General features: G+C 38.8%; 53 protein-coding genes and 1 pseudogene (2 of these 54 cut by a window edge). 40 read left to right on the top strand and 14 right to left on the bottom strand.

Annotation, left to right across the window (positions count from 1 at the left end; genetic code table 11):
- The 3 genes in view from purM to purD are tightly spaced (at most 54 nt apart) and all read left to right on the top strand, a layout consistent with a single transcriptional unit that may run on beyond the window.
- On the top strand, window positions 1-383 hold the 3' end of the coding sequence (purM, locus tag AC4QJR_RS15655) for a phosphoribosylformylglycinamidine cyclo-ligase (protein ID WP_496523423.1). The gene continues 652 nt to the left of window position 1, outside the view; only the last 383 of its 1,035 coding nucleotides appear in the window; its start codon lies beyond the left edge, outside the window; the stop codon is at window positions 381-383.
- A gap of 2 nt (window positions 384-385) precedes the next feature.
- Window positions 386-964, top strand: a complete 579-nt coding sequence (purN, locus tag AC4QJR_RS15650) for a phosphoribosylglycinamide formyltransferase (protein ID WP_496523422.1) — start codon at window positions 386-388, stop codon at window positions 962-964.
- 54 nt (window positions 965-1,018) lie between these two features.
- On the top strand, window positions 1,019-2,281 hold the full coding sequence (gene purD / locus AC4QJR_RS15645) for a phosphoribosylamine--glycine ligase (protein WP_496523421.1): 1,263 nt from the start codon (window positions 1,019-1,021) through the stop codon (window positions 2,279-2,281).
- Between the two features lie 183 nt (window positions 2,282-2,464).
- Here purD and gltC read toward each other — a convergent pair whose 3' ends face one another.
- On the bottom strand, window positions 2,465-3,367 hold the full coding sequence (gltC, locus tag AC4QJR_RS15640) for a glutamate biosynthesis transcriptional regulator GltC (RefSeq protein WP_098571862.1): 903 nt from the start codon (window positions 3,365-3,367) through the stop codon (window positions 2,465-2,467).
- A 128-nt stretch (window positions 3,368-3,495) separates the two neighbouring features.
- Here gltC and gltB point away from each other — a divergent pair, with 128 nt between their 5' ends.
- Window positions 3,496-8,049: a glutamate synthase large subunit gene (gene gltB / locus AC4QJR_RS15635; protein ID WP_496523420.1), complete on the top strand. Its 4,554-nt coding sequence runs from the start codon at window positions 3,496-3,498 to the stop codon at window positions 8,047-8,049.
- Window positions 8,050-8,065: 16 nt separating this feature from the next.
- The gene (gltD, locus tag AC4QJR_RS15630) at window positions 8,066-9,550 is read left to right on the top strand and encodes a glutamate synthase small subunit (RefSeq protein ID WP_496523419.1); all 1,485 of its coding nucleotides are present in this window, start codon (window positions 8,066-8,068) and stop codon (window positions 9,548-9,550) included.
- Between the two features lie 132 nt (window positions 9,551-9,682).
- Here the strand turns inward: gltD and AC4QJR_RS15625 are convergent, their stop codons facing one another.
- On the bottom strand, window positions 9,683-10,192 hold the full coding sequence (locus tag AC4QJR_RS15625) for a DUF2179 domain-containing protein (RefSeq protein ID WP_098571865.1): 510 nt from the start codon (window positions 10,190-10,192) through the stop codon (window positions 9,683-9,685).
- Between the two features lie 272 nt (window positions 10,193-10,464).
- On the opposite strand from AC4QJR_RS15625, the gene purT reads away from it, so the two are divergent.
- Window positions 10,465-11,643, top strand: a complete 1,179-nt coding sequence (gene purT / locus AC4QJR_RS15620; RefSeq protein WP_496523418.1) for a formate-dependent phosphoribosylglycinamide formyltransferase — start codon at window positions 10,465-10,467, stop codon at window positions 11,641-11,643.
- A 159-nt stretch (window positions 11,644-11,802) separates the two neighbouring features.
- On the opposite strand, the gene AC4QJR_RS15615 is transcribed toward purT, so the two are convergent.
- A complete protein-coding gene (locus tag AC4QJR_RS15615; protein WP_251458684.1) occupies window positions 11,803-11,985 on the bottom strand; it encodes a YolD-like family protein in 183 nt (60 codons plus the stop codon).
- A 178-nt stretch (window positions 11,986-12,163) separates the two neighbouring features.
- On the opposite strand from AC4QJR_RS15615, the gene AC4QJR_RS15610 reads away from it, so the two are divergent.
- A complete protein-coding gene (locus tag AC4QJR_RS15610) occupies window positions 12,164-12,484 on the top strand; it encodes a ribonuclease E inhibitor RraB (protein ID WP_496523417.1) in 321 nt (106 codons plus the stop codon).
- Window positions 12,485-12,655: 171 nt separating this feature from the next.
- On the opposite strand, the gene AC4QJR_RS15605 is transcribed toward AC4QJR_RS15610, so the two are convergent.
- Window positions 12,656-13,867, bottom strand: a complete 1,212-nt coding sequence (locus AC4QJR_RS15605; protein WP_496523416.1) for an MFS transporter — start codon at window positions 13,865-13,867, stop codon at window positions 12,656-12,658.
- 214 nt (window positions 13,868-14,081) lie between these two features.
- Here AC4QJR_RS15605 and AC4QJR_RS15600 point away from each other — a divergent pair, with 214 nt between their 5' ends.
- The 3 genes from AC4QJR_RS15600 to AC4QJR_RS15590 all read left to right on the top strand — a co-directional run bounded on the left by AC4QJR_RS15600 (window position 14,082) and on the right by AC4QJR_RS15590 (window position 15,991).
- Entirely contained in the window at window positions 14,082-14,840 is a 759-nt protein-coding gene (locus AC4QJR_RS15600) for a GNAT family N-acetyltransferase (RefSeq protein WP_496523415.1), read from the top strand.
- A 34-nt stretch (window positions 14,841-14,874) separates the two neighbouring features.
- The gene (locus tag AC4QJR_RS15595) at window positions 14,875-15,432 is read left to right on the top strand and encodes a DUF6155 family protein (protein ID WP_496523414.1); all 558 of its coding nucleotides are present in this window, start codon (window positions 14,875-14,877) and stop codon (window positions 15,430-15,432) included.
- 109 nt (window positions 15,433-15,541) lie between these two features.
- On the top strand, window positions 15,542-15,991 hold the full coding sequence (locus AC4QJR_RS15590; protein WP_496523413.1) for a DinB family protein: 450 nt from the start codon (window positions 15,542-15,544) through the stop codon (window positions 15,989-15,991).
- Window positions 15,992-16,078: 87 nt separating this feature from the next.
- On the opposite strand, the gene AC4QJR_RS15585 is transcribed toward AC4QJR_RS15590, so the two are convergent.
- Complete coding sequence (locus AC4QJR_RS15585) at window positions 16,079-17,830, bottom strand: hypothetical protein (protein ID WP_496523412.1); 1,752 nt, start codon at window positions 17,828-17,830, stop codon at window positions 16,079-16,081.
- Between the two features lie 308 nt (window positions 17,831-18,138).
- Between AC4QJR_RS15585 and sstT the strand changes: the two genes are divergently transcribed.
- Entirely contained in the window at window positions 18,139-19,377 is a 1,239-nt protein-coding gene (gene sstT / locus AC4QJR_RS15580) for a serine/threonine transporter SstT (RefSeq protein WP_496523411.1), read from the top strand.
- 328 nt (window positions 19,378-19,705) lie between these two features.
- Window positions 19,706-21,070, top strand: a complete 1,365-nt coding sequence (glnA, locus tag AC4QJR_RS15575; RefSeq protein WP_496523410.1) for a type I glutamate--ammonia ligase — start codon at window positions 19,706-19,708, stop codon at window positions 21,068-21,070.
- Window positions 21,071-21,203: 133 nt separating this feature from the next.
- Here the strand turns inward: glnA and AC4QJR_RS15570 are convergent, their stop codons facing one another.
- Window positions 21,204-21,434, bottom strand: a complete 231-nt coding sequence (locus tag AC4QJR_RS15570; protein WP_098571874.1) for an ABC transporter — start codon at window positions 21,432-21,434, stop codon at window positions 21,204-21,206.
- A gap of 291 nt (window positions 21,435-21,725) precedes the next feature.
- Here AC4QJR_RS15570 and AC4QJR_RS15565 point away from each other — a divergent pair, with 291 nt between their 5' ends.
- The gene (locus tag AC4QJR_RS15565) at window positions 21,726-23,012 is read left to right on the top strand and encodes an L-lactate MFS transporter (protein ID WP_496523409.1); all 1,287 of its coding nucleotides are present in this window, start codon (window positions 21,726-21,728) and stop codon (window positions 23,010-23,012) included.
- 124 nt (window positions 23,013-23,136) lie between these two features.
- Here the strand turns inward: AC4QJR_RS15565 and AC4QJR_RS15560 are convergent, their stop codons facing one another.
- Window positions 23,137-24,477, bottom strand: a complete 1,341-nt coding sequence (locus AC4QJR_RS15560; RefSeq protein ID WP_496523408.1) for an NAD(P)/FAD-dependent oxidoreductase — start codon at window positions 24,475-24,477, stop codon at window positions 23,137-23,139.
- Between the two features lie 249 nt (window positions 24,478-24,726).
- Between AC4QJR_RS15560 and AC4QJR_RS15555 the strand changes: the two genes are divergently transcribed.
- From AC4QJR_RS15555 to AC4QJR_RS15500, 12 genes and pseudogenes are all read left to right on the top strand, one after another.
- Complete coding sequence (locus AC4QJR_RS15555; RefSeq protein ID WP_496523407.1) at window positions 24,727-25,725, top strand: hypothetical protein; 999 nt, start codon at window positions 24,727-24,729, stop codon at window positions 25,723-25,725.
- Between the two features lie 312 nt (window positions 25,726-26,037).
- Window positions 26,038-27,129 carry an NAD(P)H-dependent flavin oxidoreductase gene (locus AC4QJR_RS15550; protein WP_496523406.1) on the top strand — a complete coding sequence of 364 codons (1,092 nt, stop codon included), beginning with the start codon at window positions 26,038-26,040 and terminating at the stop codon, window positions 27,127-27,129.
- Between the two features lie 148 nt (window positions 27,130-27,277).
- Window positions 27,278-27,856, top strand: a complete 579-nt coding sequence (locus AC4QJR_RS15545; protein WP_496523405.1) for a cysteine hydrolase family protein — start codon at window positions 27,278-27,280, stop codon at window positions 27,854-27,856.
- Between the two features lie 136 nt (window positions 27,857-27,992).
- Window positions 27,993-28,943 (top strand): ribose-phosphate diphosphokinase, encoded by a 951-nt coding sequence (locus AC4QJR_RS15540; protein ID WP_098571879.1) that lies wholly within the window; start codon window positions 27,993-27,995, stop codon window positions 28,941-28,943.
- 242 nt (window positions 28,944-29,185) lie between these two features.
- Window positions 29,186-30,742, top strand: coding sequence for an acetate--CoA ligase (locus AC4QJR_RS15535; RefSeq protein WP_496526691.1), 1,557 nt, complete (start codon window positions 29,186-29,188; stop codon window positions 30,740-30,742).
- A 117-nt stretch (window positions 30,743-30,859) separates the two neighbouring features.
- On the top strand, window positions 30,860-32,254 hold the full coding sequence (locus AC4QJR_RS15530; RefSeq protein WP_496523404.1) for an MATE family efflux transporter: 1,395 nt from the start codon (window positions 30,860-30,862) through the stop codon (window positions 32,252-32,254).
- A gap of 90 nt (window positions 32,255-32,344) precedes the next feature.
- On the top strand, window positions 32,345-33,238 hold the full coding sequence (locus AC4QJR_RS15525; RefSeq protein WP_496526690.1) for a carbohydrate kinase family protein: 894 nt from the start codon (window positions 32,345-32,347) through the stop codon (window positions 33,236-33,238).
- 79 nt (window positions 33,239-33,317) lie between these two features.
- On the top strand, window positions 33,318-34,217 hold the full coding sequence (gene purU / locus AC4QJR_RS15520; protein ID WP_496523403.1) for a formyltetrahydrofolate deformylase: 900 nt from the start codon (window positions 33,318-33,320) through the stop codon (window positions 34,215-34,217).
- A 93-nt stretch (window positions 34,218-34,310) separates the two neighbouring features.
- On the top strand, window positions 34,311-35,054 hold the full coding sequence (locus AC4QJR_RS15515; RefSeq protein WP_496523402.1) for a helix-turn-helix transcriptional regulator: 744 nt from the start codon (window positions 34,311-34,313) through the stop codon (window positions 35,052-35,054).
- A 5-nt stretch (window positions 35,055-35,059) separates the two neighbouring features.
- A pseudogene (locus AC4QJR_RS15510) lies at window positions 35,060-35,365 on the top strand (GTP cyclohydrolase I); the annotation flags it as partial.
- A gap of 13 nt (window positions 35,366-35,378) precedes the next feature.
- A complete protein-coding gene (locus tag AC4QJR_RS15505) occupies window positions 35,379-35,579 on the top strand; it encodes a CDGSH iron-sulfur domain-containing protein (RefSeq protein WP_144548274.1) in 201 nt (66 codons plus the stop codon).
- 196 nt (window positions 35,580-35,775) lie between these two features.
- Complete coding sequence (locus AC4QJR_RS15500; RefSeq protein ID WP_098571885.1) at window positions 35,776-36,198, top strand: SRPBCC family protein; 423 nt, start codon at window positions 35,776-35,778, stop codon at window positions 36,196-36,198.
- Between the two features lie 81 nt (window positions 36,199-36,279).
- Here the strand turns inward: AC4QJR_RS15500 and AC4QJR_RS15495 are convergent, their stop codons facing one another.
- Window positions 36,280-36,957 (bottom strand): Dph6-related ATP pyrophosphatase, encoded by a 678-nt coding sequence (locus AC4QJR_RS15495; protein ID WP_496523401.1) that lies wholly within the window; start codon window positions 36,955-36,957, stop codon window positions 36,280-36,282.
- A gap of 246 nt (window positions 36,958-37,203) precedes the next feature.
- Here AC4QJR_RS15495 and AC4QJR_RS15490 point away from each other — a divergent pair, with 246 nt between their 5' ends.
- The 6 genes from AC4QJR_RS15490 (at window position 37,204) to AC4QJR_RS15465 (ending at window position 44,189) form a co-directional block, all read left to right on the top strand.
- Complete coding sequence (locus tag AC4QJR_RS15490) at window positions 37,204-38,583, top strand: sigma-54 interaction domain-containing protein (protein ID WP_496523400.1); 1,380 nt, start codon at window positions 37,204-37,206, stop codon at window positions 38,581-38,583.
- Between the two features lie 305 nt (window positions 38,584-38,888).
- Window positions 38,889-39,995 (top strand): iron-containing alcohol dehydrogenase family protein, encoded by a 1,107-nt coding sequence (locus tag AC4QJR_RS15485; RefSeq protein ID WP_496523399.1) that lies wholly within the window; start codon window positions 38,889-38,891, stop codon window positions 39,993-39,995.
- Between the two features lie 62 nt (window positions 39,996-40,057).
- Window positions 40,058-41,047, top strand: a complete 990-nt coding sequence (locus AC4QJR_RS15480) for an ABC transporter substrate-binding protein (RefSeq protein ID WP_496523398.1) — start codon at window positions 40,058-40,060, stop codon at window positions 41,045-41,047.
- Window positions 41,048-41,164: 117 nt separating this feature from the next.
- Complete coding sequence (locus AC4QJR_RS15475; protein ID WP_496523397.1) at window positions 41,165-41,962, top strand: ABC transporter permease; 798 nt, start codon at window positions 41,165-41,167, stop codon at window positions 41,960-41,962.
- Entirely contained in the window at window positions 41,963-42,820 is an 858-nt protein-coding gene (locus AC4QJR_RS15470) for an ABC transporter ATP-binding protein (protein WP_496523396.1), read from the top strand.
- A gap of 46 nt (window positions 42,821-42,866) precedes the next feature.
- Complete coding sequence (locus tag AC4QJR_RS15465; RefSeq protein ID WP_496523395.1) at window positions 42,867-44,189, top strand: aspartate aminotransferase family protein; 1,323 nt, start codon at window positions 42,867-42,869, stop codon at window positions 44,187-44,189.
- Between the two features lie 42 nt (window positions 44,190-44,231).
- On the opposite strand, the gene AC4QJR_RS15460 is transcribed toward AC4QJR_RS15465, so the two are convergent.
- Entirely contained in the window at window positions 44,232-45,056 is an 825-nt protein-coding gene (locus tag AC4QJR_RS15460; protein WP_496523394.1) for a hypothetical protein, read from the bottom strand.
- Window positions 45,057-45,237: 181 nt separating this feature from the next.
- On the opposite strand from AC4QJR_RS15460, the gene AC4QJR_RS15455 reads away from it, so the two are divergent.
- Both AC4QJR_RS15455 and AC4QJR_RS15450 read left to right on the top strand, forming a co-directional pair.
- On the top strand, window positions 45,238-45,798 hold the full coding sequence (locus AC4QJR_RS15455) for a class I SAM-dependent methyltransferase (RefSeq protein WP_496523393.1): 561 nt from the start codon (window positions 45,238-45,240) through the stop codon (window positions 45,796-45,798).
- A gap of 72 nt (window positions 45,799-45,870) precedes the next feature.
- Window positions 45,871-46,464, top strand: a complete 594-nt coding sequence (locus AC4QJR_RS15450) for a class I SAM-dependent methyltransferase (RefSeq protein WP_496523392.1) — start codon at window positions 45,871-45,873, stop codon at window positions 46,462-46,464.
- 95 nt (window positions 46,465-46,559) lie between these two features.
- On the opposite strand, the gene AC4QJR_RS15445 is transcribed toward AC4QJR_RS15450, so the two are convergent.
- The gene (locus AC4QJR_RS15445) at window positions 46,560-46,853 is read right to left on the bottom strand and encodes a hypothetical protein (RefSeq protein ID WP_496523391.1); all 294 of its coding nucleotides are present in this window, start codon (window positions 46,851-46,853) and stop codon (window positions 46,560-46,562) included.
- A gap of 175 nt (window positions 46,854-47,028) precedes the next feature.
- Here AC4QJR_RS15445 and AC4QJR_RS15440 point away from each other — a divergent pair, with 175 nt between their 5' ends.
- Complete coding sequence (locus tag AC4QJR_RS15440; protein WP_496523390.1) at window positions 47,029-47,523, top strand: hypothetical protein; 495 nt, start codon at window positions 47,029-47,031, stop codon at window positions 47,521-47,523.
- 18 nt (window positions 47,524-47,541) lie between these two features.
- Here the strand turns inward: AC4QJR_RS15440 and AC4QJR_RS15435 are convergent, their stop codons facing one another.
- Window positions 47,542-48,477 (bottom strand): AEC family transporter, encoded by a 936-nt coding sequence (locus AC4QJR_RS15435; RefSeq protein ID WP_496523389.1) that lies wholly within the window; start codon window positions 48,475-48,477, stop codon window positions 47,542-47,544.
- Window positions 48,478-48,620: 143 nt separating this feature from the next.
- On the opposite strand from AC4QJR_RS15435, the gene AC4QJR_RS15430 reads away from it, so the two are divergent.
- Window positions 48,621-49,343, top strand: a complete 723-nt coding sequence (locus AC4QJR_RS15430; protein WP_375375907.1) for a DUF2161 domain-containing phosphodiesterase — start codon at window positions 48,621-48,623, stop codon at window positions 49,341-49,343.
- A gap of 38 nt (window positions 49,344-49,381) precedes the next feature.
- On the opposite strand, the gene AC4QJR_RS15425 is transcribed toward AC4QJR_RS15430, so the two are convergent.
- Together AC4QJR_RS15425 and AC4QJR_RS15420 are read right to left on the bottom strand one after the other, a co-directional pair.
- Window positions 49,382-50,197, bottom strand: coding sequence for a cytochrome c oxidase assembly protein (locus tag AC4QJR_RS15425; RefSeq protein ID WP_496523388.1), 816 nt, complete (start codon window positions 50,195-50,197; stop codon window positions 49,382-49,384).
- Window positions 50,184-50,672, bottom strand: coding sequence for a DUF2243 domain-containing protein (locus AC4QJR_RS15420; RefSeq protein ID WP_496523387.1), 489 nt, complete (start codon window positions 50,670-50,672; stop codon window positions 50,184-50,186). Before AC4QJR_RS15420 ends, AC4QJR_RS15425 begins: the two co-directional genes overlap by 14 nt.
- A gap of 208 nt (window positions 50,673-50,880) precedes the next feature.
- Between AC4QJR_RS15420 and AC4QJR_RS15415 the strand changes: the two genes are divergently transcribed.
- Both AC4QJR_RS15415 and AC4QJR_RS15410 read left to right on the top strand, forming a co-directional pair.
- Window positions 50,881-51,054, top strand: a complete 174-nt coding sequence (locus tag AC4QJR_RS15415; RefSeq protein ID WP_180229986.1) for a hypothetical protein — start codon at window positions 50,881-50,883, stop codon at window positions 51,052-51,054.
- 269 nt (window positions 51,055-51,323) lie between these two features.
- Window positions 51,324-53,486: a malate synthase G gene (locus AC4QJR_RS15410; protein WP_496523386.1), complete on the top strand. Its 2,163-nt coding sequence runs from the start codon at window positions 51,324-51,326 to the stop codon at window positions 53,484-53,486.
- Between the two features lie 82 nt (window positions 53,487-53,568).
- Here the strand turns inward: AC4QJR_RS15410 and AC4QJR_RS15405 are convergent, their stop codons facing one another.
- Window positions 53,569-55,158 (bottom strand): acetolactate synthase large subunit, encoded by a 1,590-nt coding sequence (locus AC4QJR_RS15405; RefSeq protein WP_496523385.1) that lies wholly within the window; start codon window positions 55,156-55,158, stop codon window positions 53,569-53,571.
- 470 nt (window positions 55,159-55,628) lie between these two features.
- On the opposite strand from AC4QJR_RS15405, the gene AC4QJR_RS15400 reads away from it, so the two are divergent.
- From AC4QJR_RS15400 to AC4QJR_RS15390, 3 genes are all read left to right on the top strand, one after another.
- Complete coding sequence (locus AC4QJR_RS15400; RefSeq protein WP_098571904.1) at window positions 55,629-56,081, top strand: C40 family peptidase; 453 nt, start codon at window positions 55,629-55,631, stop codon at window positions 56,079-56,081.
- Between the two features lie 138 nt (window positions 56,082-56,219).
- Window positions 56,220-57,155 (top strand): aldo/keto reductase, encoded by a 936-nt coding sequence (locus tag AC4QJR_RS15395; RefSeq protein ID WP_496523384.1) that lies wholly within the window; start codon window positions 56,220-56,222, stop codon window positions 57,153-57,155.
- Between the two features lie 248 nt (window positions 57,156-57,403).
- On the top strand, window positions 57,404-57,671 hold the 5' end (the start) of the coding sequence (locus tag AC4QJR_RS15390) for a DUF2062 domain-containing protein (protein WP_496523383.1). Its footprint extends 305 nt past the window's final position; the window shows 268 of its 573 coding nt (coding positions 1-268); its start codon is at window positions 57,404-57,406; the stop codon falls past the right edge of the window.

Here is a 57,671-nt window from a genome sequence, read left to right as displayed (position 1 = left end):
GAAATGTGTTGCTTGAACCCACCAAAATTTATGTGAAATCGGTCCTTTCAACGATACGGAAATTTAATGTCACTGGAATGGTGCATGTAACAGGCGGGGGTTTTTATGATAACATTCCACGAATTTTACCCAAAGGTTTACAGGCTGAAATTAGGGATGGATCATGGAAGGTTCCGGAGATTTTTTCCTTTATCCAAGAAAAAGGTAAAATTTCTGATTATGATATGTTCCGAACTTTTAATATGGGAATAGGGATGATTTTAGTGGTCGATACTGCGGACTCTAGGGGCGTATTGGATCACTTGGAAACGTTGGGTGAAAATGCGTTTGTAATCGGTACAGTGCAAAAAGGAAACGAAGACGTCGTATTCAAGAAGGAGTAAGTATGAAAATTGCCGTTTTTGCTTCTGGTACAGGTTCTAATTTTGCTGCGATTCTAGAATCCATAAAATCAAAAAAAATCAATAACGTTGAAGTGGTTTTACTGGTCAGTGACCGTCCTGAAGCTCTTGCAGTCCGCACCGCTATTAATGAATCAATCCCGGTTTTTACTTTTACAGCAAAAGATTATCCGAATAAACAAGCCTATGAAGAAGAAATCCTTGAAAAGGTAACTCAACTGGAGGTGGATTTTATCGTGCTGGCTGGATATATGAGACTGTTAGGTCATGTTTTACTGCATGCATACGATCGGAAAATAATCAATGTCCACCCGTCTCTATTACCAGCTTTCGCAGGAAAGGATGCCATTGGACAAGCACTCGATTATGGGGTAAAGGTAACCGGAGTGACGGTCCATTTTGTGGACGAAGGAATGGATACAGGACCGATTATCGACCAGCGTGCCGTAACAATTGATTCGCAAGAAACCAGGGAAACATTGATAAAAAAAATTCAGGAGCAGGAGCACAAATTATTACCAGAAGTGATCCAAAGACTGGCGAATAAGGAGGCTGTAAAATGATAGGGACCTTGATAACAGGCATAAGCCATTTTAAACACTAGGAGGTAAGACGAAATGAAGGTGTTAGTGATAGGGGGAGGCGGCCGTGAGCATGCGATAGTTTGGAAACTGTCACAAAGTCCTAAAGTTGCGCAAATTTATTGTGCGCCGGGCAACCCTGGGATTGCAGAGTTAGCGGAATGTGTTTCCATAGCTGTTTCAGACATTCGGAAATTAGCGGATTTTGCACAAAAAGAACAAATTGATCTTACATTTGTAGGACCAGAAGAGCCGCTCTCATTGGGTATTGTTAATTATTTTAAAGAACAGGGTTTAGCGGTATATGGACCTTCAAAGGAAGCGGCATTAATTGAGGGAAGTAAGGCGTTCGCTAAAGATTTAATGATGAAGTATCAGATTCCGACAGCTAAATATGCTTCTTTTACTTCCTATGAGGATGCACTAGCTTATGTCCGCGGCGAAGGGGCACCAATCGTAATAAAAGCAGATGGTTTAGCTGCAGGAAAAGGTGTCGTTGTGGCAAAAACTCTGGAAGAAGCGGAAGAAGCACTTCAAAGTATGATGAAAGAAGTTTCCTTGGGCTCGGCGGGAGCGAGGGTGGTTGTTGAGGAATTTTTAGAAGGAGAAGAATTGACCCTGCTCGCTTTTGTGAATAGGACTACGGTAAAGGCAATGGTACCAGCGCAGGACCATAAGCCGGTAAATAATGGCGACAAGGGACCTAACACTGGTGGAATGGGAACATATGCGCCATTACCACATATTGATCCATCGATGGTTGAGCGGATTATTCATGAAATAGTCCAACCAACGGCAAAAGCTATGGTAGAGGAAGGGTCCCCATTTGAGGGAATCCTCTATACTGGTTTGATGCTGACAAAATCAGGTCCAAAAGTCATTGAATTTAATGCACGCTTTGGCGATCCGGAAACACAGGTAGTTCTTCCATTGCTTGAAACAGATTTATTAGATATCTTGCTTGCAAGTCTCACCGGAGAATTAGAGAATGTAGAAGTGAAATGGAAAGACCAGTCTGCGGTTTGCGTGATTATGTCTTCTGCTGGCTATCCAGGACCATACGAAAAAGGCCAAGTGATCAAAGGATTGGAACATATAACTTATCCGACTATAGCCTTCCATGCTGGTACCACTGCAAAGGATGGAGAAATTCTAACAAATGGCGGCCGAGTTCTAGGAATTACTGCCATTGGTAACCGTTTGCAGGAAGCGAGAGATTTGGCCTACCAATCCGTAGAAAAGGTATCTTTTATAGGTGCTCATTACCGAACAGATATAGGATCAAAGGCATTTCGTTAACTATTTCGTTGACTATTAATATCTGATTTTAAAGAGGTTCATCAAGGAAGATGAGCCAATATAGGAAAGCCTGCTTATAAACAGGCTTTTTTGTCTTTAAATAAAATTCTTTCACATCTGTATCATTAATGTCCACTCCATAAGGACAAATGGATTAAAGTGTCTTTAAATGGTGCCTGACACCTATTGAAACTGCTCTAATACACGGAAGAAATCGATTGCAAATTGGTAGAAGAGGTTTTCGGATGGTGCTAGGTCTCTATATTTTGGTGTGATGAGGCCGACGGTTCGTTTTACTTGAGGGGAGTCAATTGGTATTTTTACCGTGTATCGCGGCATGGATTCATAAACGGTGCTTTCTGGTAAGAGGCATACACCAATGCCTGCTGATACCAGTCCCTTTAATGCATCCAAATCCTCTCCCTCTGAGGTGATATTTGGTACGAATCCAGCTTCTTTGCACGCCTCTATGGCAATTTTTTGAAGAATATATCCCTGCGGGAATGAAACAAATGAATCGTTTCGTAACTCGTTTAGTTCTAATCTTTTTCGATTGGCAAGTGCATGGTTGGAAGGAAGCAACGCAGAGATGTTTTCTGTAAATAGTATCTTTGCTTCAATATCAGGATCTTTCGTTGGTACTGGCCCAATAAACGCTAGATCAATTTCACCATTCTTAACGGCTTCAATTAAATATTGATAAGAGCCTTGCTTCAAATGGAAAACAACGTTTGGTTGTTTTGTTCGAAAGGCGGAGATAACCGTTGGAAGCCAATAGCTTGCAAGACTTGTTGGATAACCAATTTTAATGGTGCCGGATTGAGGATCTAAATACTCATCTACCTTTTCTTTTGCCTCATCAATCAATTTGACCGCTTTTTTAATATGGCTTAAAAAACTTATTCCAATCTGCGTTAACTTAATATTCCTTCCGGTTCGTTCAAATAAACGAACACCGAGCTCATCTTCTAATTTAGCAATCTGAAAACTTACGGCCGACTGTGCAACATTGAGATTATCTGCCGCCTCGGTTACATGTTCACGCTCAGCAACCTCCATAAAATATCGTAATTGACGTAGTTCCACCTTAAACCCTCCATTCATATAAAAATGAGATTGATTTAATCTTAATTATATATTGTTTATATGTATATAAAAACATAAAATTACTATCATACTGATTTATCGGAAAATTAAGAACGGGGGAGATAGTAATGACGTTTCATCAACTACCAAAAGCACAAGGTCTCTACCGCCCAGAATATGAACATGATGCATGTGGAATTGGATTGTATGCCCATATTAAAGGGATCGCATCTCACGAGATTGTCAAAAAAGGACTCAGCATGCTATGTAAACTAGATCACCGCGGCGGTCAAGGAAGTGATCCATTAACAGGAGATGGCGCTGGACTCATGGTCCAGATTCCGGATGCGTTTTTCCGCATTACCCTTCAGAACGTCCAATTACCTGAAAAAGGACGATACGGGGTAGGGATGCTTTTTTTCTCAAAGAATGATGTAGAAAGAGAAAAAATAGAGTCCTATATTAATAAAGTGGTAGAAGAAGAAGGGCAGACCGTTCTTGGTTGGAGAACTGTACCTGTCAATGATGAAACCATTGGAGAAACTGCCAAGCAAAGCCGTCCATTCATCCGCCAAGTATTTATTGGTGACAATGAAGGACTGAAGGATGAATTATCTTTTGAGCGAAAACTATATATTATTAGGAAACAATCAGAACTTTGGGCGAAGGAATCTGATTTACGTTTTTACTTTGCCAGCCTTTCAAGCAGAACGATTGTATATAAAGGGTTATTAACACCAGAACAGGTGGACAGATTTTACCTGGACTTACAGGATGAGAGTTTTGTATCGGCTTTTGCTTTAGTGCATTCCCGCTTTAGTACAAATACGTTCCCTAGTTGGGAACGGGCACATCCAAACCGCTACCTAATCCATAATGGAGAAATAAATACACTTCGCGGCAATGTTCAATGGATGAAGGCCCGAGAAAAGCAATTCGTCTCGGAAGCTTTTGGTGAGGATCTGCAAAAGGTGCTTCCAATCCTTGATACCGATGGAAGTGACTCGTCGATTTTAGATAATGCGCTTGAGTTTTTGGTACTGGCGGGCCGAAAACCTGCTCATGCTGCCATGATGCTGATTCCTGAGCCATGGTCAGAAAACCCGCATATCACAAAAGAAAAGAGAGCATTTTACGAGTTTCATAGCTGCTTAATGGAACCATGGGATGGTCCAACGGCGATTTCTTTTACAGATGGTAAACAAATTGGCGCGATTTTAGATCGAAACGGCCTTCGTCCTGCTCGTTATTACGTTACGGATGATGATTATATTATTTTTTCATCAGAGGTTGGCGTCATTGATGTTGAACCTGAAAAAGTGCTATATAAAGATCGTTTAAGCCCAGGGAAAATGCTGTTAATTGATTTGGAAGAAGGACGGATTATTTCTGATGAAGAAGTAAAAAACGAGATGTCTGAAGCACTTCCTTATCAGCAATGGTTGGACGAACAGCTTATTCGTTTAAATGAAGAAAGATCCAACGAAGAAGAAGTCCTAGCTGATTTACTCATTCGCCAGAAAGCATTCGGCTACACCTACGAGGATATTTCAAAATACTTGGTTCCTGTTGTAAATGAAGGAAAAGATCCAATTGGCGCAATGGGTAATGACATGCCTTTAGCGGTTTTATCTGATCGGGCGCAATCATTGTTTAATTACTTTAAGCAATTATTTGCCCAAGTAACCAATCCGCCCATTGATTCACTACGAGAAGAAATTGTCACATCAACGATGACGTTATTAGGTGCAGAAGGAAATATATTACAGCCTTCACCGTTAAACTGCCGTCGAATTCAACTTGATACACCAGTCATTAACAACGGTCAATTAGAGCGTTTGAAATCTTTGGATTCAGCCGATTTTAAGAGTAAGGTTATTGACATTCTGTTTGATGATAATCTGGAAGGCAGTCTTGATAGGATTTGCCAAGAGGCAGATTCCGCGATCTCAGAAGGGGTGAGTCTAGTAATCTTATCTGACCGTAAAATGAATAAGAACCAAGCAGCGATTCCTTCGTTATTGGCAGTAAGTGCTCTTCATCAGCATTTGATTCGTGAAGGCAGCAGAACGAAAGTAAGTATTATTATCGAATCTGGAGAAGTACGTGAAGTTCATCATCTAGCTGCATTAATTGGTTATGGTGTTGATGCCATCAATCCATATCTTGCATTCGCCACCTATAAGCAGGCCATCGCAGAAGGAAGTTTACAATATACCTATGAAGACGCGGTAAATAATTATGTAAAAGCAATGACTGAGGGCGTTGTAAAAGTGATGTCCAAAATGGGGATTTCAACGGTCCAAAGTTATCGTGGTGCACAAATTTTCGAAGCAGTTGGAATCAGCGAAGAAGTCATTGAGCGGTATTTTACAGGAACGGTTTCACAGCTTGGTGGGATCAGTTTAGATACAATCGCGAAAGAAGCAAAAATGCTTCATACTTTGGCATATGCAGATTCTTATGATCAAACTTTAGATTCAGGCAGTAACTTCCAGTGGAGAAAAACAGGGGAACATCATGCCTTTAATCCTGGAACGATTCATACACTGCAATGGGCTTGCCGAAAGGGCGATTACGAATTATTTAAAAAGTATTCCAAACTTGCAAATGACGAGAGAATTGGGTTCTTACGGAATTTGTTCTCATTTGATGAAACAAGACAGTCTTTATCAATCGACGAAGTAGAATCAGTTGATTCCATTGTCACCCGTTTCAAAACAGGAGCGATGTCGTTTGGATCAATCAGCAAGGAAGCACATGAAACTTTGGCAATTGCGATGAATCGTTTAGGCGGAAAAAGCAACTCTGGTGAAGGCGGAGAAGATTCGCGCCGCTTTAGCTTAGATGTAAATGGCGATAACCGTCGCAGTGCTGTAAAGCAAATTGCTTCCGGCCGTTTTGGAGTCAAAAGTCATTATCTGGTTCATGCGGATGAGCTTCAAATTAAAATGGCACAAGGAGCAAAGCCAGGTGAAGGCGGACAGCTTCCGGGTAATAAAGTTTATCCATGGGTTGCTGATGTTCGTGGTTCCACACCAGGTGTTGGGCTGATTTCACCACCACCGCATCATGATATTTATTCGATCGAGGATTTGGCGCAGCTGATTCACGATTTGAAAAATGCCAACCGAGATGCACGAATCAGCGTAAAGCTTGTTTCCAAAGGCGGGGTTGGAACGATTGCTGCCGGTGTGGCCAAAGGTGCCGCAGATGTCATTGTCATCAGTGGATATGATGGTGGAACTGGAGCATCTCCAAAAACTAGTATCCAGCACACAGGATTACCATGGGAACTGGGGCTTGCCGAAGCGCACCAAACGTTAATGCTAAATGGTTTACGCGATCGTGTTGTGCTTGAGACTGACGGTAAATTAATGACTGGAAAAGATGTTGTAATGGCCGCGTTATTTGGGGCTGAAGAGTTTGCTTTTGCGACTGCACCACTTGTCGTGCTTGGATGTGTGATGATGCGTGTTTGTCATTTAGACACTTGTCCAGTTGGAATCGCCACACAAAATCCACAGCTTCGTCAAAAGTTCACGGGAGAAGCTGATTACATTGTCAACTATATGCGTTTTATTGCTCAAGAAGTTCGAGAACTAATGGCGGAGCTTGGCTTTAGAACAGTAGACGAAATGGTTGGTCGTACAGATGTTTTGAAAATGAGTGACCGAGCAAAAGCACATTGGAAAGCAAAGGACTTAGACCTAACTCCATTGCTTCACCAACCTGAGGGTGCTCGCACATATACAACACCACAAAATCACAAAATTGACGAGTCGCTTGATATTCAGAAAATCTTACCGGCAGTTCAAAAAGTATTACAAGATCAAGTTCCAGTGGATGTGAGCTTCCCGATTACAAACGTGAACCGTGTGGTAGGTACAATTGTTGGAAGTGAAGTGTCGAAGCAGTATGGCGAAGCGGGGCTGCCTGAGGATACGATTACCCTAAGATTTACAGGGTCCGCAGGTCAAAGTTTCGGTGCCTTTGTTCCAAACGGCGTGACATTAGAGATTACAGGAGACGTCAACGATTTTCTTGGGAAAGGCTTATCTGGAGGAAAGTTGATTGTGAAAACAGACCAATCATCTAAATTATTAGCTGGGGAAAATGTAATCGCTGGGAATGTTGCTTTATACGGTGCAACAAGCGGTGAAGCATATATTAATGGACGTGCAGGCGAACGATTTGCGGTCCGTAATAGCGGTGTGAATGTGGTTGTCGAAGGAATTGGCGATCATGGCTGTGAATATATGACAGGCGGACGCGTCGTTATTTTAGGTGATGTAGGTAAAAACTTTGCTGCAGGGATGTCTGGCGGGATTGCGTACGTATTAGCTGATGATCAAGAGGCTTTTAGGAAGTTATGTAATCAAGAGATGATTGAAATAGAGTCGTTGTCAAAAAACGATGAGGAAGAGTTAATGAAAATCATTCAAACTCATTTCTATTATACGAATAGTGTGAAAGCAAGCTATGTTCTAGAAAACTGGGGAAATTATGTCAGAAAATTTATCAAAGTCATTCCGAAAGACTATAAACGGATGCTTGAGCAAATTCAGAAGCAAAAGGATGCAGGTTTACCAGATGAAGACGCGATTATGAGTGCATTTTTAGCCAATTCTTCCAAACAGAAAAAAACTACAACTAAACAGCCAGAAGCTGTACTACGCTAAGAAAGGGGAGAGGAAGATGGGAAAAACAACAGGTTTTATTGATTACTATCGAGAAAAAGGTAAAGAACGAAATCCCCTTACGCGAGTAGGCGACTGGAAAGAGTATTCCCTGCCTTTTTCGGACGAAACTTTAAGCAGACAAGGTGCACGGTGCATGGATTGCGCCACTCCTTTCTGCCATATGGGAATGGAAATTCAAGGAGCAACATCCGGGTGTCCGATTCATAATCTTATTCCCGAATGGAATGACTTGGTCTATCGCGGCCGGTGGAAAGAAGCCCTTGATCGGTTGCTTAAAACGAATAATTTCCCGGAATTCACCGGGCGGGTATGCCCAGCACCGTGTGAAGGGTCATGTACGTTAGCCATAACAGACCCAGCAGTAACCATTAAAAACATTGAACAAGCGATTATTGATAAGGGTTTTGAAAATGGCTGGATTGCCCCTCGGATTCCAGTAAGCAGAACGGGGAAAAAAGTGGCGATTATCGGTTCAGGTCCGGCTGGATTAGCCAGTGCGGATCAACTCAACCAAGCAGGTCACTCGGTAACGGTTTTTGAACGTGCAGACCGTCCTGGTGGTTTACTCATGTATGGTATTCCAAATATGAAGCTAGATAAAGGAGTGGTTGAGCGTCGAATCAGCTTATTAACCCAAGAAGGGATCAAGTTTGTCACGAATACAGAGGTTGGAAAAGATATTACTGCAGAAGAACTCCACGCACAATTCGATGCTGTGATTCTTTGTACAGGTGCTCAAAAACAGCGTGATCTAGTCATTGAAGGGCGTGAGGCGAAAGGGATTCACTTCGCCATGGAATACTTGACCAAGGCAACGAAGAGTTATTTGGATACGAATTTTGAAGATGGTCAATTTATCAATACGGAAGGCAAGGACGTCATCGTGATTGGCGGTGGAGATACGGGAGCAGATTGTGTGGCAACGGCCCTGCGTCAAAATTGCCGTAGTGTGGTTCAGTTTGGCAAACATCCACAATTACCTGAGACGCGTACTTCAGGGAATATGTGGCCAGCCTATCCTAATGTTTTTACTATGGATTATGCGTATAAAGAGGCCGAGGCCAAGTTTGGCGAAGACCCGCGTCAATATTCGATCCAAACGAAGAAAATAGTTGCGGATGAAAACGGCCGCTTACAGGAACTTCATACCATTCAAATGGAAAAATTAAGAGATGATGAGGGCCGATTCTTTTTTAAAGAAATTCCGGGAACTGAAAAAGTCTGGCCAGCCCAATTTGTCTTTATTGCGATTGGGTTTGAGGGCACCGAGCAGCCGCTTTTGAGTCAATTCGGTGTTAATGCAATCAACCAAAAGATTGAAGCAGCTTACGGTGAGTATCGTACAAACGTTGAGGGGGTATTTGCTGCAGGTGATGCTAGAAGAGGGCAAAGCCTAATCGTTTGGGCCATCAACGAGGGAAGACAGGTTGCTTATGAAGTGGATTGTTATTTGATGGGGAAATCCTATCTTCCTAAATAATATTATAGTAGAAAAACGGCCAGGTTTAGTATGTAACTTGTTCCATCTTTATAAATGGCATAAGAAATGACGTGTGGTTTGACACACGTCATTTTTTTATCTTGCAAAAATTGCATATACAACATTTCGCTTCTAACGAAGTCGATCCAATAAGAAACCGCCTTTAAATCTTCTTGGCTCGTATGAAATAATAAACGCATTAGGTTCAAATTTTTCGACAGTAGCTATTAGTTCATTTTCTCTATTTCTCTTTGTCAATATTTCCATTCGATAACGTTCACTGTCGCGTCCTTCACCTGTATATAATGTAACACCAAAACCATTTTGTCTTAAAGTGTCTATCAAATGACCATTTTTTTCTTGTGTATTAACCGTAACGTTAATATAACCAATTGCTATTTTTTGTTCTAATTTCGTTCCAAGGATGATTCCTAACCCGAAACCAACGGCATAAACTACCATTGCAATAATACTTTGATCCCCACCAAATACGAGTGAAAGCCCAAAAACATATATTAACATTTCTGCGATACCTAAAATTGATGCTAACACGGTTATATTTTTAACCAAAAAGATTGTTCGCAGTGTGTAAATAGGTACATAAACCAATTGTAACAGCAAAATCAAAATAATCTCTTTCACTTTGGCACCTCTATCGTCAATTTTAAATTACTAATATTTTATCTCTTTTAAACTAAATAAAATAGTGTTTTCTTTTCTTAATTCGTTAATTTACGAATCTTTTATTTCTATTTTTTATTTCCCTTCGTATTGATAGTATGAATCCTTTGGTCAAACGAATGATTGATAGTATAAAATATATAAATGTTCGTTATCTAAACTATTTTTCTATTGATATCCTCATTGATTATACGATATTATAGCTAAAAAGCAAACATTTAGGAGTGGATAAGATGATTAGTTACCCAAATTATAGCAAACCAAAAAAAGTGATGTTACTTGGTTCGGGAGAGCTCGGAAAAGAAACGATTATCGAAGCTCAGCGCCTTGGTATGATAACGATTGCTGTTGACCGTTATGAAAATGCTCCTGCCATGCAGGTAGCCGATCATTCGTATGTTGTTGATATGCTTGATGGAGTAGAACTGAGAAAAGTGATTGAACTAGAAAAGCCGGACTTGGTTGTTCCTGAAATTGAGGCAATCGCAACGGAAACGTTAATTGATCTTGAGAATGAAGGTTTTTGTATTGTGCCAACCGCTAAAGCAACGAACCTAACGATGGATCGAGAAGGAATCCGAAGATTGGCTAGTGAAGAATTGGGGATTCCAACTGCGAAATACGCCTTTGCAGACACGCTAGAGGAATTAAGAAGTGCCGTACAAGAAATCGGAATTCCATGTGTAATTAAACCGATTATGAGTTCATCTGGAAAAGGGCAAACCATTTGTCGTTCTATCGAGGATGTTGAAATATCGTGGAATGAGGCAATTTCGGGTGGAAGAGGCAAAAAAGCTCGAGTGATTGTTGAAGAATTTATTCACTTTGATTCTGAAATCACACTGTTAACGGTTCGTTCTGTCTCAGGCACAACCTTTTGTGCCCCAATCGGTCATGTGCAAAAAGATGGGGATTATATTGAATCCTGGCAGCCGCATGCTATGTCAGAGGAACAAATAGCAGAAGCGCAGGACATTGCCAAAAAAATCACCGATGCCCTTGGTGGATATGGACTTTTTGGCGTTGAATTATTTCTTTCGGCAAAAGGTGTTTATTTTAGTGAAGTTTCACCACGACCACATGATACGGGAATGGTTACTATGGCTACGCAGGATCTTTCCGAGTTTGCCTTGCACATAAGAGCCATCTTGGGATATCCCATCCCAGGGGTTCAGCTGTTAACTCCTGGTGCAAGTCGCACGGTTAAAGCATGGAAAGAGAGTAAAGGATACCAAATTGAAGGCATTGAGGACAGCTTATCTATTCCAAATACCCAAGTAAGAATCTTTGGAAAGCCTGAAACAAAAGTAGGCCGTCGGATGGCGGTGGTCTTAAGTTCGGGAGAGTCTGTTGAAGTAGCAAGGAACCGAGCCGAAATAGCCGCGTCAAAAATAAGGATCACGCATAGCTAAATCGCATTTTAAAAAAAGACCTTTCCAAATATTAGGTGCCTTGGTATAACATGACCAAGGCATCTTCTTGTTCTAATGGAAAATTTAGAAAAAAAATAACCTTTTCAAGGTTTAGGGGTGGGGATTTCTTTATTAGCTTTCATTGGTGAAATAAAACAGTTAATAAATATGTCTTACAGAAGATAAACGAATGGAAAATAACATTTGTTTTTCATCTTTTAAAGAAAGCAATTGGTCTTTAAGATTTAGGTGATAAACCCGCCCTTTTAAGGTTTGCAATGCACCATTTTTATAGTAAACAATCGTAATTAGGCCATTTTGAGTTAGTTTTTTTAAGAACATTTATATCCCCCTTTTATTAGTAGTGGATTGTTGTACAATTCACATTATATCCTTCGTATTTTAAGAGACTATGTAGAAGATGTTAATAATATGTTAAGTCAAGCTAATTTGATTAGTGGAATAGAAATAAGTGAATTATAATGAATATTGAATGTAATAGAATATGGAGGAAAAACCAATGAAATTTCCAAATGATGCGGATGGAGAGGCTTTACAAAGTCTTTATAAAGATGGAGTGAATTTTAAAAAACCACAGTCAGTCGAATTTTTTGTGGCCGTGCCTGATCAAATGACAGGTGAAAAATTATCGCAAGTACTAAAAGGAGAAGGATTCAACTGTTTCCTAGAGCAGGATGACGAAACAGATGAGTGGGCATGTTCTTGCTCGAAAAGAATGCTATTAAATCATAATGAATTAACTAAAATACAGAAAAAATTAAATGACTTAAGTAAACCACATGGTGGTTATTCGGACGGTTGGGGTGTTTTTGTAGATTAAAAAAATTGGCGGTTTTATTTTATTAGGTTTAGTGTCTATATATTTGTATATGAAAGCCCTGGGCCTAATCAATTATTTTGGAGGGCACCAGGGCTTTTCTTTTATTCATTTATCCCCAAACGTTACAAAGTATAGATCTTGTACAATATTGCGAGTAAGACTCCTTGTTTCTTAAATTCTATGTGGAGAATGCCGTAATGCTCTTATAGAAATGCTACCTAATCGAATTACTATGATGATAGAAATTATCATGTGGACTACAATCATGGAGACAACACCATGCCAGCCAAAACTACTATAAAATGCACCACTCGCCGTTCCTCCGATACTAGATCCCGCATAATAGAAAAATAAATATAGGGATGAGGCTTGGGCTTTGTCATGAGTAGCAATTTGTCCAATCCAACCACTCGCTATCGAATGTCCGGCAAAAAAACCGTACGTAAAAATGGCTATTCCAATAATTTTTAACGATAAAGACGAATTTAGCGTTATACATGTCCCTAACAATACAATGAACAATGACACCATTAATAGTTTTCTTTTCCCGTATTGATCGGCTAACATTCCCATCCAAGTAGAACTAAATGTTCCAACAATATACACAATGAATATAAAGCCAACTAAGGTTTGACTTAAAGAATAAGGTGGAGCCATTAACTCAAAACCAATGTAATTATATAACGATACAAAGCATCCCATTAATAGAAATCCAGTTAAAAATAAATAAAGAAGGCCTGGTTCTTTAAATTGGACAAACAAGGAGATTGCTAATTTTTTAATTTCAAATTTTCGCGGTTTAAAATGTGTAGATTTCGGTAAAATAGACCAGAAAATAAGACTAGCAAGTAAACTAATGATTCCAATAAAGGCCAATGCTACATGCCAACTAAAATAATCTGTTAAAATTCCACTAATTATTCGACCTCCCATTCCGCCAATGGAGTTCCCGCTAATGTATAATCCCATTGCCATCCCTAAACTTTTAGGGTCAATTTCCTCACCTAAGTAGGCCATCGCAACAGCAGGCAATCCTGCTAATGAAATCCCTTGTAAGATTCTACATAAGATTAATATATGAAAATTTGGACTAAACGCAGTTAAAATGGATAGAATCGATGAAACAATTAAAGAAATAGTCATGACTGGTTTCCGGCCGAATACTTCTGATAAAGAACCAGCAATCAACATACTCACCGCTAAAGCGATAGTGGTAGAGGACAAGCTTAAACTGGATACAGCTGGTGAAATATGAAATTCCTTCACGATCTCCGGCAGTAATGGCTGTGTTCCCCAAAGGATCGCGAATGTATTAAATCCACCGGCAAATAAAGCGATGTTTACCATTTTAAATGTGTGTGTCCCGCGCTGAATATAGTTCATTATTGAAAAATACTCCTTTAGATGTTGGTTTTATAAATTATCTCTACCTCATCATACTCCTCTTTTTGCATAGGTTCTAATAAAATACCTTTAAGAAGCTCCGTGTGGTCATCATTCTAAAAAATGTCAATTATTCCAACAATTATAGAAAAAGTATATAATGAATTTGGATAGTTCATATGGTCGGACATTTATGGAAAAGAGGACTAAATCGATGAAGAATATAACATTCGATAATATTTATGTGGTTGGTCAGGTTGTATTTGAAAATAATCAATACAAACACATTCATTATCCTGAAATGTTACTTAGATATGATAGTAATTTTATAGAGTTTAAGTTATCACCATCTTTATCGGAATTTAAAAGTGTGGAGTTTTACTTGCGAAATTATCATTTAAAAAATGGTCAAAATCATGTAAAGTTTTATTTTCCTCCAAACGAAAAACTAGCGGAGGAATTAGTAGCTTACATGAAGGATTCAGGTTATAGTATTGGATTTCTCGAATTGTACGCCATCCAGCCTAAACAATTTCCCTTGGTTGTAGACGATCCAGATATAGAGGTACAAGTTGTGACGGATCAAAACCTTGAAACTTTTCTTGAATTGCAGTATAAACACGATTTGGAGTTGGGTTCTGAATTTGCAAATCAAAAAAGAGAATTGGCTAAAAGAAATTGTGAAAATAAGAATATTCAACAACTGCTTGCCTATTATAAAGGTGTTCCTGCGGGTTCACTAGATGTAATAATTGCAAAAGATACAGCCGAAATTGATGGTTTAGTGGTAGATGAAAACTTTCAGAAAAAAGGGATTGGCAGCAGGCTGCAAAAATTTGTTATGGAGAAATATGAAGATAAGTCGGTCATCTTAGTTGCGGATGGTGAAGACACTCCAAGAGAAATGTACAGGAAACAAAACTATGAGTATCTAGGATTTAAATATCATTCACATAAAATATTTGAAAATTAAATGTTATGATGAATGTAGTAATAGCGGAGGATCTATGAAAATCAAGATTACTGATTTAAAAAAACAGTTAAAAGGATATGATCAAAAGGAATTGATTGAACTGATCGTGGCTATGTATAAGTCAAACAAAGAGGTTCAAAACTACTTATCCAGTAAATTTCTAGGGGACCAAGTAATTGAAGTTCTTTTTCATCAAACCCAGAAAAAAATTAACAATGAATTTTTTCCAGAAAGAGGAACTGAGAAACTCCGATTGACAGAAGCAAAAAAGGAGATAACTGCTTTTAAAAAGGCAACAAATGATGAGAAACGAACAGTTGACCTTATGCTTTTTTATGTGGAAATGTGTGTGAAATTTACAAATTCATATGGTGATATAAATGAAGGTTTCTACACCAGTCTAGTGAGGATGTTTGATCAAGTAGCCATGGAATGTGATCGCGATGAAGAACTATATAAAGCCTTTTCTAATAGATTACGTAACATTATTTCTAATGTCGACTTAATTGGCTGGGGGGTTGAGGAAGCAATAATTGAGTCGTATTATTCGATTGAATGGGTTCATGGTGAAGATGAGAATGATGATGAATAGGTTCTTGTCTTTCGACTTGGAACAGAAAGTTCCGATATATAAATGGTTAATCGAAAAAAATCGAAGGACGCAAAAGTAACAACACTGGTTAATACATGGAGGTGTAGGCATGGAAACAATCCAAAATATGTTTGAGCATTTACTTTGGTCTAATCAACGAATTCTTGAAACTTTGCAAAATATGGATAAGAAGAACGAACAGGTTATTAATTTATTCTCACATATTCTGTTTGCGGAGCAGGTGTGGTTTACTAGGTTAAAAGGGTTAGACAGTTCAAATTTGCCTATCTGGGCTGATGTTAGTATAGAATCATGTGTAGCATTGGCTAATCGAAATAATCAAAACTATAAAGAATTCCTTTTGGGTTTAACTGACTCTGGTCTCGAACAAATCGTTTCATACAGGAACAGTAAAGGCATAGAGTTTAAGAATTCGGTAAGAGACATCTTGACCCATGTTGCTTTACATGGTCAATATCACCGAGGACAGATCAATCAACTTTTAAGGGCCAATGATACCGAGCCTGTTATTTTAGACTATATTGTCTTTAGGAGATAGATGCTGGACTTAAAAAGGAGTGTTGCAAAGGTGTCAGGCACCATGAAACACTCCCTTTCATTTAAATTTTTCTATTCATTCACCAAGTCATTCTTTTTTAGTCTCCATTTCCACAAGCTTAGTCTTTAATTCTCTTAAAATAAGATAAAGCACCCACGGGATACCGACTATTAGAAAACCAATGAGAAGGATGGGCTCCCATTCCAAAACGGCAGCACCCTTTCCTGTTTTAGCATATACCACTTGCGCTATGGTCCAGATAACGACCCCGAGATAGAGAAAAAGGAGTCCCGGTTGATTTGGTCCAATCGATTTTTCCCCTCTAATTTTTTCTTCAGACGTAATGATATCCCAAAGCATGGCAATCATTAAGATCGCTAAATTCACAGAGCTCATCACTCCGTCTGGGAATAATCCATCCCAAATATTATGGAGAAACATGATTACGACTACTATCCAAGGTAGAATTTGGATCCACCATTTCTGTTTAGGTCGTAGGAAAAACTGATGGATGGCTAAATAGGTTAATATTTGAAATACGGTATAGATCTCGGCAATGGCGACCTGATTTTTCAATAATTGATCTACTATAAAACAACAACTCAAAAATAAAGAAAACTTTAAAGCTGTCGAAACAAGAGGAGATTCTTTTTGATGGTATAGTAACCAACTGCTCCAGAGGATGAAGAGGAAAGCGGTAATCCCATCCAACCCCCATAGTGTTAAACCATCAAATGTAAAGCCGAAAAAAAGGTTTGATAGTCTTGGAAGACCACTAGTCAATAGCACCCATACTCCCATTAAGGCAACAAAAAAGGAAAAAGGACGTCTTTTGGGGAAAAATGAAAGGAACCCAGCAATGACAAGGGTGATTGGACCGATGGCAGCCGCTAAGATAGTGGAAGCCGAATCAATTGACAGCTGGACACCGAACATGATTAAGATTGTTGCAACACCAAGTGGAATCGGCTGGATAAGAGCTGTTAAGCCTAGCCAGTGTGTAAACTTAGGTTTGTATTCGAACAGCCATTTGGAGGTAAACCTAGCTATACACAGGAAAAATGCAAGAAAAATAAGGGATGCAATTAAACTACTGATGGAGTGCCATTCAATTTTCCACAAATTGAAACCCAGTTTTACCACGGAAGTTGATAGCAAGGTAATTAGTACTACTTTGTATCCACGCTGGCTAAGAAACGAGGTCATTCTCTCCACGATTTTATCAGTTACATTAGCCAAATCCACTCCAGAAATTAATAACAGCGACATGGGAAGGAAAGAGACCAAGGCAATTAACTGAGCAATTCCGTAATAAACGGTCACTGTGAACCCCAAACCGGACAGATGAAATCCAAATGCAAACACGATCCCCCATATGGAAAATATGGTAATGAAAATGATTATTATATCTTTTAAGGTTGGATGATTCGGTATTGGGAATGATCCCCTTAAAAGTACATATCCGATAATGAATAAGACTGGCAGGAGGATGTATCCTGCTGCAGAAAGCATCCAACTGAATGTGCAGAGTAAACTGGCGACGAGTATCGTTATAAGAAATCGAAACCAAAACTTACCATGAGTGGCACCTATTAACACAAATGAGAGTGCGCTTATTAAAAGTAAAGCAATAAAAAGGATGATGAATGGGGGATGACTGAAAACTTCGTTCCATTCTGCGATGGAATTTTGATTTTTCACTAATCCTGACAATGTGGGGACAACCATTGCCATTCCCACTAGGAAGAGCCCGTAGAGGAAGAAAATTCTGTGGTGCGGCTGCAAGCCTGAACATAAATCGGGACGAGAGGTATTCTTCTTATCTGCACTATTAGACATGTGACTCTGTTAACCTCCCTTATTGTTCGTAAATGTTTTTGTGTAAATATAATATGCTTGTTCAATTCAATGGACACAATAATATTCTTTTTAGAAGGTATGAAGAAGGCTTTAGAATGAAATTACGAAAGTAAAAGCGTTTGCATTGGTTGCTTACTGATTAATATCAGGAAATACTATTGTAATATATCTAAATATTCACTATAATACTATTAGTTCTAAAATAGTTCAGTGGATAAAGAGAGAGAATATAAACACCTAAATGGACTATGAATTTGAAATTATCATAAACTAGTGGGGGGAATTCTATGAAAAGTCTAGTGAACAAGTGGAATCAAATTAGTTTGGTAAAGCAAATAATTATCGGTTTGATTATTGGCATTATTCTAGCTGTTACGGTTCCAGCAGTAGCAAAGCCTGTTGTCATTTTAGGTTCTTTGTTTGTGGGTGCCCTGAAAGCAATCGCACCAGTACTTGTGCTCTTCTTGGTAATGTCAGCCATCGCTCAGCATAAGAGTGGTCACAAAACAAATATGAAATCAATTATTTTTCTTTATCTTTTAGGTACCTTTTTAGCTGGATTAGTAGCGGTTATTGTCAGCTTCATTTTTCCTGTCAGCTTAACACTTGCAACCGGTTCGGAGGAATTAGCAGCTCCAGGCGGTGTGGTAGAGGTTCTCAAAACATTATTGTTAAACGTAGTAGATAACCCAGTTAAAGCTATTTACAATGCGAACTATATTGGTATTTTAGCTTGGGCTGTACTCCTTGGTTTTGCGTTAAAAAATGCTCCAGATACAACCAAAACAATGATTTCTAATTTTTCAGATGCGGTGTCCAAACTGGTTACATGGGTAATCAAGTTTGCTCCATTTGGAATCATGGGCCTTGTTATTGAATCTATTACAACTAACGGAGTCTCGTCATTGCTGAGTTACGGGAAATTGCTTGCCGTTTTGCTTGGCTGTATGGTATTTGTGGCGCTAGTTGTTAATCCAATCATTGTGTTCGCTGCAACTCGTCAAAACCCATACCCGCTTGTATTTATGTGTTTAAAGGAAAGTGGGATTACAGCATTCTTCACACGCAGTTCCGCTTCAAATATTCCGGTCAATATGAAATTATGTGAAAAACTAGGTTTGGATAAGGATACTTATTCCGTATCGATTCCTTTAGGTGCAACTATCAATATGGCGGGGGCAGCTGTTACCATTTCTGTATTGACACTTGCAGCGGTCAATACATTAAATATTGAAGTGGACATTCCGACAGCCATTATCCTAAGCGTTCTGTCAGCGGTCTGCGCTTGTGGTGCATCAGGTGTTGCGGGTGGTTCTTTATTACTGATTCCGCTTGCATGCAGTTTATTTGGAATTCCGATGGATGTTGCTATGAAGGTAGTTGGCGTTGGCTTTATCATTGGTGTTTTACAAGATTCTTTTGAAACTGCATTAAATTCATCTACAGACGTACTTTTCACTGCTGCGGCAGAATTTAATGAAAAACGTAAACAAGGAAAAAGTATTACTATTCAAAAAGCTTCATAAGCAGTAAATCAATAGGTTGAATTCAAAACAGTTGTTAGAGAGCTCTCTAACAGCTGTTTTTTTGTATTAGCTAAAATGCGATAGACTGCTTAGGTGATAAACTGAAAATAATATACATACATCTGCATAAATATGAATACGAGATTTGCTAGACTTCATGAGAATATTAGATTTAATCAGGCATTTTTTGAAAACGCTTACCAAAATTTCAGAATAAATATTCAAAAAATTTACCTAAAAAGATTGTCAAACTATTCTTTTTTTATTATAATCAGTTTATATTAATCGATGTAATAAAATATAACATGAAATTGCGAGGTAAAGTGACATGACAAAAACATTAATTTCAAACACTTCAGGTACTGCCACAACTCTTGAACAAATTAAAGAAATCATTAACGAAAAAAGTGTTGAACTATTACACTTGCAATTTGTCGATATCGAAGGAATCTTAAAGCACGTTACGGTAACTATTGAGCAATTGGAAGATGTCGTCGAAGGTAAAATGATGTTTGATGGCTCTTCAATCAAAGGTTTCTCACCTATTAACAAATCGGATCTTTATTTACAGCCTGATTTAGCTACTTTTGCGGTTCTTCCTTGGACAGTTGAAAACGGATATTCGGAAGCTAGATTCCTATGTTCTGTTAAGAACCCAGATGGTTCCTTGTTTGAAGGAGACACAAGAAATGTTTTAAAGAAAACAGTGGATCGCGCCGAGAAACATGGATACACGATTTCAGTGGGTCCAGAGTTAGAATTTTTCCTTTTTAAAACAGATGAAAATGGTTATGCAACACAAGAACTTGGTGATAAAGCCGGTTATTTCGAGCCATCTCCACATGACCTTGGCGAGCGCGTTCGTTTAGAAATTTACCGTGCCTTAAAAGCAATGGGCTTCACCATTGAGGCTTCTCACCATGAAGTAGCTGAAGGGCAACATGAAATTAACTTTAAATATGCAGATGTATTAACGGCTGCTGACCTTTCCACTACATATAAATGGGTCGTGAAGACAGTAGCGAAGAAATTCGGATTACACGCAACCTTTATGCCGAAGCCAGTATTCGGAATCAATGGTTCTGGTATGCATGTTAACATGTCCTTCTTTGAAGGTAGCGAAAATGCCTTCTTTGATCCATCCGATGAGTTACAATTATCTGAAAAAGCTTATCAATTCATTGCGGGTGTTCTAGAAAATGTGAAGAGCTTTACGGCAGTAACAAACCCGCTAGTAAACTCTTATAAGCGATTAGTGCCTGGTTATGAAGCTCCTTGTTATCTTGCTTGGTCTGCGTCAAACCGTTCAGCGTTAATTCGTATTCCAGCGAAAAAAGGTCTTGCGACACGTGTTGAATTACGTTGCCCAGATCCATCAGCCAACCCTTACTTAACATTTGCAGTGATTGCTTCTGCGGGTCTGGATGGAATCGAAAAAGGACTAGAAGCACCAGCTCCAATTAATGAAGATATCTTCCATATGACAGAAGAAGAAAGAGCCTTCCGTGGCATCGATAGCCTGCCTGGAAGTTTAGCAGAGTCAATTAAAGAATTAGAATCAGGAGACATTGCCGCCAATACACTAGGTGAGCACGTATACAATGAGTATGTTTCGATGAAGAAAGCAGAATGGGACAGCTACCGTACAGCGGTTCATGCATGGGAAATCGATAACTATCATTCTAAATTCTAATTTAAAAAGCGGGCACCAGGGCATTAAACAACCCTAGTTGCCCGTTTTTTTATGGAAGTAACTGTAAAGGACAGCCTCTAATTGAGGCTGCCCTTATATATAAATCCAAATTGGCTTAATTCTGCTTGCTATTTCACTTAATGTGATGCCATGCCCTCCTAAATACGTATAATCCAAAGATAAGGAATGCAAGGAAGCCAATTACAATGATAAGGAATTTTAGAACGGTAACAATTAAACCAACTAGACCGATAACTCCAAGCAAAGAAGTCACCCACAATAATCCAAACAATAGCCAAATGGCACCTGTTAAAAATCCAAGAAAAATTCCAAAAATGCCACAGGAACAATGGTTAGAACCCATCTGATTTCACCCCCTGTCCTTGTTTGTTCACCAACATTGTATGCGGTTTCTATTGAAGATGTTTTATGAAAATAGAAAAAAGGCGAAAGACCTAAACATGATTTTTTGATAAAAACACGAACAATAATTAAAAAATATAATTTATATTTCGTATTTAAATTGAAATTTTCGCTTGAAATACATAAAATTGTAGGTTAATATAGTCAAATAACAAACAATACACGTGAAGTGGAAGTTGATTAAAAGATTAATATGAATTTGATATCTAGATAAATATTATGTGAAACGGGGATGAAGGGTCAGATGAAGAATCGATGGCTTATAGCTCTTTCGGCAGTTGGAATACATATTTCGATAGGATCGGTTTATGCTTGGAGTGTATTTACAAACCCATTACAGCAGCAAATGGGCTGGGGATTAAAACAGATTTCATTTACATTTAGCTTAGCCATATTATTTTTAGGATTATCCGCTGCCTTTTTAGGCCACTTTGTTGAGAAATTCGGACCTAGAGTTTCCGGAACACTAAGTTCCGTATTTTTTGGAATCGGTGTTGCCGGTGCTGGGGCAGCGGTACACTTTGAATCGTTACTATTACTCTATTTATTTTATGGGGTTATTGCGGGTATTGGCTTAGGGGTTGGCTATATTACACCAGTTTCCACCTTGGTAAAATGGTTCCCTGATCGAAGAGGATTGGCAACAGGACTAGCTATAATGGGGTTTGGCTTTGCATCAATGATTAGCAGTCCAATAATGAATCACTTAATCCAAACTTACGGCATTTCCAACACCTTTTATATTCTTGGTGGAACATATTTTCTAGTCATTTTTTGTTCCGCTCAGTACCTTGCTCCGCCAGTAGCAGGTTGGGTACCTAAAGGTTTTGATTCAACGGTTGAAACTTCAGGGAATAAAAGGATAAAAAAGGATCTTAGACAATTAACGGCAAATGAAGCGGTAAAAACAAGACAATTTTGGGCGTTGTGGATCATGCTTTTTATCAACATAACCTGTGGGATTGCCATTCTTTCCGTTGCATCGCCTATGGCACAAGAGTTGGTTGGTATAACAGCGGCATCTGCTGCGACAATGGTAGGAATTATGGGGTTATTTAATGGTTCCGGACGTATTCTTTGGGCAACTATTTCTGATTACATTGGCCGACCAAATGTGTATACTCTATTTTTTGCTTTCCAAATTGTTGCCTTCTTTGTTTTACCGAACATTACAGTGGGTATTCTGTTTTCAATCATTGTTTATTTGATCATGACCTGTTATGGGGGAGGATTCTCTTCGATACCAGCCTATATAGGCGACCTATTCGGAACGAAGCAGTTAGGCGCCATTCACGGCTATATTTTGACAGCCTGGGCAGCAGCCGGTTTAGTCGGTCCGATATTCGTTTCATGGATTCGAGAAACAACCGGAAGCTACCAAGGAACACTTCTTGTATTTTCGGGGTTGTTTATCATTGCATTAGCGATTTCACTATTGATAAGAGTAGATATTAAAAAGTTGCGGGCTTTGAATGAGACTCCGGTGGTAAATAAAATGGATAATTTGAAGAGTAGCTGATTAGAAGGATAAATGGGACCTGGTTCTTTCATATTGAACCAGGTCCTAACTACTTTATATGAACCTGCTATTATTAACTTTTGGTGCCTGACACCCTATTTGCGGGACGATGTCCCATAAAAATTCATTTTGAAAAGGTCTTTTTCAATACCTGTTTGATAATTCGAGGGCTCATTAAGATGGTCATCGGACGAATTAGGTTCATGACTTTGATGAACGAATTATATATTTCTTGATTTTCCGATGATAAGAGGAAAATCTTTTTGGCGTACCATTGCTGAATGGAAAGACCTGCAGGTTTTTTCCCAATGGTCTCGGGATAGCGAAAATCTTCTGTAATCACCATATTCCAAATAGGGGCGATGATTTTAGCTTCTTGTTTATGGAAATTAGTAGTGACTTTTAGAAGATCATGAATTTCATTTTGAAGGAGTTCTTGCAGTTTAAGTGCCTCTAAAACAGCGATACTCATACCTTGACCAAAAACAGGATCAATTCTGCAAACCGTATCACCTATCAATAACAGTCCGCCGGGCAAATTCTTTACCCTATTAAATTGTTTCCAAACGATATGTGGTACACGATAGACCGAGGTTCCGGAAAGAGGAACTGCATCCTTTATTTCATGGTAGATATCTAATTTAGGTAATTTTTTTGTTAGCTCCGTAAAGCCGTTATCATTTTTTATTACCTCTTTTTCATTTACTTCATTATGATAGCCATTTAGTGTGACAATATAACGATTTCCCTCTACCTTTGAGATGGTCCCACCTATTTTTTCATGTGGAGGGTTTGGATAAACGATTTTTATTGCCCAATCCCTTTCATCGTTCTCGGGCAGTTGAAAAGATTTAGTAACGTAATTTAACCCAATTTTCACTCTTTGTTCAGGGATAGAAACACCACGTTTGTTTAGCCAACTACTAGAGAGACTGCTCACTCCACTTGCATCAATAACAAGGTTCGCTGTTAGATTTTTTTCTGTCCCACTGTTATCGATAAGAACGACTCCTGTAATTTGATTCTTTTCCTCATTATAAATATAGTTTTCAACCGTGTGATTATATAGAAAGGTTACGTTCGGTATAGCTTTTATGTAGTGGTCTATATGCCACTCTAAATGTGGGCGCGTTTGCAGAGTTGTTGTGTATCCTCCATTAAAACGTAATTTCCAGACACCATGGTGGAACCATGCTAGATCCTGCGTAGAGTTTATTTTCACTGCACCACTTGAGTGGAATTTCTTTGTTATACCTGGAAACAACGCCTCGAGACCATGCTCACCAGCTTGGAGGAGCGCATGTAAATGTTCACCTTGTGGGGCACCTTTTCTTGGAAATGGTCCCTGCGGTTCGTAATCACGTTCGATAATCATTACCTCTTTGAAAAAATCAGACACAACACGTGCTGCTAATTTCCCTGAGATGCCTCCGCCAATAATTATTGCTCTTTCAAATTTGGACAAGGGGTGATAAGCCTCCTATTAATAATTTACCTACAATATAATAGCATACAACTCTCATAGACTGTATTGCCAAGAATTAAATAGTGTTAATCAATGACTAAATACTCCTCTTCACATGAAAATACTTTCCGAACGCGATATTTGTGATATATTTCACAAATTGTTCAATTCTAAGATGGTTTTAGATTGGAGGAATACGGTATATTATCACTATATTCATGTTGTTTATATTCACTAGGGGGCTTACAGATGATGAAAAAGATATTTCAGATACTATTAACATTAGGGCTTATTATGACACCAATTTTTGCGCAAGCACATGTGAAATGGTTCACAAATGTGGAGCCACATAAGGAGTCCATTGAAAATATATTATCACCAATGTTTTTACTTTTAACTCTTGTGGCTGCTGTTGTATTAGCTACATTAACACTGATCATTCCGAAAATGGCTAAATGGGGAACAGTGAAAAAAATGGAGGATCGTCTCTCCAGTTTAAGAAAGTATTCTAGGTATTTATTAAAATATGGAACCGCCGTTTCGCTGATGATACAAATGGTGAATGGAACTCTATTTGCTCCAGAGTTTCATGTTAATAGTACAATTATTACAGTATTAGCATGGGTGACAATCGGTTTCTTATTGATACCTCATCATATTTCTACAAAAATTGGTGCTTCGATATTATTAGGATTATTTATTTATGTAACCATCCATCATAGTGTTTTCTATATGTTAGATTACGGATTTTACGTAGCCATTATTGGTGTATTGTTGGTAGGAAATACAAGACTAGAGCAAGCCGGATTCCCATTTCTGTATTTAGGGACAGGATTATCGCTTAGTTGGGTAGCGGTTGAAAAATGGGTTTATCCAAGTATGGCTTTAGATATTGTCGCAAACCACCATGTGCCAACATTTGGCTTTGAACCCAGTTTATTTGTTGTTATGGCAGCATTTATTGAATTTGTCGTCGGTTATTTATTAGTGGTCGGAGTTTTAAATCGTGTATTAGGTTTTGTGGTTACAGCTATTTTCATCTCCACCACCATGCTCTTTGGAATGACAGAAGTCATCGGTCATTTCATGATTCACATTGTGTTAATTATCTTCATTATTGAAGGTGTTTCATTCTATAACCCACCAATAAAAATGCATAGAACGAAAACAGATCAATTTATCTTTGTGTTTTTAAACTTCATTTTTGTACTAGCAACTTTATTATTAGTTTACTATCGTTTCGCATAACACTTATATAGTTGTTTTCGATTTTTACAAATTTAAAGGAAGAAGTGGGGCAGGGCTGCTGATAAACATTGTCAACAGCTCTGGTGCTCGCCTTTTTTTTATGCCTACTTATTCATGGACAATTTTTCAAACCAATTTTAAAGGAAAAGGTAACGAATCGTTCTGATCGCCTACGTTCTATGATGGTGAGTCTACGGAATTCAAAAGTGGTGCCTGACACTTTTTCTCTAATTGTGTTTTAATATTAATAGAGGAAAAAAGTTTCCATGAATGAAATGCAAACCAATATTAATAGAAGAAAAGAGGATTTCTATGAAATTAAACACAAAACTATGTGCAATTCTAGATATAGATTATCCGATTATTCAAGCTGGAATGGCGGGAGGGCCTACGACCGTGGATCTTGTTGCTAATGTATCGAACGCTGGGGCATTAGGGACGTTGGGCGCAGCCTATATGAAACCAGAAGAAATTAGAGTGGCCATTAAAGAAATTAAGAAACGAACAACCAAGCCATTTGCCGTTAATTTGTTTTGTACAAATCTGACCGATCATTATGAAGGTGTGGAAGAGTCACAGAAAGTCCTTAATAAAATAAGGAAAGAGTTAGGTATGGAGCCGGCAAACCACCAAGTGAAAACAAATAACTTTTTTGACGAACAATTTGCTGTATTAATAGAAGAAAAAGTTCCTGTCATTTCCACAGCATTCGGGGTCCTTCCGGAAGATAAAATGGCAATCGTCAAGCAACAAAATATCACTATCACTACCATGGTAACAACCGTTCAAGAAGCGCTGCTCGCTGAGGAAAATGGAGCAGATATTATCATTGCCCAGGGTAGTGATGCTGGAGGTCATCGAGGGACATTTGAAATTGAAAAAAACACCCATGGTGCAACAGTCGGAACTTTTTCGCTAGTCCCACAGATCGTTGATGCAGTTTCAGTGCCTGTTGTCGCTGCTGGTGGCATTATGGATAGCCGCGGTTTGGTGGCTGCCTTAGCTTTGGGTGCACAGGGAGTTCAAATGGGAACCGCTTTCTTAACAACGATTGAGTCAGGTGCTCACCGTGTGTATAAAGAGGCACTTATCCATAGCACGGAGGAAAGTACAGTGATTACGAAAGTCTTTTCAGGTCGTCCGGCAAGGGGAATTAAAAATGCTTTTATTCAAGCTTACGATGATGCCAAGATTTCCCCCGCCGATTTCCCAACACAAAATACTATGGCGAATGATATCCGTAGACAGGGAGCCCTTCTAAATAATCCTGACTATATAGCACTATGGGCAGGACAGGCGACAAGACTTTTACAATACGAAATTCCTGCAAGCAAAGTTATCCATGATGTAGTTACAGGGGCAAAACAGTTACTATCCACTAATGAATCTATGAGTAATCAATAATAGTCCCCGAAATATTGCAGATATGAATGAGTGCGTGAAACCTTTCGCGCGTTTTTGGGATGTTCCGTGAATACGATTCATTCTTTTTACAAAAAATTAACCTAATCATTTCAAGATACTGGAAAACGTAAGTTAGGAGAAATACAGAATGAATCTTTTTGTAAATCCACCAGCACTTTTGGTTTTAGACGTTCAAGATGGGTTTGATGATCCGTACTGGGGTAAGCGGAACAATCTCGAGGCGGAGGAAAATATTTTACAATTGCTTACCGAATGGCGCAGACGGAAATGGCCGGTTATCTATTCTCAACATTTATCCCTTTTGCCTCATTCACCGCTCTATTATAAAAATAAAAACGGGACAAAATTTAAGGAGATAATTCGTCCAAAAGCTAATGAAAAAGTCTTTCAAAAAAATGTAAATAGTGCGTTTATTGGCACGGAATTAGAAACTTATTTACGTGATCAGCAAATTAAATCGGTAATAATCACTGGCCTGTCGACCCAACATTGCGTATCCACCACCACTCGGATGAGTGGGAATTTTGGTTTCGATACCTTCCAAATCGAGGATGCGATCGCTGCATTTGAACTTATAGACCATAAAGGAATAAAACACTCTGCCGAGGATGTACAAACATTTGAACTTGCCACTTTGCATCATGAATTTGCAACCATTATGACAACAGCTAATATACTGACTAAATTAACTAACTCAAACGAGTGACGTAGAAAAACACAAGGATTTCCGATTAAAAGTTACCTCTTTGGTGTATTTCCTACCACTATGTTGATTAATATAGTAAAATAAGATGGATCGATAATTAGTAAAATTAGAAATTCAAACGTGTGGAGGATCTAAGGTGACATATCAACAAAATAAACGATTTAAATTGTTCTCATTGAATTCCAATCAAAAGCTAGCAACAGAGATGGCAGAGCTCTTAGGATGCGATTTAGGAAACAGTTCTGTATCTCATTTCAGTGATGGAGAGATTCAGATTCATATTGAAGAAAGTGTTCGTGGCAGTGAGGTCTATGTTGTACAATCCACATCTTACCCTGTCAATGATAATATTTTGGAGCTCCTCATCATGATTGATGCTCTAAAAAGAGCTTCAGCTAGTATTATTAATGTGGTCATTCCATACTATGGATATGGACGACAAGACAGAAAGGCACGTTCACGGGAGCCGATTACAGCGAAACTAGTAGCGAACCTTTTAGAAACGACTGGAGCAAGTCGAATTCTTACAATGGACCTCCATACATCACAAATTCAAGGTTTCTTTGATATCCCCGTAGAACATCTCTATGGTGTTCCAATCCTTGGACAGTATTTTAAGGAACAAGGTTTAGAAGATATTGTTATTGTCGCGCCACATAATGGCAGTATTGGTCGAGCAAGAAAAGTGGCCAACCTATTACACGTTCCACTTGCCCTAATCGATAAAAGAAGATTTGAAGAAAATGGTCCCCAAACCATAAATGTTATTGGTAATGTCGAGGGCAAAAATGCCATAATTATTGATGATATGATTGATACCGGTGCAACCATTTCTTTAGCAGCTAAAGCTCTAGAAGAAAATGGGGCAAAAGCAATTTATGCCGGTTGTACGCATCCTGTTTTTACAGACCGAGCGATTGAAAAAATAGAATCGTCACCAATTAAGGAATTAGTCGTGACAAATACTATTGAATTGTCGGAAGATAAAATCAGTAGTAAAATTAAAACGATTTCTGTTGCGCCTCTTCTTGTTGAAGCAATCGACCGGATCCATAATGAAAAAGCAGTAAGTCCTTTATTTGAATAAGTGATTCTACGAAGCCAACTATTTCTTATAGTTGGCTTTTTGGGGTTTGGTTAAGACTAGATAATAGGCCTTAGTATTAACCGAGGCGAAATAATTTACATAGTTTAAGAAAGTGATATGATTATAAGAGTGAATATTACTCAATATCTAGTGTTATAACCAGGTACTAACCAGGAAGATCAAACGAGATTTGATAACCCCCAAATCTAAACTACCAAGAATGGAGATTGACAATTGTGGATATGAAATCATTTATTGCACCAGAACACTTCAATTTAGCAAGTGAAATTTCTAAACATTACTCCGAAAAAATCGCTTTACGATGGCAAAATGAACTAGGAGAAACGAAAACGATTTCTTATGCTCAGTTAATCACAAAAGCTAATAAATTGGCAAATGGATTAACGAAATTAGGACTAGAGAAGGGTGACAGGGTTGTTGTCATGAGCACTCGCCTCATTGAATCCTATGTTATTTATTTAGCCTGTTTAAAAGCAGGATTAGTCATTAGCCCTTCTTCAGAACTTTTACGAGCAAAGGATTTACTGTATCGCTTAAATCATTCGGAAGCGAAAGCTGTCATTTCTTATTCTGAGTTAATTGAAGAATTTGAAAATATTAAAGAGGATACTCCTTTTTTACAATATAAGATTGCATTTGGTCAGGAAGTTCCAAATTGGCTTTCCTTAGAAGATTTAGCAGCTGAGGAATCAGAAATTTTCAACGATGTCGATACCCTGAGTGACGATTTTGCCTTTTTAGCTTATACATCAGGGACAACCGGTCAGCCAAAAGGTGTTGTTCACAGCCATGGCTGGGGTTATGCTCATTTAAGAATTGCGGCTTCCAGATGGCTGAATATTAGTGAGGACGATCTGGTTTGGGCTACGGCTTCCCCGGGGTGGCAAAAATGGGTTTGGAGTCCGTTCTTATCGATTCTTGGTTCAGGAGCCACAGGGTTTATCTATCATGGAAGGTTTAATCCGCACAAATATTTACGTCTTCTTCAAGATCAACAGGTAAATGTATTATGCTGTACACCTACCGAATACCGGATGATGGCTAAATTAGATGATCTTTCCAACTTCGATCTATCCCATTTGCATACGGCTGTATCTGCAGGGGAGGCGCTAAATCGTGAAGTCATCGATGTGTTTAAAGAACAATTCAAGATTCTGATACGCGATGGCTACGGACAGACAGAAAGTACATTATTGATAGCGAACTTAAATGTTAATGAGAAAAAATTAGGTTCCATGGGGCAGCCGTTGTTAGATGAATTTATTGCTGTTGTTGATGAAAACGGCCATCCGGCACCAATCAACCAAGTCGGAACGATTGCCATTCGAAGCGATTTTCCGGCTTTATTTAAACAGTATTATAAAAATCCGGTAACCACGGCTTCATCTTATCAAGGTCAATATTTTCTAACTGGTGACCGTGCATTGAAAGACGAGGATAATTATTATTGGTTCCAAGGACGAAAAGACGATGTCATTATCAGCTCTGGATATACGATTGGACCATTTGAAGTAGAAGATGCATTAATGAAACATAAATCGGTTAAGGAATGTGCGGTAGTCGCTTTACCGGACCCAATCAGAGGAAACGTTGTTAAAGCATTTGTTGTGTTGAAAGATGGTATTCTTGGAACAGTGGAGTTATCAAAAGAGTTACAGGGATTTGTAAAGAAATTAACTGCTCCTTATAAATATCCAAGGGTGATTGAGTATATCGACACACTACCTAAAACGGATTCGGGAAAAATTCGTCGTGTAGAACTGCGAACACAACGATAAATGGACATTTCTGACAGAAGATAAAAACCTTTACTCACTTCCAAATCGTGGTATAATAAGCCGTATTAAAATACGGTCGGTACGTTTCCAAAAATCCCATTAAAGAAGTGTTGCGTAGTGAATAAATTAGAACTGAATATTAGGCACAGAGCGGTTCCTTTGTTAGATAAGTATTTTTCTGGCGAGTCGATAGGTTACAAGAAAATATTTGCGATCATCCTGCCCATATTCGTAGACCAGGCCTTTTTAATTATCATGAGTTTATTAAACACAGCGATGATTAGTTCTGCTGGAGTGGCAGCGGTTAGTGCTGTGAGTATGGTAGATTCATTGAATATTTTCCTAGCCAATGTCTTTATAGCGGTCGCAACAGGAGGGACCGTGATTGTAGCCCAATATAAAGGGAGCGGGAATGGGGAGATGGTGTCCAAAACGGCGACACAAGCGATCACTGCCGTAACCCTATTTTCAGTCCTAATCAGTACTTTAGTTATCATTTTTCATACGGCAACCTTAAACCTATTATTTGGTAAAGCGGAAGCGGATGTATTTCAAAATGCTCGAATTTATCTTATCGGCAGCTGTCTTTCTTATCCATTCATCGCGATCTTTCAAGCGGTGACTGGCGCGTTAAGAGGTGTGGGGGAGACGAAACCCTGTTTGAATTTATCGCTAGTAATGAATTTAACCAATACGATTCTAAATCTACTACTGATTACATTCTTTCACATGGGTGTGGAGGGTCTAGTGATTTCCACGCTTTTGGCGAGATTTTTAGGAATGGCCGCTGCCTTGGTTTATGTCTTAAAATACAATGAGACTATCCGTTTCAAGATAAAAAATGCGGTTAGAATTGACCTTTCTATTTTAAAAAAGGTCATGTTTATCGGGCTGCCTTTTGCCGCAGAACAAATCTTTTTCAATGGTGGAAAGCTGCTTACGCAAACATTTATTGTCCAATTAGGTACTCTTTCACTTACCGTTTTTGCAATTGCCAATGTGTTAATGATGGTATATCAAATTGGACCTAACTCTATTGGAATCGCCGTCGTCACCATTGTAGGGCAATGTATTGGGCGAAGGAATATTGCAGACGCGAGGAAATTTATCTTCTCGTTAATTGGTCTTTCCTCCATTATTTTTATCATCGCGGATTTCTTGCTATTGCCATTGTTTCCGTTGTTGATAAAAATGTTCAATCCACCGGAAGAAATTGTTCCTACGATTTTTACATTAGTATTAATAGCGGCCATTGCACAGCCAATCCTGTGGTCACCAAGTTTTATTATGCCATCAGCACTACGGGCAGCAGGGGATTCCAATTTTACTTCGATTGCTTCATTGCTCTCGATGTGGTTGCTGCGGGTTATCTTGGGATATGTTTTAGGAATTACTTTAGGCTTTGGGATTGTCGGTGTGTGGGTCGCGATGATTGTAGAATGGGGAACTCGCGGACTCATCTTTGGCTTACGGTTTAAAGGGAAAAAGTGGTATGCACATAAACTAGTTTAATATCGTAACTGATCCTCCTCAACCATTTTCAATTGAGGAGGTTTTTTCATATAATCATCATAGATACATCATTGGAGGAGGACCATCTTGGTGCAAACAGGAGTTATTTCACTGGGGGAAGCATTTGTAGACTTTATTTCAATGGATCAAACAAATACCATATACCAGCAGCTGTTGGGCGGAGCCACCGTAAATGTGGCAGTGGGGACGAAGAGACTTGGAATTCCTGCTTATTACTTATGTAAACTAGGGACCGATGAAGTTAGTCAATTTGTGGAACAAGAATTTATAAACGAGCAAATTGATACTTCATTTATTGTACGCACTTCGAGTAAGAGCATTTGTGGTGTAGATGTCCATATAAATGAAAACGGTGAGCGCTATTTCCATTCATACGTGAATCTTACTCCTGATGAGGTATTATTTGAAGACGAATTGCAAAAGGAAGTTTTTGAAAGAGCAAAGATTTTTTATTTTGGGTCTGGAACACTTTTTCATGAAAAAGCCCGGAAGACAACTGAAAGGGCACTGATATATGCTAAGGACGCTGGCAACATTATCGCCTTTGACGCCAACCTTCGTCTCAAGCGCTGGGAAAGCGAGGAGCATTGCCGCCAAACTGTTTCATCCTTCCTTAATTTTGCTCATATCGTGAAGCTTGCTGAAGACGAGTTGTATTTTTTAACCGAAACGGATTCATTAGATGCTGGAATCGATCAATTATCTAAATGGCAGATTCCTTACCTGTTTATCACGATGGGAAGCAAGGGGGCATGTGCAATTTTTAAGGGAAACAAAGTTTTTGTACCTGCACCGATCGTGGAAGCTATTGATACAACTGGTGCAGGTGATGCATTTATGTCAGCCCTTCTGTTTTGCTTTCATGAAAAAGGTCAGCCGAACAGTCTCTCTCAATTAAAAAAGTACCTTCAATTAGCGAATAAAGTTGGGGCTGCCGCGACAACGGTAAGGGGTTCGTTGTAGGAATTTTCAAAATAATGATTAACTAATGAGACCATCTAATGTATAATGTGTAAAACAACATTTAGAGAGGTTTTGTAACATGAACGCTTATATAAAAGATCAGATTGAATTATTTCAAGAAAAGAATAAGAACCGGGGTTGTCTATTAGTTAGCTGCCCTGACCAGCCCGGAATTGTTGCAGCGATTTCTAAATTTCTTTTCTCTTATAACGCAAACATTATTGAATCCAGCCAGTATTCCACCAATCCAGAGGGCGGTACTTTTTTCATCCGAATTGAATTTGAATGCCCGGGTTTAAAGGAAAAGGCGAAAGACATGGAGCGGAAGTTTGCTGATATTGGCGAGGAGTTCTCCATGGAATGGAACCTTACGCATGTTTATCATGTGAAAAAAGCGGCAATCTTTGTATCGAAAGAACTTCATTGTTTACTTGAGCTTTTATGGGAATGGCAAAGCGGTGATTTAATGGCTGATATTGCCCTTGTGATCAGTAATCATGAAACGGCAAGAGAGGTTGTTGAAGGGCTGAACATCCCGTTTTATTATGTTCCAGCCAATAAAGATATCCGTGGACAAGCCGAAGCCACCCAACTGAAACTTCTAAAAGAGTATGAGATTGATTTCGTGGTGTTGGCCCGCTATATGCAAATCTTATCTCCAACATTTGTTAAAGAAAATCCAAACAAAATCATTAATATTCATCATTCCTTTTTACCTGCCTTTGTTGGTGCAAGACCATATGAACGAGCATTTGGCCGCGGTGTGAAATTGATTGGCGCCACATCTCATTATGTGACAAATGACCTGGATGAAGGTCCTATTATCGAGCAGGATATCAGCCGAGTCGATCACCAGGATAATGTTGACAGCCTTAAAAAGATTGGTCGAAGAATTGAAAGAAGTGTTTTAGCACGTGCGGTGAAATGGCATATCGAAGACCGCATTATCGTTCATCAAAATAAAACGATTGTTTTCTAGTGAATCCCTCTGAAAGGGATTTTTTTTATTGGATTTTGAAAAAATGATTTATTCCAATTTTTCAATAAAAATCTTGAACTATTCGAAAGGCAGGTGAATATACATTTAAGAAAGAGCAGGGAGGGAAGAGACCTGAGTTTTCAAGCCGAACATTTGTCGGAGCCAAGAAGAAGAATCGTCCATGCGATAAAAACAAGTGGTGCTTCATCCATGAGTGAACTGGCCTCATTGTTAGATATGTCCGGTGAGGCCGTCCGTCAGCATCTCCTCCATTTAGAAAGAGATGGCTGGATTGTTAGGATTTCTGAAAAGCAAAATGGCATTGGGCGGCCTCATATCCGATATCAATTAACCTCTGCTGGTGAACATCTCTTTGATAAGAATTATGATCACTTAACGATTGAAGTTCTTGATACGATGGTCAAACATCTCGGAATGAGTGCTCTGAAAAATGTACTTGCCGCGATGGTTGAAGAAAGAGTTCGTGAATGGGAACCGAAATTGTTGGGGCTTAATATCAACGAAAGAATAAAGGTGCTTAAGGATTTTTACGTAAAAGATGACTCTTATATGGAAATAGACAAAAAGGGTAAGGATTATTACTTAATTGAACGGAATTGTCCCTTTCATAATGTTGCTCTTGAGCGTCCGATCTTGTGTAGTGTGACTGTTTCAGTACTTACCCGGTTGCTTGGATGCAAGGTGTACCGAGAACAACGCCTACAGAATGGTGATGGCTGCTGCGCCTTTCGAATTCAACAAAATGAGCAAGTGAATCATCCCACCCCTTGTTTAATCATCGAGGATGAGCCCTCCAAAACCATGTCAAAGGAATGAAGTGTGGCGTGGCCCATGTAGGTTATTTCCCAAATGAGAAAATCATTGGTTTATCAAAAATTGGTCGAATGGTGGATGGGTATGCGAAAAGATTTCAAGTGCAAGAACGGCTTACAACGCAGATCGCCGCCGCGATGGAGGAGGTTTTGGAGCCAGAAGGAACAATCGTTGTCATTGAAGCCAAACACATGTGTATGTGCAGTCGGGGAACGAAAAAATCCACTGCGTCCACCACAACGTCAAGCATCCATGGGGTATTTGGAACTCAAGCTGATTTACGTTCAGAATTTTATTCGTTAATCAAAAACTGAGGAGATGATAAGAATGGAAAATCAAATTAAGATTAATGATAATGGACCATTGCAGGTAAGTGGGGATTTTCAGATTTTTGATGCAGAGGGCAAGGAATATCCAAAAAAGGCAAAAGTATATCTTTGCCGGTGCGGCCTTTCCAACAAAAAGCCGTTCTGTGATGGTTCACATAAAAAAGGCGGATTTGAAAGCAGTCCAAGAGCCTCTGAGTAGGGTGTCAGGCACCAATTAATCACATAAGCAGCCAGGATGGAACCCTCATTCTGGTTTTATTATTTATTATTGTTTCCTTTTCAAGGACTGGTGATTGCGGTTACAAGGAAGAGTTGATAAGATATTAACAGGTTTGTGACAGCAAGAATTCAATCTACATAATAAACTCAGTATATGTTGAAAGGTGGAATATCAAATGACAACAAGCAATTTTGAAAAGATCACTGTACAGACAACTGTTCATGCGCCGGTAGAAAAAGTATGGGAACATTGGACAGAGCCAAAACACATCACCCAATGGAATAATGCTTCAGAAGACTGGCATACACCATTTGCAGAAAATGATTTAACGGTTGGTGGAAAATTCCTTACAAGAATGGAAGCAAAAGATGGCAGTTTTGGTTTTGATTTTGGCGGAGTATATGACGAAGTCAAATTAAATGAGGTTATTTCTTATACCATGGGTGATGGAAGAAAAGTATCTGTTACCTTTAAAGGTCAGGGAAACGAGACTGAGGTAATTGAAACGTTTGATGCGGAAACGACCAATCCAATTGAGATGCAACAAGCAGGCTGGCAGGCGATTTTAGATAACTTCAAAAAATATACAGAACAATAATTAATTTCCAAAAGGGGAAAATCAGTTAAAGACATAACAAAGGGGGGCATCCCCCTTTGTTATTTTATCCCAATTATTGCCTTAACGCTCAATAATGCTATAACTCTTAAATTCTAGTTTCTTTGTGGTTTCCAGTTGGATTAATTCTCCTTGTTCCAATTGAATTCTTTTTGAAAATAATGGCCCATCATAGACGAAGGTATGGTATTCACCCGCTTCTCCCATCGGACAAATAGTAGTCTGTTGTACATCTCGCAGAAAGGTTTCATCTACTATTCTACCAAGCCACTTGTCTTCCAAGACATCTTCCCGTACACGAATCACAATTGCTTCATACCCCGATTGGACAAATTTCCCTAAAGATTGTAGGGCTTCTTCCTTTTTCATCCATAATGGGTACAATGAGTCCACATTTGCAGCGGCTGCTACTTTTTCTCCCCATTCTCGATGTTCGTCTAAATATAGATCACCGTAGGCGATTCCCGTGATATTTAATTGGTTTTTCAAGTGTTCTATCGCGTTGACAAATTTACTTGTATAGTTTTCGTATGTACATTCGATAAAATGAACAGGTATGTTTAGCGATTCACCTTGTAGTTTAATCATTTCTGTTCGCTCGCCATGACCAAATGTTCTCCCTAATTCTTTAGGTACTGTTGTAACCAAGGATACTACTTCAAATCCCTGTGATTTTATGGTATCTAACGCCATACAACAATCCTTCCCGCCACTCCACGATAAAGCAATTCTTTTTTTCAAGCTTCATCCTCCTCATTTAGAAATTCTCATCGTTCCACATACTGATATTTTATCATAAAGGTAAAATTACTGAGGGCGTGACCCGGAAAAAATTGTCTTTAATTATACAAAATTGAATAATTTATTTGAAAAAGTATAAATTTTATTAATTATCTGATATAACTGTAATATCAGGAAGTTTACCCTGTTTTCTATTCAATAATGAATAATAATTGAGTCTGAATAATTCAAGAAGGAGGGGAATATGTGAGTGATGAAAAAAAAGTTTGGAATGAAAATGAAGCCATTCTACATTCATTACAAGACGATATTTTAGTCACCGACACAGATGGGATTATTTTGAAAGTAAGTGAAGCTACCGAAGGAATTTATAATATGAAGTCCAATGAAATGGTCGGCCGGTCTGTTTATGAACTTGAAAAAGAAGGGGTATTTACACCGATTTTGACGCCATTGGTTATTAAAGAAAAAAAGAAAGTCACTCTAGTCCAAACAACTAATAAGGGAGAAAAGTTACTTGTTACTGGGATTCCTGTTTTTGATCATAACAATAATTTAGTAAGAATCGTCAGTTATTCACATGATGTTACCGAGTTACTGAACATGAAAAAATACTTAACGGACATCGAAGACGAAATGGAACGAGTGAAAAGTGAACTGGAAATGCTAAGAAATCTCCAATTTGATTCTGACGGAATGATTGCCACGAGTACAGAAATGAAAAAAGTACTCCAGCTTGCTCTGCAAGTGGCTGAAATTGATGTCAATGTGTTGCTGCTGGGTGAAACAGGGGTAGGCAAATCACATTTTGCGAAATTCATTCATAAAAAAAGTTCTCGGAAAGACGGTCCTTTTATCGAGGTGAACTGCGGTGCCATACCCGAAGCCTTGTTTGAGGCAGAGTTTTTCGGATATGAATCAGGAGCATTTACGGGAGCCCATCCAAAAGGCAAGATCGGGCTAGCGGAACTTGCAGGAGGCGGGACCTTATTTTTAGATGAAGTGGGTGAGTTATCGTTAGTCAATCAAGTGAAAATCCTCAAATTCATTCAGGAAAAGCAATTTTACCGTGTTGGTGGAACGAAGCTGCGAACCGTTGATTTCCGTATTCTTGCCGCAACAAATCGAGACTTAGAGAAAGCGGTGGAAGAAAAAACCTTTAGACATGACCTCTACTTCCGTTTAAATGTTGTTCCGATTACCATCCCGCCATTAAGAAATCGCTCAACCGATATCATCCCGTTAATTGAACACTTCTTAACGTATTTTTCTAAAAAGTATCATCGTGAACGAAGCCTTGATGAAGGTGTTCTGCATCTGTTGTTTACACAAGAATGGAAAGGAAATGTCCGAGAACTAATCAATTTAATTGAAAGATTGGTAGTTACTTCTCCAAAACAATTGATTGAAATCGAAAACCTGCCGCCTCATTTTCGAAAATCTTTTCCTCATGTGACGTCTGTTGATGACAATAATCGTTCATTGAATGAGATTTTAGATAGTGTAGAAAAACAAGTGTTACTTAAGGCTAGGAAACAATACAAAACGACGATAGACATGGCAAAAGCATTAGGGATAAGTCAGCCTTCGGTGTTTAGAAAAATCAGAAAGCACGGAATAGATTAAAACTGGCACAAAACTTGCACTATTTTTAGATGTAAGACACAAACGAAGCGGCCGCATATGTATAGAAATCCATATCAAACGGGAGAAATTCCACGGCGAAAAGAAAGGTGGTTGATTATATTTATACAGAAATAATGAAAGATGATATTTTTAAATAGCGTCATTTTTGTATTTTTATAGTTAAGTTTGTATTTTTACTTGATAATAGAATATTAAGAAAATATATTGACATAAAATAGACAAGTATTTATATTTAAAGAATATTATTCATTTTTAAATAATTTATAAGGGATCCGAGGTGTAATATGAAAGTAACGGTGGGACCGGCTCAATATATTAGAAATAAGGGTTTACTAGAAGATGCGGGTAGGTACATAAAAAACTTTGGAAAAACAGCTGCTCTCATAGGAGGACAAATTAGTAGAGGACTAGTGGAAGATTCATTAAGAAAGAGTTTGACAGAACACGAGATTTTATTAAAACATTCGCTTTGGTATGGCGGGGAATCATCTCAAGCGAATATTGATCAATTAGTAGCCGTACTAAAAGATGAACAGATTGATGTCCTAATTACGACAGGTGGAGGCAAAGCTATTGATACTGTTAAAGCTGTTGCCTATCAACTTAACAAACCGTTAATTGCCATCCCAACTATCGCTGCAACTTGTGCAGCAGCAACACCTATTACCATCCTATATAGCAATGATGGTGAATTTATTGGGATCGGACGAAAGTCGAAGGCACCTGATTTAGTCTTAGTTGATTCGGAAATCATCATGAACGCACCGGTACGCTTTTTAATCGCGGGCATTGGCGATACATTGGCTAAATGGTTTGAGACCAAATCCTCTGTTAAAAAAGCGGCGCCTAACATTTTAAATCAAACGGCTGTTGCGATCGCAGGACAGGTTTATCAAACGCTGCTTCAAATCGGGAAAAATGCTGTCACATCTGTTCAAACCCAAACAGTAACAAAAGAGTTGGAAGATGTGATTGATACCATTATTTTAGTCAGTGGCAGTGTCAGTGGGTATGGCGGGGATGATTGCCGAACAGCTGGAGCCCATGCGATTTATTCTGGGTTAACGATTTTCCCTGAAGTACATCATACCTATCACGGGGAAATTGTTGCCTTCGGGATCCTTGCACAGTTGTGTATGGAGAATACCAGCGAGGATGAACTTAAAAAGTTAATAAGTTATTACCAGGAAGTTGGACTTCCATTTACTTTAAAGCAAATGGGAATTACAAACTTAACAGAAATTCAGTGGCAGAAGCTTGGGGAAATTACTGTTACCATCGAGGATATGGCAAATATGCCATTTGAAGTCTCTCCTGAAATGGTGATTGACGCTGTTCGCCGAGCTGATGAAATTGGAAATAGAATGTTAACAGGTGTTCTTCATTCTTAATTTCGTTTAACAGAGAAACAGATTTAAATAGCTATATATTTAAAAACAAGGGGGAATTTGGAGTGAAAAAGTGGTTATTGGTTTTTTGTTCATTGATGTTGCTAGTCGCATTAGCAGCGTGTGGGAAAGAGGATGCAGCAAGTAGTGCTAAGGATGTGAAGTCGTCTGAGCCATTGAAAGTGACACTCCCAACCTGGACAGGGTACGGTCCGTTATTTTTAGCAAAAGAAAAGGGCTTTTTCAAAAAGAATGGGATTGATGTGGACCTTTCCATTGTAGAAGGATTAGGAGAACGTAAACAAGCATTAGCTAGTGGGAAAATTGATGGGATGGCGACGGCACTGGATGTACAAGTGTCCTTAGCAGCATCTGAAATTCCTGTCCAAGTAGTTTGGTTATTAGATGATTCTTACGGCGGGGACGGGATTCTCGTAAAAAATGGAATTAATAGTGTAAAAGATTTAAAGGGCAAACAAGTAGCATTTGAAGTTGGTTCAACTAGCCATATGTTAGCACTGCAAGCGTTAAAGCAAGGCGGATTAATTGAAAAAGATGTACAAGTCGTGCAAATGTCTGCCGGTGATGCCGGTGCTGCTTTTGCCGCTGGTAAAGTGGATGCAGCTGTTACATGGGAGCCATGGTTATCAAAAGGAGCAGAAGCAAACGGTAAAGTTTTATTAACAACTAAAGATTTATCTGGAATCATTGTAGATACCGTCAGCTTTAAAGAAGATGTAATCAAAAACCGTCCTGAAGATGTGAAAGCTTTTGTTAAGGCGATGGGCGAAGCCATGACGTATTGGAAAGAACATGAAAAAGAAGCCAACGAAATTATGGCGAAAGGTTTAAATATTGATGTTAAAGAATTTGAAGGAACGGTTACTGGCTTGAAATTCTTCTCAAAAGAAGATAATGAAAAGTTATTTGGGACAGAAAGCGCTAAAGGTTCCATCTATCAATCTACAGAAAATGCGATTTCGTTTTATAAGGATCAAAAACTTCTTAAAACCGAGCCAAAAGCAGAAGATATTATCAATCCGAGTTTCCAATAATGATAAGGTTTAAGTTAGTTTAAGGATTCACTTTAAACAGCCTGACTTATGAGATGTTTTATTTGACCTCATCAGTTAGGCTTTTTTACAAAATAGACACATAAGAAGGTGAAAAAATTGATCACAAAATTGTTCACTCCTAATAAGGAAATACCCAAAGTATTTTATACTTCCGCGGGCTTTATCACATTTATTATTTTTCTATTAATCTGGTCTGTACTTAGTTACGGACAGTTCGTGAATCCATTATTCCTTCCGACTCCTACTGCCGTATTATCTACCGCGGTGGATATGTTTGTAAATGGTCAAATTCTTTCAGATATTGGGATCAGTTTTACCAGGGTTCTGTTTGGATTTCTTGCTGCAGCCATAATTGGTATACCGCTTGGGATCTTAATGGGCTCACTAAGGATTATGGAGGGAGCTTTTGAACCAATCATTGGTTTTATTCGTTATATGCCGGCATCTGCTTTCATTCCCTTACTGATTCTTTGGATTGGACTTGGTGAGACAGAAAAAATGAGTGTTATTTTCCTTGGAACGTTTTTTCAGCTGACGTTGATGATTATGGATGTCACCAAGAATGTTCAAAATGATTTAGTTGATGTTTCCTATACATTAGGGGCAAAGAAGGCACAAGTGTTTACCAAAGTTATCCTCCCTGCTTCCTTACCGGGAATTGTTGATACCCTCCGGATTACGTTCGGCTGGGCTTGGACCTATTTAGTGGTTGCTGAAATTGTTGGTGCATCTAGCGGTTTAGGATATATGATCATGCAGGCTTCTCGTTTTCTGCAGCCAGATAAAATCATTGTCGGAATCTTGATTATTGGTATCCTCGGGCTGATTACAGACATTCTCTTTAAAGCCATATATAAGGCTTCGTTTTCTTGGATGAGAAAGGATGGTTTTTAAATGGTAACACCTCAATTGAGTGTTAAAGAAAAGGAAAAAATAGTTGTACCAAACCAGAAAGAATCTCTTTTAAATATGACTGGAACCCCGAAATTAGAAATTAAAGAGGTTGGAAAAGTTTTTAAAACAAAAAAAGGTGAAACGACCGCATTGGAAAAAACATCCTTTTCGATTGAGGAAGGGGAATTCGTTACGATTTTAGGACCTTCGGGCTGTGGGAAGTCAACCGTTTTAAGGATTGTTGCAGGGTTAGAAGAAGCAACTTCCGGCCAAGTACTCCTTGATGGGCAGGAAATCCATGGTCCAGGACCTGATCGCGGAATGGTATTTCAATCGTACACATTATTTCCATGGTTATCAGTGAAAGACAATATTACCTTTGGGTTAAAGCTAAAGGGTGTTTCTCAAAAAGAGAGAGACGATATAGCTAGACACTACTTGCAATTAATCGGTTTAGAAGGATTTGAAAATCATTTTCCAATTCAGTTATCCGGTGGGATGAAACAACGTGTTGCAATTGCTCGAGCGCTGGCAAACGATCCAAAGATTCTATTAATGGATGAACCGTTTGGGGCATTGGATGCCCAAACACGAAACATCATGCAAGAAGTGCTCTTGAAAGCATGGGAAGAGTCGAAGAAGACAATTCTGTTTATCACTCATGATGTTGATGAGTCGATCTTTTTAGCAGATTCGGTATATGTTATGACGGCAAGACCAGGACGTTTAAAGAAAAGAATCCCGATTGCATTGGAGCGGCCAAGGGATTTCAGTGTGAAAACAACTGCCGAGTTTGCCGAGTACAAAGAGGAATTATTATCATTGATTCGAGATGAAACGTTAAAAGCAATTAAATAAAACAGCAATTTTCAGAGTTAAGGAATTTGAATACGGAGGTCAAAGTATGGATAACAAATGGGATCACCTCGTGAAAAATATGCCAAATCGACTGGCACCAAGCATGGCAAAGGATCATCCAAATCTACCGGTGGTGAAAGAGGAAGGCTGTTATTATTTTGGAGTGGATGGAAAGAAATATCTTGATTTTACCTCTGGAATTGCGGTAACAAATGTTGGACACCGTCACCCTAAGGTGGTCCAAGCAATTAAGGATGCTGCCGATGGATTGATGCATGGTCCTTCTGGGGTAATTATGTATGAGTCCATTTTACGATTGGCCGATGAACTCGCCGAAATTTTACCAGGAGAGCTGGATTGCTTTTTCTTTGCCAATAGTGGGACAGAAGCTATCGAAGGAGCACTCAAACTAGCAAAATATGTAACCAAACGCCCGTATGTTATTTCCTTTACCGGTTGTTTTCATGGTCGTTCGTTAGGTGCATTAAGTGTAACTACATCGAAAAGCAAATATCGGAAATTCATCCAGCCATCTGGTCTTACCTATCAAGTACCCTATGCGAATGTTAAAGAGTGTCCAGAAGGTATGGATCCAGAGACGTATGTGATTGAGAAATTAGAAAAAGATTTCGCTTCATTATTTAGTCATCAAGTAACACCGGAAGAGGTAGCCTGTGTTATTTTAGAACCGGTACTCGGTGAAGGCGGTTATGTTGTTCCGCCGAAGGGCTGGTTAAAGAAAGTTCGAGAAATTTGTGACCGCCATAATATTTTACTAATATTTGATGAAGTTCAAACCGGATTTGGCCGTACCGGTCAATGGTTCGCAGCTCAAACCTTTGATGTGACCCCTGATATTATGGCCATCGCTAAAGGAATTTCCAATGGCCTGCCGCTCAGCGCAACAGTTGCTTCCGCTGAATTAATGAAACAATGGCCGCTCGGAAGCCACGGAACAACTTTTGGGGGTAATCCGATTGCTTGTTCTGTTGCACTGGCTACCTTGGAAGTGATGAAAGAAGAAAACCTTCTTGAAAACACTAGAAATATGGGGAGTTATGCTGTTCAGGAACTCGAAAAAATCAAGGAACGACACCCTGTTATAGGAAGCATCCGCGCAGTGGGCTTAATGATTGGAATTGAAATCATCGATCCAGTGACAGGTGGACCGAATGGAGAAGGATTGTTAAAAGTTCTTGATCTAGCTCTTGAAAAAGGAGTACTATTCTACCTTTGCGGAAATCATGGAGAAGTCATTCGAATGATTCCACCATTAGTTGTTACCAAGGAACAAATTGATGACGGTCTTCGGATGTTTGATGAAGCATTAACGGAGTATGAAGCGACATTAATGCAGCCTATTAAATAATCAATAATAAAGTTGGTCGCCAATTCTTGTTGGCGACCTGTTTTAATGAAAAAATATCCCATTGTGCATTGATGTCATATAATAGTCGAGTGCTTTGCTTCTTGCCCTATCTAATTTTTCAGGATTGTGATATGAAAAGTATTTTAAGATGAAATCACTGTAACCAAGCTTGTTTAAAAGGTACAAAACATTATTGGGGATCATCATTTCTTCTGGGTTTTCTAAGTCAATCACAAAGGAATAATAGTCATTACTTTTATTGTCCTTGCTATAGCAAAGAAAACAGGGGAGTTTCCGATTGGAAATCAGATACTTTTCTAGAATGTAGGAAGTGATCCTACCTTGGAAATGAATCATTTCTTTGGGGATTAGCGGCAAATTCTGCCTACAAATTTCTTCTGTGGTAAGTGCTAGATTAACATATTCATTGCTATATAAGTTATATCTTCTTAGGTTCTGGACCTGATTTAGACTAGGATGCAGGTTCTTCCGTCCATAGAAAGTGGTAATTCTAAATACTTTTTCCGTGTTTTCGTAAGTAAAGACTATATCATTATCAATGGACCCAATGCCATGTGCTAACTGGTCAATTCGATAAGAACAATTTCGAAAAATGATTTCCAATGATTTTTGCAAAGAGTCTAGACAGATGATCGGGCCAACTCTTTCGTTCCATCGTTTGAGCGCATGATTGTCTATTAAAATCGGTTTGGAAGGACAAAGGATATTTTTTGTGTCTTTATAGTTGTTCATTTGTTCATAAAGTATATTTATATTTTTAATCTTTATTGTAAAAGGATACCCTTCAGCCTTAATGATTTTTATATATTTTGGTTTTAATAAGCGATTAATAATATAACTTCTCATTTTGCCCTCCTTTATTGATTTTTCAGTTTACTTTAGATACTTTCATTATATCAGACACAATTAACTAATATTGGAATGTAACAAAATAAAAATTTTATTCATGTGTATCTGAATCTAAATGGACAATTCCACTTTGATAATGTAGGGTTAGGTTCATATCGAAGTGTTAAGGAGGTTTCAAATGGACAGTAAAACGAAATGGAATAATAAATATAAAGATCGGATGAGTGACTTAAAAGACCCTGTACCAAATCCAAGACTAGAAAACTTTTCAAGGTATTTAAATGGAGGTACTGCACTTGATCTTGCATGTGGCCTTGGAGGGAACAGTTTGTTCCTTTCGTGTATGAATTATCACGTTCAGGCTGTTGATATTTCGGATGTTGCGATTGACTTTATTAAGGAACGTGCTGCAAAGAGCCATCTCAAGATTCAAGCAGAAATTTGTGATTTAACTGATTTGAATAATCCTAACTGGACCAACCATACTTATGATATTGTTGTTATTTCCTATTACCTTGATCGTTCACTTTTCCCGATTGTTAAAAGCGTAGTTAAAGAGGGAGGATATTTTTTTATGGAGACCTTCTCCCAATCACTGGGAACCGAAAATCAAGGAGTGTCTAGTCAATATAAACTTCTCCCCAATGAGTTATTGGCTGAATTTGGAGATTGGACGATTCATTTTTTTGAAGAAAATGAATCGGCAGGCCGGCAAACCATATTTTGTCAGAGGGAATGATGACAAAATAACAAAATTAGTTACCTGTAAAAGTGTTATGTAAACTTTAAAACTTGTTTGGAGTGGAGAATTTTGAGTCAATTATTTGCCAATTGGTATGATTTTTTTATGAAACCGTTGGAGAAAAAGAAGTTTAAGAGAATTCGTGAGGAACTCCTAGCGAAGGCAACGGGGAGCGTTCTTGAATTAGGGTCGGGTACTGGGATTAATTTTCCTTTATATAAGGAAGATGTTATAGTAACTGCGATAGAACCGAGTCAGCACATGATTGAGCGATCATTAACTAAACACGGGCAAGCAGTTGTCCCCATTGAAATCGTACAGGCAAGTGCAGAAGAACTGCCCTTTGCTACGGATTCTTTTGACACCGTTGTGGCGACACTTGTATTTTGCACTATTCCCAATCCGGAAAAAGCCATTATCGAAATGAAACGTGTTTGTAAACCAGGTGGGAAGATCCTTCTATTTGAGCATGTTAAAATGCAAAATCGGTTCCTATCCTCACTTCAGAACTGGCTGACTCCAGCGTGGAAAAAAATTTGTGATGGGTGCCATTTAAACAGGAACACCTTAGAGTTACTAAGGAATAAAGAAATACCTATTATTCAAGTGCATCAATATTATCGGGATTTATTTGTTTTTGCAGAAGCAGAAAATAGGAAATAGGGCTTAAAAAAGGAGGCTGCTACAGGTTATACATGGTAACCATGTAGGAGCTGCCTGTTACTTTTTAAGCCACTAGGTCCGTTCCCCCTATTTTTTTAATCCTTAATATCAACATTACCATCTTCATCAATCTCAATGGTCGTATAGCTTTTAAAGGTGTCAATATTGGTGATTTCATGCGGAACAACGCTTGCAAAGCTCTCCATGTATGGCTTGTACACTTCAGGATCTTTGACGAGATGATAGAAATTGACTCTTCTTCCGTCTTTCATATCAGTCATTCTCAGTAAAAATCGATCCCCAAATTGCCCTTTAAACCACTCTCTTGCTTCCTCATGACTTGTGAATTTAGGTATTTGGTTAGGATCAATGGAATAATTTTGATTCATTTACAAAAGCACCTCTTTCCAATAAATTGCCACTTTTATTATTCCCCATTGATATAGAAATTATTGTTTTTCAAAAGTTTATAGGAAAAATACAATAGACCACATTACTATGGTAAATTTAAAGAGTGAATTTTCGGTATAGAATGATTTAAACAAATGTATGGAGGATAGGTTTATGGTAGTTGTAAAATCAGTTGCAATCGATGGTGAAAGTATCCATGTTTTTCGAAACGGAATCTATATCTTTGAATCGAGCTCCGGCTTTACCTTAGAATTGGACCTGATTGTAAGTGAGATTGTTGTAAAAAAATATAAGAACGTCGAAAACGTCATTGTGGAGATAGAATTAGAGGATGGTAGAATGATTAATTCCATCATGCACGTGAAAATATTGACTGGCGGATTACCACAAATAAATTTATTCTGTGAACTCGATGATATTCATGACTACGAAGGTTTCTCTCGGGTTGGCGAAAATGATTCTTGGTTTCCGAATATAGAAGAGGGCATTACAATAGAAGAAATAAGAAAAATCGAAATGCCCAATGAGGACGTTAGTATTAAACTAAGTTTACCAATTGACCAGGTCGAATGGATTAAAAAACATAAAAAGAAAAGTTTGAATGAATTATTTCAAAAATTAATTTATGAATATTGGGAAAAAGATTAGAGAACAATTGCAATTACATTAGTAAAATAGTTTACAAAGAAAATAAAGCATCGGAACAGTTAGGACACATAATAATGTCGTTAATAATGTTCCCATGGATGCAAAAAAGGTGTCAGCTCCAAATTTTTGCGAGTAAAGTGAGATGGTTGGCGCAGATGGCATCCCTGAAACAATCACTGCAATCACAAGAACAGGATATGGGACAGAAAAAGCCGCGAACGGGAGTAAAAACAGTGGGATAAAGATAAGTTTGGCCAATGCAGATGTCCAAAGGTACGGATTTTTTAATGACAGGAAAAAGTCTTTGTAACTAACATTTGCAATAAAACAACCAATCAGAATCATTGAAAGTGGGATGGTCATTTTTCCAATACTATCCAGACCTATAAATACCACTTCAGGCCAACTTAGCGGGGAAAGTAATAGAATTAGCCCTGTTAATGTGGAGAGAATTCCAGGATTGAGGAAAATTTTTCTCCATTTAATCGTTTCTTTATTTTTGCTAAACAGGTAAATTCCATAGGTCCAAATAAGAATCAAATAACACATATTAAACATGGTCAGGTAAAGGATTCCTTGTTCGCCTAAAAGGATATAACTGACTGCATACCCTATATATCCTTGATTTCCAAAAATAATTAAACCTTCATAGACGCTCTTTTGATCTTCCCGAAGTTTTGCGTGCTTGCGCATCCAGGCAGCTAAGGAACAGGAAAATGTAAGAATGAAGACGGACATCACGGTAAGCCAAATAAATTCTTTCACCAACGAATTGGAAAAGGGGATATCCAAGGAAACCAAAATAAGGGCCGGCAAGGTCACATAGAGGATTAACTGTGTTAAGACTTCATTCGCATTGTTGTTAAGAATACCCGTTTTTCGTAATATAAATCCCAATAAAGCAATGCCATATAGGGTTAACATTTCTAATGAAAATGATAAAACAGAGCTCATTACATCCATCCCCTGATGATTAGTTTATTAGAGGTTTACATATAAAGTTCGTTGACCGGTGAAACATACTTTTTCTAAAAGAAAATTTGCGTTACATTTTGATAGAATGATTCGAGAGGTTTGCATTGGGATGGTGATACAATATGAAGGAAACAAAAAAACTGCAAGAAGTCGATTTATATAAACCCATTCAAACCTATTTTGTCCGTGAAGGTTATGAGGTATATGGTGAGGTGAAGGACTGTGATATTGTTGCAGTCAAGGATGAAGAGATAGTTGTAGTCGAATTAAAGCTCACTTTAAGTGTGGACTTACTTGTCCAAGCAGCCAAAAGACAGCGGATTACAGATAAAGTTTATGTGGCAATCCCGAAACCAAAGCAACGTCTGAATTCCAAAAAGTGGGCAGAGAAATGCAATTTAATTCGCAAGCTAGAGTTGGGATTAATCGTTGTTTCGAGCCCTGGGAAACGCGGAAAAGCTGAAATAATATTTGATCCTTCGCCATTTAAGTATAGAAAAAACAAACTAAGGCGCGAATCTATTATAAAGGAAATTAACGGCCGCAGTGCAGACTATAATGTAGGGGGCAGTAATCGGACCAAGATTATGACTGCATATAAAGAAAATTGTGTCCAAATTGCTTGTAATCTTGAATGTTTGGGTCCATTGTCCCCTAGGATGCTAATTCAATTAGGAACAGGGAAAAATACCTCATCCATTCTTACGAAAAATTATTATGGTTGGTTTGAAAGAATCAAACGAGGAACCTATGTGATAACGGAAAAGGGGAAAGCAGAGTTAAAAGAATACCCGGAGTTAGTAAATTATTATTTAACTAGAATAGGTGACGAGAAAGGTACGTAAGAACATAGGGCTGCCCCAAGATTTCTTGGGACAGTCTTTTACTTATTCAATACATTTAAAGCCTTATTCGTTCTTGGTCGGGTTCCCTTGAACCATTGGTAACAAAGGATCGTAATCAGAATCAAATCAATGACATCGCCGCCATAATACATGATCAATCCGCCCGTTTTGGCTTGGTCAATCGGAACTCCCATAGGGGGATGAGCATAAATATATTTTGAAAGGATGCCGTGACATGCCAAGGCGATTATTAATACGCATGAACGATAGATATAACCCGTCCGGTGTGGGTTTGGATCTGCATAAATGAAGGCACCTGTGAAAAGATAGCCTGCTAGAAATACGTGCAGGTGAACCGCAATTTGAACCAGCTCGTTTTGTTCCATTGTCTGATAAAGGCTGGTCGTATATAGGACCCAAAGGCCTCCAACATTCAGAAAAGAGGCCGTTAACGGATGAGTGATTAGTCGAAGTGGATTACTTTTTAAAATATGGGATAAAGTCCGTGCGTGCTTCACGTCTAGTGTACGAAGAATCAGTGTCATTGGGGATGCCAAGACCAGTAATAGCGGCGCCAGCATTCCGAGAAGGAGATGGCCGAGCATATGAGCCGTGAAATCTGAATGAGAACGAGTAGCAAGCGGCCCAATAATAGCCGCTAATGCACAGAAAATACCTGTAATCCACATGACAATTCGGTAAGACCGCCATGATCTTTTTCGCCGCTTAGATAGGATGGCTGCGTAAAGATAAATGACTAATGCAATGAAAAACGGCACTGATAAAATCAGTTGGACGCTTAATCCATGAAATTCCATCTCAGATCCATCATGTATGTGATTATTCAGGTGCATGATTCGTTGTAACTCCTAATTGACTTGATTTCCCTTTTGAGCGAGCGAGGATAGCAATGCCAATTATTATCATCAAAACTGAGGTAATGTACCAAACCATGTCGTAAGGGACGATATTAACATCGTAGCGAATTTGGTGGAGACCCATTAATTTATGCTGGATGGTACCATCGTATAATTGAAATCCACCTGCACCCAGTAATAACCCTCCAAACCACCTCATTGGCAGCCAACCACCTCGGCGGCGAAGGTCGGCAAGCATGAATAAGGATCCAACTGTGGCAAACCAACTAAAGGCATGAAAAAATCCATCAGAAACAAGTCCGATTCCAGTCGTGGATTTATCGTAAAAATGATGCCAATACAGTAGTTGATGAAAAACTGCTTCATCGATAAAGGCGACAAGTCCTATGCCAAAAAGTAAGCCGGACCAGAGATTTTTAGGGTAATTTGTTTTGTTATTATTCTCCGCCATTTTCTTCTCCTTTAAGAAACGAATTCTTTTGCTCTTCAATTTACCCTAAATGAATAACCCTTAAACAGGATGTGGTAGGATTCCTGTCCATTAATATTGTTTTTTGGTTGATGGCTATATTTGTTGATAAAAATCTTATTTTTAATTTCTCTGCAAATTGTCAAAACTGATATGCAGAGGTGATTAAGATAAGGAAGGAGACATATGTATGAATAAACCTTTTGAATACCCGGAAATGTACTATAACGAAGTCATCTATTTTTTAGAAACGAAATGGAAGCGTCGACTAAGTGATCATGAGAGGCATGTTCTCATTGAAGGCTATCGATTCGGGCGGCTGGTTGAGGCAGAAAATGAAATCAGAATTCTCTCTGTGAAGTAATTTTTTCTGAAGTTAATATCAAATGGCAGCCGCAGCTGCCATAATACTTCATTAATAAAATTTTTAAATAACCTTTGCTCAATGCAAGGTTTTTTCTCTTTTTAAGTATTGTATAATAAAGGAAGCGTTTCATTTTTTTATAATAAATGTAACTGTGTCCGTGGTAAACAAGTGAAGGGAGGGCAGGTGTGATAACAGCAAAGAGATTCGCAGATTCAGAGATTTTGATCCGATGTATTGTTTAAACTACATAAGGGGGAATTGATAAGATGTCAAACTATGTAAAAGTAGGAAATCTTCAAGTAGCGGATGTACTTTATCATTTTATTAACGACAGCGCATTACCAGGTACGGGCTTAGATCGTGAGCAGTTCTGGACTGATTTTGAAGCACTTTTTGCTGATTTAACACCCATCAATAACCAACTATTAGATCGACGAGATGACCTTCAGCGTAAAATCAATACCTGGCATAGAATCAATAAATCCTTCCACTTTGAAAATTATCAATCTTTTTTGAAAGAAATCCGCTATTTAGAACCGGAGACTTCTGATTTTCAGATCAACACGGAAAATGTGGATGAAGAAGTAGCCTTAAAGGCAGGTCCGCAGCTCGTCGTTCCAGTCGATAATGCCCGCTATGCACTAAATGCAGCTAATGCCCGTTGGGGAAGCCTCTATGATGCCTTATATGGGACGGATGCGATTAGTGAAGAAGGGGGTGCTAATAATGCAGGGGCTTACAATCCGATTCGCGGAGAAAAAGTTATTGTTTTTGCAAGGGAGTTCCTGGATCAAGCCATCCCGCTCGAGCAGTTTTCCCATAAGGAGGCTGTCAAATATTCGATTGTTGATGGAAGATTAGCAGTTTTACTAGGGAATGGCGCGACCGTTGGGCTTCAAGATGAACCCAAATTCTGTGGCTACCAAGGGAATCCAGGCGAGCCTTCCGCCATTTTACTGAAAAATAATGGTCTCTATTTTGAAATTCAAATCGACCCTTGCCATCCAATAGGAAAAACCGACCGAGCTGGCGTTAAAGATATTTTTATAGAGTCGGCTCTTACGACGATTATGGATTGCGAGGATTCCGTTGCCGCCGTGGATGCAGAGGATAAGGTCCTTGTATACTCCAATTGGCTCGGGTTAATGAAAGGTGACTTAACAACTGCATTCACAAAAAATAATAAAACAATTACTCGCTCGCTTCAGCCTGACCGCACGTATATCTCACCAACTGGTGAGGAATTTGCCCTAAAAGGGCGTTCTCTCATGTTTGTCCGTATTGTCGGTCATTTAATGAAGAATCCTGCTATCCTAGATAAGGATGGAAACGAGTTACCAGAAGGGTTAATGGATACGGTCGTTACTAGTTTAATTGCCAAGCATTCTCTTTTGGCCAATGGTCCATATCAGAACTCTGCAAAGGGATCGATTTATATTGTTAAACCAAAAATGCATGGATCTAAAGAAGTCGCTTTCGCCAATGAAACGTTTAATCGCGTGGAAGATATGCTAGGACTGGAGCGGAATACGCTAAAGATTGGGGTCATGGATGAAGAGCGAAGAACGTCGTTGAACTTGAAAAATTGCATTGGTGAAGTAAGGGAACGAATTGTTTTCATTAATACTGGTTTCTTGGACCGGACTGGCGATGAAATTCATACTTCGATGGAAATAGGGGCCGTTATCCGGAAAAATGAAATGAAGTTTTCAACATGGCTGCAAAGCTATGAAAAATCCAATGTGTTTGTCGGGCTGGCAGCTGGTCTAAAAGGCCGTGCACAGATTGGGAAAGGAATGTGGGCAATGCCGGACCTTATGGCCGAAATGCTCAAGCAAAAAATCGGTCATCTGCAAGCAGGCGGGACAACGGCTTGGGTACCTTCACCAACTGCGGCGACCCTGCATGCGCTACATTATCATCAATTGGATGTCTCAAAGGTGCAGGATGAATTAGCAAGGGGTGTCCAGGATTTAAGAGATGAGATATTAACTATACCTGTCGCTGAACAAACCAACTGGTCCGCCGAAGAAATTCAGCAAGAGCTTGATAACAATGCACAGGGAATCCTTGGCTATGTTGTTCGCTGGGTAGAAATGGGGGTTGGTTGTTCGAAGGTACCGGATATAAATCACGTTGGGTTGATGGAAGACCGTGCGACACTCCGGATTTCAAGCCAGCATATTGCCAACTGGCTCCATCATGGGATTTGTTCGAAGGAACAGGTACTGGAAACCCTAAAGAGAATGGCAAAGATAGTCGACGAACAAAACGCGGGAGATCCGTCGTATCGTCCAATGGCTCTAGATTTAGATCAATCTGTAGCCTTTCAAGCAGCTTGCGACTTAGTATTTAAAGGATATAATCAGCCAAACGGATATACCGAACCGATTTTACATCAGCGCCGCATTGAAGCAAAAGCCCGATAGGGTGTCAGGCACCAAGAATAAAAACACGAGCAACTACATGAAACAGATGTAGTTGCTTTTTTTGGATGAATGAAATTGTAAATTAATTTTCTAAGGTAACCTCGATTAAGAAGATTTCCCCATCAGACTGCATTGCCTCATTAAAGATGTTTTCAAATTCATCAAGCGTACTCGCCCGCATACCTTTGATTCCGAAACTAGCGGCCAATTGGACAAAGTTCGGATTTTGGAACGTTACTCCGTAGTTTTCTCCGAACTTTTTGTCCATTTGCTGGACCTCAAGTTTTAACATCGAGTCATTTAATACAATAATTATGAACGAAAGTCCAAGTCGTTTAGCTGTCTCAATTTCTGCAAAATTCATTAAAGCACCACCATCGCCGGTAATGCAAATAACTAGGTCATCTGGACAAGCAAGCTTCGCCCCAATCGCACCGGGAATGGCGATCCCCATGGATGCAAGCCCATTTGAAATAACAAGCCGATTTGGCTTTTTCGGCTGATAGGTTCTCGCAATGGAAACCTTATGTGCACCGACATCCGATATCACAACCGTATCCTCTGTTGTATGAGAATTAACACAGTGGAGAACATGCTCAATTGTAAAGGAAAGAGTGCCTGACACCGGCTGATCAATTTGATATGCAGTTTTAATTTGGTCCTTTAGCCCGCCGGAGGGAAGCCATGATTTCATCGGAAGGATGGATTGATTTAAAAGTTGCAAGGTGTTTCTTATGTTTCCGACCAGCTCCACCTCTACAGGATAATAGTCATTAATTTCTGAAGGTAAAGAATCAATATGTAAAATAGGAAGTTTCTTCACATTCCAGTCTATAGGCAGTTTTTCGACAAAGTCAAAGCCGATGACAATCAGGAGATCTGCCTCTTTTAATCCAGGTAACACCTCGTCATTTTCCTTAAAACCAAAGGTATAGTAGTTAAGTGGATGTTCTTTTGGGAGGACTCCTTTTGCCATAAAACTATGGGTTACAGGGCATTGAAGGGTTTCGACAAAGGTCAGTAGATCTGGGACTGCCTCTTGCCTGATTACACCATTTCCAACGATGACAAATGGTTTAAGATGTTTTTTGATAAGGGTACCTGCAGCTTCAATTGACTCTTGAGCCGGAACACATACAGGCAAGGATGTAACGGGTAAGGGACTACCGCCAATCATTTGATTTGAAAAGTTTTCTGGTAATGTAATGGCAACGGAACCCGGTTTCTCCATTTTTGCCATCTTGAATGCTTTACGAACCTTCGCCGGCACTGTTTGGGATTCATTGATTTGTGTGCTCCATTTTGTTGCGGGTTCAAACATCGTCACAAGATCAAGGTATTGATGGGATTCCTTATGATGACGTTCCACACCTGCCTGACCAATGATGGCCACAACTGGGGAATGGTCAAGCCGAGCGCTGGCCATCCCCGTTATTAAGTTGGCGGCGCCAGGTCCGAGCGTTGATAAGCACACACCAACTTTGTTTGACAACCTTCCATAGACGTCTGCCATAAATGCCGCTCCTTGCTCGTGCCTGACATTTATGTATTGAATTTGTGTCGATTTGGAAAGGGAATCAACGAGGTCTAGGACCTCCGTGCCAACGATTCCGAACACATATTCTACTCCTTCGTTTTCTAAACAATGGACAAGTACATCTGTTACCTTCATCAAATCCTCCTCGTCAATTTAATTTGGTTACCGATGATTTCTATAACCTCCGATTATTCAACGTGCACGAGAATCATACAAAACGAATGATTCCCGTTATCCTGATTTTTCACGCTTCACGGGTAACATACACTAGGTATGATTACCATTGCCCTGATTTTTCACGCTTCACGGGGAACATACACTAGGTATGATTACCATTGCCCCGATTTTTCACCCTTTACGGGTAACATACACCAGGTATGATTACCATTTCCTCGATTTCTCAGCCTTCACGGGCACCATACGTTTCCTACACTATAGTATTCTTACCTAAATACCTATCTATTTTGTCTCTGTTAATGAAAACAGATGATCTACAAAAAATATATTAATATAATTTTGTAACGATATTGTAATATAGCTGTGATGTCACTGTTACACCTTTCTAGTATATTTGACCTACAAAATCACTCTAGGGGGTAACAATTATGCTAAAGAAATTCATCGTTGCATTTGTCATTATCGTTTCTTGTGGCTCTTTGTTTGCTAACATGGGTGATAAAGCGGAAGCGGCTTATTATCATACAAAGGCTATTTCGGTAGCAAAGTCTAATATTGGAGTACCATATCAATGGGGTGGAATGTCGCCCGGCGGATTTGATTGTTCAGGTCTTATTAAGTATTCCTATGCAAGGGCTGGAAAAACCTTAAATCGTACAGCGGCACAAATGTTTTATGGGAACGGACATCGTATATATTCAAATATACAACCAGGTGACTTAATGTTCTATGCTCCAACCAAGGCAAGTAAACCGACACATGTAGGGATGTACATCGGAAATGGTAAAATAATTATGGCTTCTTCATCAAAAGGAGTCATGATTACAAGCACTAACAACCCATATTGGCATTCAAGATACATTGGAACAAAACGCGTTTAAAGACCATCGATCCCTGATGGTCTTTTTTTTATACATAGAAAAATTCTAATATTTATTTGAAAAATTAAATCATTAACTTTGTATTCTTTTCCAATCGTTTGTTATCATCAAATTAGTAAAATAAGGGAGTGAACGCTAATGACTAAACATACTCGAATCGGGAAAACTGATTTATTTGTCAATCCAATTGGACTTGGTACCAATGCCGTTGGGGGTCATAATCTTTTTCCGAACTTAGATGAAGAAGCTGGCAGGGAGTTAGTTCGAACCGGTTTGGCTCATGGGATTAATTTCCTTGACACAGCATATGTCTATGGTTTAGGACGGTCCGAAGAAATCATCGGGGAAGTCGTGAAGGAAAGCGGAAATCGTTCAGAAATAGTCATCGCCTCCAAAGCAGCACATAAATTGATTGGAAATGAAATGGTTCTTGATAATTCACCAGCTTTTTTAAAACAAGCTGTCGAAGAGAGTTTAAGAAAGCTTCAAACCGATTACATCGATTTATTTTATATCCATTTTCCCGATCAGGATACACCGAAGGACGAAGCGGTTGGGGCCTTAAAGCAATTGAAGGATGAAGGAAAAATTAGAGCAATCGGGGTGTCTAATTTTTCAATTGATCAACTAAAAGAAGCTAATAAAGATGGTTATGTTGATGTCTACCAAGGGGAATATAACCTGCTAAGCCGTGGTGCAGAACGGGAAATATTCCCATACGTTACCGAACAGCAAATCTCTTTCGTTCCCTTTTACCCGTTAGCATCTGGATTATTAACTGGTAAGTATTCTCGAGAGACGAATATCAATGAAAAGAACCGAAAAAGACCCCAGTTTAAAGATGGTGTTTTCGAACAAAACTTGGAAAAGATTGAACAGGTCCGTAAAATTGCATCTGAAAAGGGTGCTGAAATTGCCCAAGTGATTCTTGCCTGGTATCTGTACCGCCCATGCATCGATGTAATTATTCCTGGTGCAAAGCGAGCAGACCAAGTGCTTCATAATCTAAAAACCTTACAGATCCAATTAACAGCTGAAGAGATTCAAGAAATTGATCGGATTTTCCCATCCTAAAGGAAAAGTCGTGAATAGTGATTTTTTATCACCTTTCACGGCTTTTTTTCATTAAAAAAGGCATAATAAGAATCATTCCTTTTTTTAATTGAAGTGGTATGTGGGAAAATTATCCTTGGTAATTTATGAGTTCGCTTACAATTATCTTAATTTTTCTTTATTTAATGTTATGATAATGGTATTGGTTATATCGCCCTAAACACGAACTATTTAGTCTCGAAAATCTGATATAAAAAGGAAGTCTTCGTATGAACCTTAAACACAAAAAGTATCCTTTTTTTAAGCGAATTGGACGAGCATTTAAGTTGAATTTTATAAAATTGCTTCGTTCACCAGGTGGAGCCAAAAAAGTTTCGTTGGGATTTGCAATTGGTTTTGGCGTAGAAATGATTGTTCTTTCAACAGCTTCCCTTGTTTATATCGTATTTTTACCAATTGTTCGAATGGCAAGAGGTTCCTTGCCAGCGGCGATTATCGGAAATGTAATCGGAAAACTATCCTTTTTACCAGTATTAC

It is taken from the genome of Neobacillus sp. BP17, assembly GCF_059579525.1.
This window is presented reverse-complemented; position numbering and strand designations above follow the sequence as displayed.

Coding starts and splice junctions, on each gene's coding strand:
- purN (WP_496523422.1), top strand. CDS start 386: ATGAAAATTGCCGTTTTTGCTTCTGGTACAGGTTCTAATTTTGCTGCG.
- purD (WP_496523421.1), top strand. CDS start 1,019: ATGAAGGTGTTAGTGATAGGGGGAGGCGGCCGTGAGCATGCGATAGTT.
- gltB (WP_496523420.1), top strand. CDS start 3,496: ATGACGTTTCATCAACTACCAAAAGCACAAGGTCTCTACCGCCCAGAA.
- gltD (WP_496523419.1), top strand. CDS start 8,066: ATGGGAAAAACAACAGGTTTTATTGATTACTATCGAGAAAAAGGTAAA.
- purT (WP_496523418.1), top strand. CDS start 10,465: ATGATTAGTTACCCAAATTATAGCAAACCAAAAAAAGTGATGTTACTT.
- AC4QJR_RS15615 (WP_251458684.1), bottom strand. CDS start 11,985: ATGTTCTTAAAAAAACTAACTCAAAATGGCCTAATTACGATTGTTTAC.
- AC4QJR_RS15610 (WP_496523417.1), top strand. CDS start 12,164: ATGAAATTTCCAAATGATGCGGATGGAGAGGCTTTACAAAGTCTTTAT.
- AC4QJR_RS15605 (WP_496523416.1), bottom strand. CDS start 13,867: ATGAACTATATTCAGCGCGGGACACACACATTTAAAATGGTAAACATC.
- AC4QJR_RS15600 (WP_496523415.1), top strand. CDS start 14,082: ATGAAGAATATAACATTCGATAATATTTATGTGGTTGGTCAGGTTGTA.
- AC4QJR_RS15595 (WP_496523414.1), top strand. CDS start 14,875: ATGAAAATCAAGATTACTGATTTAAAAAAACAGTTAAAAGGATATGAT.
- AC4QJR_RS15590 (WP_496523413.1), top strand. CDS start 15,542: ATGGAAACAATCCAAAATATGTTTGAGCATTTACTTTGGTCTAATCAA.
- AC4QJR_RS15585 (WP_496523412.1), bottom strand. CDS start 17,830: ATGTCTAATAGTGCAGATAAGAAGAATACCTCTCGTCCCGATTTATGT.
- sstT (WP_496523411.1), top strand. CDS start 18,139: ATGAAAAGTCTAGTGAACAAGTGGAATCAAATTAGTTTGGTAAAGCAA.
- glnA (WP_496523410.1), top strand. CDS start 19,706: ATGACAAAAACATTAATTTCAAACACTTCAGGTACTGCCACAACTCTT.
- AC4QJR_RS15570 (WP_098571874.1), bottom strand. CDS start 21,434: ATGGGTTCTAACCATTGTTCCTGTGGCATTTTTGGAATTTTTCTTGGA.
- AC4QJR_RS15565 (WP_496523409.1), top strand. CDS start 21,726: ATGAAGGGTCAGATGAAGAATCGATGGCTTATAGCTCTTTCGGCAGTT.
- AC4QJR_RS15555 (WP_496523407.1), top strand. CDS start 24,727: ATGATGAAAAAGATATTTCAGATACTATTAACATTAGGGCTTATTATG.
- AC4QJR_RS15550 (WP_496523406.1), top strand. CDS start 26,038: ATGAAATTAAACACAAAACTATGTGCAATTCTAGATATAGATTATCCG.
- AC4QJR_RS15545 (WP_496523405.1), top strand. CDS start 27,278: ATGAATCTTTTTGTAAATCCACCAGCACTTTTGGTTTTAGACGTTCAA.
- AC4QJR_RS15535 (WP_496526691.1), top strand. CDS start 29,186: ATGAAATCATTTATTGCACCAGAACACTTCAATTTAGCAAGTGAAATT.
- purU (WP_496523403.1), top strand. CDS start 33,318: ATGAACGCTTATATAAAAGATCAGATTGAATTATTTCAAGAAAAGAAT.
- AC4QJR_RS15505 (WP_144548274.1), top strand. CDS start 35,379: ATGGAAAATCAAATTAAGATTAATGATAATGGACCATTGCAGGTAAGT.
- AC4QJR_RS15500 (WP_098571885.1), top strand. CDS start 35,776: ATGACAACAAGCAATTTTGAAAAGATCACTGTACAGACAACTGTTCAT.
- AC4QJR_RS15485 (WP_496523399.1), top strand. CDS start 38,889: ATGAAAGTAACGGTGGGACCGGCTCAATATATTAGAAATAAGGGTTTA.
- AC4QJR_RS15470 (WP_496523396.1), top strand. CDS start 41,963: ATGGTAACACCTCAATTGAGTGTTAAAGAAAAGGAAAAAATAGTTGTA.
- AC4QJR_RS15465 (WP_496523395.1), top strand. CDS start 42,867: ATGGATAACAAATGGGATCACCTCGTGAAAAATATGCCAAATCGACTG.
- AC4QJR_RS15460 (WP_496523394.1), bottom strand. CDS start 45,056: ATGAGAAGTTATATTATTAATCGCTTATTAAAACCAAAATATATAAAA.
- AC4QJR_RS15455 (WP_496523393.1), top strand. CDS start 45,238: ATGGACAGTAAAACGAAATGGAATAATAAATATAAAGATCGGATGAGT.
- AC4QJR_RS15445 (WP_496523391.1), bottom strand. CDS start 46,853: ATGAATCAAAATTATTCCATTGATCCTAACCAAATACCTAAATTCACA.
- AC4QJR_RS15440 (WP_496523390.1), top strand. CDS start 47,029: ATGGTAGTTGTAAAATCAGTTGCAATCGATGGTGAAAGTATCCATGTT.
- AC4QJR_RS15435 (WP_496523389.1), bottom strand. CDS start 48,477: ATGAGCTCTGTTTTATCATTTTCATTAGAAATGTTAACCCTATATGGC.
- AC4QJR_RS15430 (WP_375375907.1), top strand. CDS start 48,621: ATGAAGGAAACAAAAAAACTGCAAGAAGTCGATTTATATAAACCCATT.
- AC4QJR_RS15425 (WP_496523388.1), bottom strand. CDS start 50,197: ATGCACCTGAATAATCACATACATGATGGATCTGAGATGGAATTTCAT.
- AC4QJR_RS15420 (WP_496523387.1), bottom strand. CDS start 50,672: ATGGCGGAGAATAATAACAAAACAAATTACCCTAAAAATCTCTGGTCC.
- AC4QJR_RS15415 (WP_180229986.1), top strand. CDS start 50,881: ATGAATAAACCTTTTGAATACCCGGAAATGTACTATAACGAAGTCATC.
- AC4QJR_RS15410 (WP_496523386.1), top strand. CDS start 51,324: ATGTCAAACTATGTAAAAGTAGGAAATCTTCAAGTAGCGGATGTACTT.
- AC4QJR_RS15405 (WP_496523385.1), bottom strand. CDS start 55,158: ATGAAGGTAACAGATGTACTTGTCCATTGTTTAGAAAACGAAGGAGTA.
- AC4QJR_RS15400 (WP_098571904.1), top strand. CDS start 55,629: ATGCTAAAGAAATTCATCGTTGCATTTGTCATTATCGTTTCTTGTGGC.
- AC4QJR_RS15395 (WP_496523384.1), top strand. CDS start 56,220: ATGACTAAACATACTCGAATCGGGAAAACTGATTTATTTGTCAATCCA.